Origin of the sequence: Bacillus bruguierae, assembly GCF_037104725.1 — a bacterium.
GTDB classification, from domain to species: domain Bacteria; phylum Bacillota; class Bacilli; order Bacillales; family Bacillaceae_G; genus Bacillus_A; species Bacillus_A bruguierae.
On record NZ_JBAWSX010000008.1, the window covers coordinates 173015 to 220688 of the forward strand.

Below are 47674 nucleotides of genomic sequence, written 5' to 3' on the forward strand. Positions count from 1 at the left end.
ACAAATATTTGAAGAACTCGGTGACCATTTAAAATTAGAGCTATTACAAGATGTCCCTGCTGATCAAAACATAACTCTTTACAAACAAGGTGAATTTTTAGACTTATGCCGCGGACCACATTTACCATCTACTGGTTTTATGAAAGCTTTTAAATTAACAAATGTTTCAGGAGCATATTGGCGCGGTGACAGTAATAACCAAGTCCTTCAAAGAATATATGGGGTTGCCTTCCCTTCTAAAAAGGAACTAGATGAGTATGTAATCTTTTTAGAAGAAGCCGCAAAACGCAATCATCGTAAATTAGGCAATGAATTAGAATTATTTATGTTCTCTGAAGAAGCGCCAGGAATGCCATTTTATTTACCAAAAGGACAAATTATCCGAAACGAAATGGAAGCTTTTTTACGAGGGATTCAGCAAAAGCGTAATTATCAAGAAGTTCGTACTCCTTTAATGATGAATCAAAAACTATGGGAAAACTCCGGTCATTGGAACCATTATAAAGAGAATATGTATTTCACAGAAGTTGATCATGGAAAATTTGCTTTAAAACCAATGAACTGCCCTGGTCACATGTTAATGTTTAGAAATAAGCTGCACTCTTATCGTGATTTACCAGTTCGAATGGCTGAATTTGGGCAAGTCCATCGTCATGAATTTAGCGGCGCTCTTAATGGACTTCTTAGAGTTCGTACATTCTGTCAAGATGATGCCCATATTTTTGTAACACCTGAACAAATTGAAGATGAAATAAAAGGAGTAATTGATTTAATCGATTATGTATATCGTACATTTGGTTTTGAATATGAAGTTGAGCTCTCTACAAGACCAGAAAATTCAATGGGAGATGACGAGTTATGGAACAAGGCGGAAGGTGCCCTGCAAAATGTACTAGAAGAGCTCAATTTCCGCTATAAAATCAATGAAGGTGACGGAGCGTTTTACGGTCCGAAAATTGACTTCCATATTAAAGACGCTTTAAATAGAAGTCATCAATGCGCAACTGTACAGCTCGATTTCCAAATGCCGGAGAAATTTAACTTAAGCTATATTAATGAAAAAAATGAAAAACAACGTCCTGTTGTTATTCACCGTGCTGTATTCGGTTCACTTGACCGTTTCTTCGGAATCTTAATCGAACATTTTGCCGGAGCATTCCCAACATGGTTAGCTCCCGTTCAAGCGAAAATCATTCCTGTATCTGCCGAAGTACATGAACAATACGCAAAAGAAATAGAAGCAAAGTTAAAAGATGCTGGTGTACGAGTAGAACTTGATCTTCGCAATGAAAAACTTGGTTATAAAATGCGAGAAGCGCAAGTTCAAAAAATCCCATATGTCCTTGTCGTTGGCGATCAAGAAGCCGAGCGTAACGAAGTAAACATTCGAAAATACGGAGAACAACAATCTAAAGCTGTACGATTTGACGAATTCTTTGCAAATATTCAGCAGGAAATTCAAAATAGAAGTTTATAATACAAAAAGAAACCGCAAGAAGGCCAAGAGATATAATTTGAACCTTTTTGCGGTTTCTTCTATTCCTTCTTTCGGCTTAATCGGATTGGATGCTTCTCCTTTTGCTAAGATTGTTTCATATTTTTGATGCTCCTTATTCCACTAAAGCACCTGTTAGTTCAAGAAGATTAATTGTTATTTTTATAGTAGAAGATGGTAGCAGCTAATTCACCATTCTCAGATTTCGCATAGTTAGGAATCCGCCCAGCTTGAATATAACCTAATGAAGTATATAATTTATTGGAAGGGTCTCCTTCTCTTGTATCAAGAACTAATAATGACCTATCCTTCTGTTTTGCTATTTCTTCAGCCCTTTGCATAAGTAAACGACCAATACCATTACGTCGATAATTAGGGTGTGTCATTAATTTTGCGATTTCAGCTCTATGGCTTCCATTCTGCTTCGTCGATAATTGTAACTGTACACTTCCAACAATTTGATTGTTTAATTTAGCAACAAATAAAATCACTTCGGGGCTAAGAACGGTTTCCCAGTACTTCTCTGCATCTACTTTTCCTATTGGTGGTAAAAATCCAATCGAAGCCCCCTCTTCTACGACCTTTATTAAAAGTTCCGAAAGCTCATTAAGATGTTCTTCAATTAAAAATAATTGTTCAATTTTCACATCAATATCCAAGACAATCACCTCTATGTTAAATTAGCAGTTAAATAAAGTGAAACTTCCATCAGTGGGGGTTTTTTCATCCCCCACTGATTATCAGCCCTCACCAATCGGGCTTTTACGGGCAGTTATCCCCCACCTATCTTCTTCGCTTCTCTCTCAATCTTGAGGTGGGGGGTCTTACTGCCCACGAATAGCGGGATAAAAATTAGGCGTATCTGTGTTGCCTATCTAATTTCATAAAATAACCATTCGGATATGTGACCATTCTCCATTTAAACTAGAAACATTTCACACAACTATCCTGCACCTTTAGTGAAATAACAGAGTGTAGTTAATTTTAGTACATCTTTTTTATAAACGGTTAAACTTTTTTTCAAAACAGTACAACTTTGTTTTAATTCAATAAAAACATAATTTGAGCTTCCTTGCGCTTTCTTTTATTTGCACCATTTATTTTAACTATTAATATATGTAACCACTTCATTTATATAACAATCTAAAGGTTGTCCAGAATCAACAACCAAATAATGAGAATCAGATGGTTTTTTGCTATTTTCAATCCATTCCTTAAATAATTCTTCCGATTCTACATGCTGTATTTGACTAATCATTCGCTTCCGATTTTGTAATCGATTATCAATTTCCTGCATATCATTCAAATAACATTCCACATATTTGTATTTTGCATCATGTTTCTTAGCCACAGCTGTCCCCTTTTCCACCATTTCTACATACAAACAAGGACTATCAAGTATCACATCATGCCCTTGTGACAGATGAAAATCTATTAGCGCCCACTCAATATCATACGAAATTTTACCAGCAAGCCTTGTATCAATATCATCTACCCCAAAAGATTCTAGCAGTGCCGTTTTCACAATATCATGATCTATTATAATAGCACCTGTCATTTTTGCTATTTCCCTAGACAAAGTTGACTTACCCGAACCCGGAAAACCTGACATTTGAAGAAAAAACATAAACATTCACCTTCCATATACTTTATCGTTCAATACTAATATCTTGGCGTTAATATTAATTGGATTTCTTTTGATTATCTCTATAAAAGTGAATAAGAACATTTCCTATACTACAGATTCCAATTGCAAAAACCATATAAGTTGAAATGACATCCCCATCTAGATTTAATTCATCTATAATATAGCCCATTTTATTAAGCATAGAATAAATATTAATAATTATGAGTTAGCAATCAAAACATATTTTCTAATCATCATGAATAGCAACTTCTAAAAATAATCTTTCATCAATTCCTTCATCCATATTGGAGAACGAGTATCTTCTCTTGAATCAAATTCTGATATATACGGCTTAATATCCAGAACTGGCGTCTTATTATTCGCATCTAATCCTTTTACAATCATTACATTATCTTCAATTGATACAATCTCAACAGTAGAAATCCCAATAGGATTCGGACGATACTTTGTTCTTTGTGCAAAACAACCCTTTGCATCTAAAGATTCTATCCCTCTCGGTTTTCTAATCCAGGACTGCGTTTTTTCCTTAAATTGATCCATATAAAAAATAACGATCGCATGTGAATATTCTTCTAATCCAACTAGTCCATCTTTATATTCTGGATGAATTATGATTGTTGAAACAACCTCTCCCCACCGTTCATATACCTTTTCATCAATAATTGATGCTACTTCACCTATAGGAGACATATTTATTAAATTCAATTTTTGTTCCTTCTTTCTTTACATGGTGTACACTTATCGGCAGTAAATAAAATATCTTCCTCATTTGTTTACAACCCCAAAAGTAACTTTCATACTTGGAGCATAGTTTAAAGAGGAATTTATGTTGAATACCTCAGAAAATCGTAGTTCTGCTTTATACTGTTCATATGCTTCATTACATGTAGCCCCTCGATTTATTAAGCGTTCAATAAATTCTTCTCTTTCAGCGGGAGCTATACCTAGTCCTTCTTCTTTGAGAGAATCATATAATCTCTGCTTATCTGTTTGGTTTGCGTTTGAGTCAAGAAAATTAACTTTATCGCTAACTCGACAATCAATATTTTTTACACCTAATTTACTTAAGTATGTCGGTAATTTAATCCCGATGTTTCCATCTTTTCCATTTCGTTTTACATCTTCTTCAAACAGTTTCTGAAGAAAACCAAGCTGCATAATTTCTGATTGATCGTATTCACTAAGATGATACGAAGACATATTGGAGATCCAGTGTGGTTCAAAACATATGATATTCCCTTCATTAATGACCGAATGAATCATTTTCTGCAACATTTTTATTGGATCAGTCATATGCAGTAAAAAAGCATGGCAAACTGCTATATCATATTTACTCTCTAATTCAATTTCAGTAACATCAGCCACTATGAATTCAGCTTCATAGGGAAGTGTTTCAAACAATTTTTTGGCATCATTAATCAATTTCTGTCCTTTATCAATACCTGTATATCTTGAACCTTTTGGTAACAGTGGTAATAATTTAAGTCCTAAATAACCATACCCACAACCATAGTCAACGATATGTACAGGCTTAGAAATCTTCCAAACTGAATTCACTAAAAATCCTAAATAGTCATCGTTATAATATAAATCTCTTGTATTTTTTAAATAATCTAACTTATCATCCCAATAATAATCTTCCAATATAAGGAGCTCCTTTCTCTACATTTAGTTAGTATTTTCAGTTTGCACAAATTTCGTTAACAAAAATGAAATTAAATATCTTTATCTTCTTTTTCAAATAAACGTTTCATATCGTTTCTAAAAAATTTCAGTTCATTTTTCGTTTTAATTAGTTCATATAAGATAAAACATAATGCTAACAATATTAAGATTTCACTCATATTAGTCACATCTCTTTCATATTGTGGCTTTATATTTTAAAAAAGAGGGCTGTACTAATTGTAAATACAAGAGTAAATATTCACATAATTTTCTCCAATTGTAACTTAGTACAAGCTGTTGTTTTATCCCGTTATTTGTAGGCAGCAGTAAGACCCTCATCTCAAAATTCAAAGGGAAACGAGGAAGATAGTTGGGGGATGACTGCCTACCATAAGATTAATCTTCTTTACGTTAGAATGTGATTAAATTAGTAATTTAGTTATTGCCTAACAATATATCCTGTATTTCTATAACATCTGATACGATTGCACTCGGAATATGTGCGGTAGCTTTGGAGAGGCCCTTTGTATTAACCCAAATGGCGTCCATCCCAACTTCTATTGGTCCAACTACGTCATGAGTCCAAGAATCACCAATAAAAAGAGTCTCCCCTGGCTTTTTACCAAATCGTTCTAATGCCATTAAATAGATTTCTGGATCTGGCTTTCTGTAACCTAATTGTTCCGCATGAAGTATTGTGTCGTTGCCGAATACTTCAGACAGTCCCATTTGGAAAATTTTTAATCGCGGATCATATAATCCATTGCTGACTATTCCAAGGTTATAATGTTTTTTCAACTCATTTAATAAACTTGTAATTGAATTATTTATACCAATGCAAGACATACTAGTTTTAAGAAACAGTTCATCAATCTCATCAATAACTTCTACATCAGGTAACACATGAAAATGAGCAAAAGCATGCTGCCACCTAGCTCTTCTAAATTCAACTGGGGTTAGTTCCCGGTTCTTAAAACGCTCCAATAAAGACGTAGGAATATGCAACTTTTTTTCAAGGAATATAGATGCATCAAGGTTTTTTGTTATAGGATGCATTTCAAGAGTCTTAATTAGCCCGGCATGAAACCAAGTGGAATCAAGAAGTGTATCGTCCAAATCGAATAAGAGTAAACTATACTTATTCAATCTTCTCCCCCCTTATATCAGGTTATTCCCTACAGTGATAATATTCCAATTCAGGAAAAATCTCTTATAACCCCCTTCTATTATACTACACATACTAATCTCAAAAGCATAAAAAAGCACCTCCAAATAAAGGAGGTTTCGACAGTTTCAAAAAAATTTATAAAAATTTATAAAAGGCGATGAAAACTATCACATACATCCCTTTTTTTGTTATATTTTATAATAAAAAGGGAGTTGTTTTTATGGGAAACGCGGAGGAAAAAAAGTAAGTAAAGAGATTGAAAATGTATGAACGAAAGGCGGATAATAGATGAAAACAACACGTTCTTGTAAAATCAAAACCATTACAATAGAACAAAGGGAACAACTTCTAGATTTGATTCGTACATTTGAAAGTGCCAAACGTTATAGTTTTAATCGTTTAACAGAAGGACATCACGATAAAGAATTGATCAAGAAATTACAACACGTGTACTCCTTAAATAAACGGTATTGTGAAGATGCAGTTTTTTACAAGCACAAACCATTATTTCCTCTCAAAAAGAGCTCCTTCCTGTTTATGTAGAAAACACTCAAAAAAAGTTAGAACAAACCATACAAAAAATAGAAGAATATGAAAGTGGTAGAAAAAGGCCCAAAAAGGTACCATTAGACGCTTGTTTAAACGGTTTACGAAAGCGAAAACAAAAATTAGAACAAAAAATTACGATGTATGAAACGCATATTGCAAACGGTACATTACCGCCTGTTATTTTTGGTGGTCGAAAAGCCTTTTATGAACGCATGAAACAAAACATTTCCAATCAAGAATGGAAAGATTTACGGACACGGCAATTGTATTCAAGAGGTGATAAAAGTAAAAAAGGAAATTTAAATATGCGGATCACAATTGATGATAACGGCCAAGGTTGGTTAGAAATTGCCAATCCGTTAGGTTTGACTTCAGGAAAAAGAACAAGTCCTCGTATTGTAGTACCGATTACAATTCCATATCGTTATTACAAGGAAATCACAGATGTTGCCATGGGTACACAAACAGGTGTGAATCCAAAAGGAAAACCAATGATTGACCATCAAACATATAGTGTAGAATTACTTCGTAAAAAAGATGAATTCTATGTAAACATTACATTTGAGGAAACGGAAACAGGTCGTATGTTAGACTTCAAAGAAGTCCCAATATCTGATGTGATTGCAGGGATCGATGTCAATCCTGATCGTATAGCCGTCAGTTTATGCACGAAGCAAGGAAATTTCAAAGGATCAAAAATCTTTTATTTACACAATCTAGATACGTTTTCTACGGATAAACGAGCTACTGTAATCGGGCAAATGACACAACAAATCAAAGATTGGTTGTTTTCTCAACATGTTGGCGGCATTGTCCTAGAAGATTTACATTTTCAACAATCTCATGATACAGACAAATACAGTAATCGCAAATTTCATCAGTTTACTTACAAGAAGATGTTAAGTAGTTTAATCAGAATGGGGCTTCGCAATGGATTTTCCGTCAAAACGGTGAACCCTGCTTATACAAGCGTGATTGGAAAACTAAAATATAGTAAAAAGTATGGGATTAGCGTTCATGAAGCGGCTGCGTTTACGATTGCACGTCGTGGACTCAGACTACAAGAAAAACTACCAAAAGAAATGATTTCTTTGTTACAAAACCAGATCTCAATGAAACTTCGTATTCTTATTGCTTCATTGGAAGAAAGCAATAAGAATACAAAAAAGGTATATAAGAAATGGTTACAAACCATCGCAACATGGAAAGACCATCACAACTGGAAATTATGGAGTATCCTCCATAAAACAGTGTATATGAGTAATCAACAAATTTTATTTCAAATCAAGAAGGGAGGGAACCTGGTTTAAAACTTATATCCCTTTGCGTATAGTTGACTCGGATGAATGATTATGCGCAAAACAAGACCGTTCCTAACAGGAACCTGCCATTATTCTTTCACAGTAGGTGAATGAGAAGGTGATAGCCTTGCGGACAGGAAAAAGGTGAGATCCCTTTTCGGTAGTTGGTTTTTGTCTTGGTTCTCCAACGTTTTGATAGATTTTTATAAGTTTTTTAAACCAGGTGTTTACTTAACAAATACGCGGGAACATGGTGCCCGATAATCGAGTCAGCATTCGTTTAGAGCCAATGGGCGTTTCCAAAAGTAACTGTCCTTTTCCTTTGCTGGTAATGCTGCCGATGATGGTAGCATCTTTTCCTTCGGGGCAGGATTTTAAAATATCGATTACTTTTTCTTTCTGACTGTCCGCAACGATAAAAATGGCTTTCCCTTCATTTGCAAGATAAAGAGGATCGAATCCTAGAATGTCACAGGCACCATGTACCTCTTGTTTAATCGGCAGCGACCGTTCATTAATTGTCATCGTAATTTGAAAATCTTCGGCAATTTCTACAAGTGTTGTAGCAAGACCACCTCTCGTTGGATCCCGCATAATGCGAACAGTCCCGCATTGCTGAAGTACGCTGTCAATCATGCCGTTTAGTGAAGCACAATCACTTAAGGTAGGAGCTGTTATCCCTAAATCTCCTCTTGCTGTTAGGACTGCAATGCCGTGATCACCAATCGTTCCTGAGATAATAATAGCATCGCCTTCTTCAAAGGCAAGGCTGCAACCTTTATTGTGTTCATACACGCCAATCCCAGTGGTGTTAATATACACCCCGTCAGCACTTCCCTTTTCAACTACCTTCGTGTCACCAGCAACAATCGTAACACCCGTTTTTTTCGCTTCATTCGCCATATCGATTACGATTTTCTTTAAATCAGCAATCGGAAAACCTTCTTCAATGACAAAACCGCACGTAAGATAAAGCGGCTTTGCACCACTCACAGCTAAATCATTGATCGTACCAGCAACGGCTAATTTTCCGATTGAACCACCTGGAAAGAAAATCGGCTTAATGACGAAGGAATCGGTTGTGACAGCAACGTTTCCTGTTGGAATATGCAAGGATGCCGCATCAAATAATGCTGCATCCTTCTTACCAAATGCAGCTACAAATACATCACGAATGAGACGATGCGTTAATTCTCCTCCATCTCCGTGCGCCAAGTTGATGAACGTTTCCATTACAAACTCTCCCTCATATATTGATAATAGGCCCCGCAGCTACCTTCTGCCGATACCATGCATGGACCGATTGGGTTTAACGGCTGACATGCTTTTCCAAACAAATGGCATTCACTCGGTGAAATCAAACCTCTTATGACTTCCCCGCAACGGCATTTTGTTTTCCGTGGTTCTCCTACTTCCACCTTAAACCGCTTTTTTGCATTATACAAATCATATTCTTTCTTTAAATCTAATCCGCTATTTGAAATAACGCCGATGCCACGCCATGCTTCATCACAAATTGTTAAATAGGTTTCCATCCATTGCTTAGCAACTTTATTTCCGCTTTCGCTTACAACCGATGAATAATTATTTTCAATAGCAGTCTTTTCTTGCAATACTAAATCAATGAGCTTATAAATGGTAGAAAGCAATTCAGCTGTTTCAAATCCTGTGATAACACCGGACATATTATACTCTTCAACTAAATAGTTATACGATGATTCCCCTAACACAATAGACACATGTCCTGGAAGGATAAAACCATCGAGTTTTACATCCCCTGCTTCTAGTAAATAGCGAAGGACGGGCTCTACCAATTTCGTTGTCATCCAAATAGAAAAATTTGTAATCCCTCTCTTCTTTGCTTCTCCAACCATTAGTGTAAGAATCGGAATGGTTGTTTCAAACCCAACACCTAAAAAGATGACTTCTTTATCTGGATTTTCTTCAGCGATTGTAACCGTATCGATCGGAGAATAGACAACCCGAATATCACTGCCAGCAATTTTTTTATCTAGCAGAGTTTTGTTCGACCCAGGTACGCGCATCATATCACCAAACGTGCAAATAATGCGGTTATCTTCATCGCTAAGCGCAATCATTGCATCAATAGACTTTTGATCCGTTACGCAGACCGGACATCCTGGACCAGATATTAAATTTACATCAGCCTTTAGGCATTGCTTTACTCCCGTTTTAGCAAGCGCCATCGTATGAGAACCGCATACTTCCATGAAAGCCGGCTTCCGTCCAAACTTCTTTTGAAATTCCTTCGCTTTTTCAAGAACTGCTTCCACAAGCGGCATACATATACCTGGATCATTCGACTGTTTCAGAATTTCGAGCATCGACCAACTTCCTCCATTCCAACACGCTATCTTTTGCATATTGTTCATCGACAATACTCATCGCTTGACCTGCATGAACAATTACAAATTCCCCTTCTTCTACTTCTGGAACAAAAATAATTCCAACGGTCGTTTGTGATCCCATCACATCAACTACCGCCGTATATTCCATTTTTTTCACAACCTTCGCCGGTACTCCTACACACATGACTAGGCCCTCCTTTTCGCCGCTGCAACGGCCAATTGACCATATGATAAGCCACCATCATTGCAAGGCATTAGTTCTGGTACATATACAGTAAACTTTCGTTTCACTAATTCTTCTCGTAATCGTTTGCGCAAATAACGATTGTGTAAGCTACCACCGCCTAATATGACGGCTTTGCTTCGCTCAGGTTGTGCACTAGCTATCTTTTCTATGGCGGTAAGAATAGACTGGACAACCGTTTCATGAAAGCGACCGCTAATATTTGCTGCCTCTTCACCTGCTAAAACGTCACACACAATTTCTTTAATCATTGCTTTCATTTGAATTGTAACAAGCTCGTCTTCTATGTATTCATACGAATATGGCTCGTACACGCATGTTTCATCCACTAATTCCGAGAGCAATATTGCTGCCTCTCCGTCATAGCTCACAATTTCTGTAATCCCGCATAGCGCGCTAACTGCATCAAACAAGCGACCGCATGTACCAGCTTGAATAATATTTATATGGTTTTCTATCATTTTCTTTAAAATATGAATTTCTTTCTCTTTATCTGGAAATAGAAGGATTGCTAAACTTTCTCCTTCTTCCCCAAACAAAAATAGCAGCATAGCGACCGCATTTCGCCACGGTTCACGAATACACACTTCTCCGCCAGGAAGAGGTGTATATTGCAAATGAGCAAGTCTTTCCGCACTGCTGGCATCTCCATAAAAAATTTCAAATCCCCAAATGTTTCCGTCAAATCCGTATCCGGTTCCATCAAGGATAACTCCATAAGCTTTTCCTGTAAGATGGTGTTCCTCCATACATGCGGCCATATGGGCATGATGATGCTGCACTTCTAGTACTCTATGAAATCCTTCAATAAGCTGTCTCGTAACATAGCCTGGATGTGTATCGATAACTGCGATGTCCTGCTTTGTATCCATCCATTTCATTAAATGGTTATACTCCTGCCGGTAATGACTCATTGTTTCCACATTTTCCAAATCACCAATGTGCGGTCCAAGAAAAATTTGCTCATTTCTTCCAATTGTAAAAGTTGTTTTCTGTTGTCCGCCAAAGGCAACCATTCCAGATACATCATAACTTGCTGCAAAAGGATCAGGAACATAGCCCCTAGCTCTTCGGAAAAAATCTAAGCGACCGTCGTTTACTTGCACAACCGAATCATCAACAGGGTGAAGGATGTCTCGATTATGAACAAGAAAATAATCAGCGATTCCGTCTAAGTAAGTCAGCGCTTCATTATCTTTATAGAGAATCGGCATCCCAGAAGGATTAGCACTCGTCATGACAAAGCAACCATTCTCATTATACTTAAACAGTAAGTGATGAAGCGGTGTATAGGGAAGCATCACGCCAACTGTCTTCATGTTCGGTGCTATATTTCCTGCCAGTTTACCTTCTTTTTTCTTTACAATTACAATAGGCGCTTCTGGACTTTTCAACAAATTCCTTTCTGCCTCATTCACATAAGCAAAAGTATCAATTGCAAGAACGGAAGCAGCCATAACCGCAAGTGGCCGTGCCGGACGTTTTTTTCGTTTCCGTAGTAGCCCCACAGCCTGTTCATTTGTTGCATCGCAGCAAAGATGATAGCCGCCGAGTCCCTTTATCGCCAGTATATGTCCCGCTTGTATTAACCGCACGGCTTGTTGAATCGGCTGATTCGTTTCAAGCCTATGTCCATGCTGATCCAAAAGTGTAACTTTCGGACCACATGCAGGACAAGCGATAGGCTGAGCATGGTGGCGCCGATTCGTGGGATCTTCATATTCTCTTTGGCAATCGGAGCACATCGCAAAGTTCTTCATCACCGTGTACGGCCGGTCATAGGGCAGTTCTTCAATAATGGTATATCGCGGTCCACACTGCGTACAATTGATAAACGGATATTCATAACGGAAATTGGCCTTATCATTCATCTCTTGTAAACAATCATCGCATACTGCAGAATCGATTGGAATGACAAGGGATGACGTTCCCATACGCTCGCTATCAATAATGATAAACTCGGTTGCATCGGTTGGTTCTGTATTTACTACCGTTATGTTATGAATACGTGAGAGACGGGGCGCTTTACTTTGCAGCTCTAACAAAAACTGCTGCACATTCGCCTTCACTCCTTGCGCTGTAATTCTTACGCCGTCCATATTGTTTTGCACCATTCCCGCTAGATGATATTCATGGGCAAGCTGATATACAAATGGACGAAATCCAACCCCTTGTACCCTCCCGCGGATACTAATATTTACCGCGTACATTTTTTATACGCCTCTTGAATCCATTCATACCATTCTTCCAGTCCAATTTCTGATCTTGCTGAAAGAGGAATAAGCGTTGAATTTGGGTTAATCTCCATTAAATCCTTCTTCGCTTCCTCCACATTAAAATCAAGATAAGGAAGTAAATCAATTTTGTTAAGAAGAACTAGCTCCGTACGTATAAACATTTGCGGATATTTCGGAATCTTATCATTTCCTTCAGGAACGCTAAGAACCGCAACTTTATGGTTCTGTCCCAAATCATATCCAGATGGACAAACAAGGTTACCTACATTCTCAATAAATAATACATCAATCTCATCTAAATCCAGTTCGCCAAGGCTTGCTGCAACCATTCGGGCATCCAAATGGCAGCCGCCATAAGTGTTAATTTGGACCGCCTTCGCTCCCATTGCGCGGATACGATTAGCATCTCGTTCTGTTGCCAAATCTCCTTCAATAACGGCAATACGATAGGATCCAGATAATGCCTTTACCGTTTCCTCTAACAACGTCGTTTTACCAGCTCCAGGAGAGCTCATTAAATTAATCACAAGTGTATTTGTTTTTTCAAAAAGATCGCGGTTAAATTCAGCCGCCTTATTATTGTTCGTTAATACATCTGTTCGTAACGTTATATTCATCAATCATCGTTCCCCTCATAAGATAAAATTTGAAATGTTTCCCCCGCTAACACCTTGCCAGATGGAATGTTACAGTTTGGGCACAATGCGATTTTCTGGGTAGGATGATATGTCAAGCCGCATATAACACATTCCGCCTTCGCTTCCTCTGTATGAATAATTAATTGTGCAGCGTGGCTAAATAGATGTAGGTTTTGGTCACGAAAAATTTCGAAGGCCATCTGCAATGCCTCTGGCATCGCATTGCTAATTTCTCCTACAACTAATTCAATTTTCTTTATTTGTACGATATTTCTTTTTGCTGCATCCTCTTGAACAAGCTGCAAAATATCTCCCATCAATGACATTTCATGCATCGCGATCACCTTTTACTATTGTCTGTAAAACCAACAACATACATTTGATCCTTCCTTTTTATCTGTAACTTTTGGACAGGTAAATTTCCGCCCATCGCGTTAAAATCGTAGTCTTTATCACAATCCATACATGTTGCCATATGATCATACATTCGGACTTGAATAAGATTGGAACAAACCGGACAAATACCGTTAATAGCATGAAGCTTTTCTTCATGTAAAAACACGATAATCGGTTTGCCAGAGACAAAGCGAAATTCTGGCCTAATAAGCGTTTCATCACTTTTCATCACAGGTATCCATGTAATTCCAAGAACTCGACCTGCCGCTTCTTCCACTTTTTTTAAATCATCCTTTAAAAAAGGCTCATACACATATTTCATGGTTTGAAATATGCTTCCTGTCACCTCTTTTAAGAAATCGAGACGATTCATGATACATATCTCCAACGATTTACTTGATTCATAACTGCTTCCGCTAGGTCCCCTAGTTTTGCCTGGTTCGTTCCCGTTAGTTCTACACCAAGCTCTAATGAAGTGGGCTGCATTCCAAACATAATAATCTTTTTCGGATAGCGTTCTCTGAATTTCGCTGCAAATAACACTTCCTGAAAGCCCATTTGATGAACGGACATCTTTATACCAAAATAAGCAGGAATTTCATCCCCTTCTAATGAAAGAATAGTTCCGCCTTCTACACCTGCATTAATCGCATCAATAATAATAAGATTTTCCGCTTCCTCAACCGGACCTAGAAGCTTCATTCCATCCGTTAATCCTTCTATAATCTCAATTTGCTTATCGTCCTTATACACTTCTTCAAGCAGCGGCAACAAATGAATGCCAACACCCTCATCTGTGAAGAGGGTGTTGCCAATTCCAAGTATCGTGATTTTCGCTTCCTTATTTTGATTCATCATTCTTATCACCAACTAATTTTTTTGGTTCAGTCTTGTAGCCTGTAAACATTGACGAAATGGTGCCATTTCGTTCCATATAATCATCACGGACTGCCATATAGATATGAATAACTGTAAATAACATAAACGCCCATGCCACTAAATGGTGCCAGGAACGAATCGTATAGCTATCTCCGCCAAACAAAGTCGGAACCCAAACAAATAGCTTAGCCCAAAATGATTCTGGCTGCGGCTCAAAATACATATAATAGCCTGTTAGCATCATTACCCAAGAACCAAGACCGATAAAGATCCAGTAGCTAAGCTGTGCCAGTGGATTGTGGCCAATGTAATGCGGCTTTTTATTTTTTAAGAATAAGTAAAATTTAATCGTTTCTAATACTTCTTTCCAAAACACCAAGCGAAATGGGTTCGATGTGGCAAATTTATTTCCTATAAACGCCCAGAACAATCGATAAAGAAGATTGATTGTGAAAAGAAATGCTGCAAAAAAGTGTATATATCTCGCCCATCCCATGAGATAAGAGTAATATGCTTCCTCTTGTACACTTGAACTAACGAATGGTTTTCCAATATAAATTCCCGTTATCATGAGCAAGATAATTGCCACTACGTTAATCCAATGAAACACTCGAACCGGTAATTGCCATACATAAATTTTGACAACATTTTTTGTTTTCTTATATTGAATTGGACGTTCTGGATGAAGCGTCACTTCGCTGTTTTTTTCTGAAACAAGCGTATTGGTGTTATGTGTTGTTGGCATGAGGTCTGACATAATGTGTCTCCTCCTAACCTAATCGGATTTCAGTTGTTTTATTAGACTCTAAATCTGTTAAATGCACTGCACAAGCAAGGCAAGGATCAAAGGAATGAATAATCCGTAAAATTTCTAATGGCTGTTCCTTATTCAGCAGCGGTGTTCCCTTCAATGCCGCTTCATAAGCTCCAAGATTATTGTTGTGATCACGCGGCGATGCATTCCAAGTAGATGGAACGACAGCTTGATAGTTTTTTGTTTTTCCATTTTCAATATCAATCCAGTGCCCTAGTGCTCCGCGCGGTGCCTCAACCCAACCAACTCCTTTTGTTTTCTTCGGCCAGGTGCTTGGCTCCCATTTTGTACGGTCAAATGTGACCTGGTTTCCATTCTTCACATTATGAAGTAATTCATCCATATCATGTCGAATCCAATTCGATAGAAGAGTCGTTTCGAGCGCACGTGCCACTGTACGACCAAGCGCTGATTTCATTGCAGTAATTGGAAGATCTAGCTTTTTCAGCGTGTCGTCCATCAAGCTTATAATCTCTTTATCTCCTGCTGCATAACCAACCATCATCCGAGCGAGCGGACCTGTTTCCATCGGCTGATTCTTCCAGCGCGGTGTTTTCAGCCAACTATATTGCTTATTCGTATCCAGATTCTTATACGGTGCTTTCGGTCCTGTATAATGAAGGGACGTTTCTCCTTCAAACGGATGCTTTCCAATCCCACCGCCTTCCTTGCCATCATATGTATACCAAGAATGATCAATAAACTCTTTCACCTGTTCAGGATCTTTGAGATCTACATCATGTACTTCATTCATGTTTCCATTTAAAATAATTCCTCTTGGGAATCGGTATGATTTCGTATCATATATGCTGCGCGTAGAGAAATCACCATAGCATAAATAATTATCTAATCCGCCGCCATATGTCCAATCTTTATAGTAAGAACCGATGGCAATTACGTCAGGCACATACACTTGACTTACGAATTCACGAGCTTGGTCAATGATTTGAGATACATGCATTAATCGTTCTGCATGAATACCATTGTCACTATTAATATCAAGTGGAGTTGCCATACCTCCTACTACATAGTGAGGATGCGGATTTTTACCTCCAAAAATCGTTTGTACTTTTACAACTTCTTTTTGCCAGTCAAGTGCTTCTAAATAGTGAGCAACTGCTAATAAGTTCACTTCTGGCGGAAGTTTATATGCATTATGTCCCCAATATCCATTCGCAAAGATGCCAAGTTGTCCGCTATCTACAAGTTTCTTTATTTTGTTTTGCACATCTGCAAAATATCCTGGAGAAGATTTTGGCCAACTTGAAATCGATTGTGCAATTCGTGATGTTTCAGAAGGATTTGCCTTTAACGCACTTACTACATCGACCCAGTCTAACGCATGTAAATGATAGAAGTGAACGACATGGTCATGAAAGAAGATAACCATATTCATAATGTCCCGTATCAAATGAGCATTTCTCGGAATTTTAATTTCTAGTGCATCTTCAACGGCCCGAAGTGACGCAAGAGCATGAGTCGATGTACAAACACCGCAAATACGTTGAATGTACGCCCATACGTCACGAGGGTCACGGTCTCGAACGATTAACTCCAGTCCCCGAACCGCTGTCCCAGAACTAAATGCATCCTTAATCATACCCCTATCATCGATATCTACCTCAACGCGAAGATGGCCTTCAATTCTCGTAACTGGATCTACTACTATACGCTCGCTCATTCGTCTTCCCCTCGTTTGTCATCGATTTTTTTCTTAATTACAGTTCCTGCTGCATGAACAGCAATACCTGCTGTCGTAACACCAACTGCTGCTAATCCAATCGTATCCGGATTAATCGTTGTTTGTGAGCCAGGAATTTTCGCTCTTCTTGTGTAGAAAGGACCATTATCCCAGAATCCCTTTTCCGAGCAGCCAATACAAGGATTTCCCGATTGAATCGGATAGCTAACCCCGCCGTTCCAGCGCATTTCAGCACAGGAATTATAAGTTGTTGGCCCTTTACAGCCAACCTTATATAAGCAATACCCTTGCTTTGCTCCTTCATCATCGAAGGACTCTACAAACAGACCTGCATCAAAATAGGCGCGGCGGTTACATTTATCATGGATACGATGGCGATAAAATGCCTTCGGACGTCCGAGATAATCTAATTCTGGTAATTTTCCGAATGTTATAATGTGAGCAATCACACCAGTCATTACCTCTGCAATCGGCGGGCAACCTGGAACGAGAATAGTAGGTGTGCTCGTTTGAAAGCTTGTAATTGGTTTTGCCCCCGTTGGATTTGGATAAGCAGCAGGAATGCCACCCCATGCAGAACAAGATCCATAGGCAATGACAGCTTGCGCGTTCGAAGCCATTTCAATAAAAGTATCTTTTCCTGATTTTCCTCCAATGTTTAAGAAGCCCTCTTGAGGAATACTTCCCTCAACAGCAAGAACATACTTTCCTTTATATTTTTTCAACACCTGTTCCATCGCTGCTTCAATTTGAAATCCAGATGCAGCCGAAAGAACTTCTGTGTATTCGAGTGAAATCATATCAAATAAAACGCTTTCAATTTTAGGTTGAGAAGAACGAATAAACGACTCTGAACAGCCTGTACAATCTTGGAATTGCAGCCATACTACAGGAACTCTTGTACTCGTCTCCATCGCCTTTACAACTTTATCTGTTTTTGAAAAATCGAGACCAATCGCCGCAGCCAATACAGTGCACATTTTCAAAAAATCTCTTCGGGTAACCCCATTATCCATCGCAGTTTCATAGATTGTTTTCTGCTTTTTCATTTGCTAGCCCCCTCCATTTTCCATGGAACAAGTAAGTAATACTCAGAAATTCAGGGTAAATGTAACATACTAACCCTATTTTCGTCTTGATACGGAAGAATTGTTCACAAAAACTCTTTCATCACTTTTCATAACTATTTGATAGTGTCCCCTTGCTCGTAAACAGTCCATTCTTTCTCTTCTTCCTGCCTGCGCTTCAATTGCTTTCGAAAAACAAACTTAGAAAGAGAAATGCTGATTTCATACAGCACGAATAACGGGATTGTTACGATAAAATCGGACACGAAATCTGGCGGCGTAATGACAACAGCAATTACAGCCAGAATAAAATAGGCATACTTACGAATGGTTGATAATACATAAGGGTTTAAAATACCGAGCGAAGTTAAAAACATAACTACGACTGGAAGCTCGAATAAAACCCCAAACGGCAATGTCACATTCATCATAAATTGAAAATATTTCTCCGCTGTAAATTGAGTCACAAACATATCCTGACCCAAATGAAGCAAAAATGAAAGAATCATAGGAAAAATAACAAAATAGCCAAACGCAAGCCCGATGATAAATAAGAAAAAGAGTGCTGGTACATATGTAAGCGCAATCTTTCTCTCCTTCGGACGCAGCGCAGGACGTACAAACAACCAAATTTGTATCGCAATGACAGGGATTGTGCCTGCAATTGCAACCACCGTCGCAAGCATAAAATATACCCATAATATATCACTTGGTCCGAGTACCGATAGTTTCATATCTATTCCCTTTGCAAACCATTTATAAATATCAGTGGCAAACATAAATCCAACGATAAAAAAAACGACAAATGCAACAGCTGAAATGATAATCCGTTTGCGCAATTCCTCTAAATGGTCCACAATCTGTAATTCTTTATCTATCATCCTCTTCTCCTACCCATTCACAATGGTTACGGCTACCGCTTTACAAAAAAACGACTCGCATAAAAACACGAAATCGTTTTCATAAAAAAGTAAAACCGCAGACATTTCAAATTCTTGCTACTACACTTTACTTTGCTTCAACTTTTTGCTCTTCCTTCTTCTCAATCTTTACTTCACTTATCACATCATCCCTTAATTCAGCTGTAGATTTCTTAAATTCCTTCAACGTTTGACCAAACGCACGACCAATTTCCGGGAGCTTCTTAGGGCCAAATATAATAAGTGCAAGAGTTAGAATTAAAATTAAACCAGGAACACCAATATTAGAAAACATGCGAATTCACCCCTTCACTTCTGATGTGTATTTCTGAAATAATTATAGTATTATTTTGGTAAACAATGTCCTAAATAGTGGAAAGTTCACAAGAAGTTCGAATATGAACGAAATGTGTCAGTTTTGTTGTTCGTGTAATAAGGTACTTTTCATATTGATTTGCACATCATTAAACTATATATATCCAGTTTCATTTTCCGACATATAGGTCGCTGCTATACAGAATATAACATGACCGCTACTTGCCTTCTCCTGTTGTTTGAAACCTTGCCTGTAGCAGAAAAAAGGCCCTGACCGCTTCTATGCATAGCCAGATGCTCTCGCCCTCCTAAAAAGAAAGAGGGTTTATATTGATTTTTCAACTTATACTTATATGGTTTAAGGAGAATTTATGAATTTATTTACTTTTATAATAGTAATTTATTTTTATCTGTTATAATTTACCTTTGAAATGACATTCCTGCATTGTATTTGGTCGAATGTTGCTTCTTACTTACTAACATTTATAACGTATTTTTAAACTTTTTATCTCGTAGGTTATATTATTAAAGGAGGTATATGAATGGAGATGAGTTTTCTATCCATTCTGGCTTTAGGATTTGTACTTGGAATCAAGCATGCAATTGAGCCGGATCATATAATCGCTGTTTCTACTATCGCTAGTCAAAGCAAAAAATTATTTCGCTCCACTTTAGCAGGAGTATTCTGGGGAATAGGTCATACTGCTACATTATTTATCATTGGAATTATTCTTATTTTTATGAAAGGTGAAATACCAGAAAAATGGGCGATGTCATTAGAATTTTTAGTAGGTATTATGCTCGTTTATCTTGGTGTGACCACCGTCTTCTCTTTAAAAAATATTCATGTACATCAGCACGAACATGATGGAGAAGAACATAAGCATATCCACTCTCATATACATAGCGGTAAACATGAGCATAAACGCCAACATAAAAATGTTTCATATTTAAAATCCATGTTGATCGGCTTAGTGCACGGACTTGCTGGAAGTGGAGCAATGGTTCTATTAACTATGAGTACGGTGAAGAGTGTTTGGGAAGCGGCTATTTATATTCTTATATTTGGTGTAGGGACTGTTATTGGGATGCTTTTCTTTACTACAATTATTGGACTTCCATTTGTTTTTAGCGCAAAAAAAATAAGGCTGAATAAAACACTCACCAAAATAACTGGGAGCATCAGTATAGTGTTTGGGATATATTACATGTACAACATAGGGATAACAGAAGGGCTGTTTCAACTTTGGATCCAATAGCAATTATTTAAAAGAAGAAAAGAGATGGGTTTTCCATCTCTTTTTATACTTTTAATTCGCTGTTTTTCTAACCCGATCCGCTATAACTGACAACAAAAACTTCGGCAATACAAGCTGCCGTTTTATTCTCTTCGGCTGTGTTACCAACCTATATAACCATTCTGTTCCTGTATCTCTCATAACCTTTGGGGCTCTTTTTACATTACCTGATATAATGTCGATCATCCCGCCAATACCAATGGACAACGGGACATTTAGTTCTTGAAGATTGTCATAGATAAACATCTCTTGCTTAGGAGAACCAAGGCCTACAAGCAGCAAATGCGGTTGAAACTGTTTGATTTGATCTTTTACTTCTTCGATTTGTTCCTTACCTATAAAACCGTGTTGCCCTTGAAAAATGGCATGTGGATAGTTTATTTTTAAATTTTTAATTGCTTTTTCATTATTTTCTGGAGCAGCTCCAAAAAGAAACACGCGATAGCTGTTTTGATTACAATATTCTATTAAGTCATACGTTAAATCTGCACCTGTCACCCGCTCTTTCAACTGTCCATTTAAAATTTTCGAACCGAGTATAATGCCGATTCCGTCAGCTGTGATTATGTCTGCAGATAACAAAATATTTTTGAAGTGTACAGATTCAGACGCTGTCTCTTTCGCAGACATCACAATTTCAGGATTGGCAGTAACAATGAATCTTGGTTTCTCGTTCTTTTCTGATAACCAATCTTTTAGTATATGTACTACCTGTTTATACTCCAAACTACAAAATGGTATTCCTTTTATATATTGTTGTTTCATTTCTTAAATCTAATTCCCTTCATATGTTTCTATCATTATGTAAATTTTCACTTCAAACTACCATCACAGTACTTATGATAACTAATATGTATCATATTTTAAAACACCTATCCATACATTCATCAGTCGCTTACATCCTTTTTAAAAGTAAAAGTTAAAAATTAAAATTACGAATAAGGAATTGAAGCTCTTGTTTTAATTCCTTTTTTTCACATTTCTCTTTAGTCTGTAAGGAGATTTTGTCTGCTTCCATTAAGAAATATTTCAATTGCAAGTAACTGCTTAATGGAAATTCGTGTTCGGCCCATAAATTTTGATAACCCACAATTCCATATCTAAGTAATATTTGATCCGCTTCTTTTATAACCATTTTAACAAAGTCAAGAAAATTACAAGTGGCGTCTACAATGGTTACGCCTTCCTTCCCCTTAATATAGTCTAGTGTGTCATTATATTCTGTTATAGTTAAGAATAGTTCCTTGCTGTCTTGAAGCTCGAGTCTCCAACCTAATCCATGGGGCTCTTCCTCCCATAAAAAAGTTACAACTCGTTCTTCACCATTTGATAAGTCGGTTAAACCACCTAATAAACCTCCAAATGCATCAGTTATGTAACTGGGACTAAATACAATTTTTTGGGAGTTTAGTTCAATAAATCCGTTTGCCCAACCAGTACCAATTAACTCATATTTAAATTGCATATATACCTCCGACATTATTAATCTTAAAATATGGCTCTCGTTCTTCACATAAGTATGATTATTAATCATTAATATTTCTTAATTTATATAAAAACATATATCTCTTGAAAATTAGAAGCAAGGCCCCTGCTTGAACATCTGTAATATTATCAAAACTAGTAGATACATTTACAACAATTTCTGAAGGAGTGTCCATTACATAGCCTTGCTCAAAGGTGAAGGTACTATATTTTTCAAATTTTTTATTATGTTTTATTAAATAACATGCTAGTGCCGCATTTGATGTACCAGTAGCGCTTTCTTCCGGAATACCAAACAAAGGTGCAAAGTTTCTACAATGCGCTGTGGAATTATGCAATGTTTCTAATGTAAATACATCATAACCTGTTACATTATATGTTTTACTTATTTCAGCAACCCTTTTCATATTAGGAGAAATCTTTAACAGGTCTGTAAGCCCTCTTACAGGTATAATGATGTCACGTAAACCTGTAGACACAATTTGAATGGGCATATCAGATATTAATTTTTCCTTATCTAAATTTAAAGATTTCATAATTTCTTCACAGGGAAGTGTTTGAAGAAATTCCGGAAGATTTTGCTGTAAAGAGATCATTTTATTGTTATGTACCTCTACACTTAGTACCCCTGCTTTCGTTTTTATCGAGTATATCTTTGAGCTCATTCCTCTAATCTGAACCAATAAAGAGAAAGTAGCAATTGTAGCATGTCCGCATATAGCAACTTCTTCATTTGGTGTAAAATATTTAATTTCATAGTCTGCATCTACAGAAGGAAGTACAAAGACAGTTTCGGAAAAATTTAATTTATTTGCAATAGCTTGCATAGTTTTTGTTGTAAGACCCTTTGTATCTAAAACAACCCCAGCAGGATTTCCACCTTTTTCATCTTTCGTGAAGGCATTTAACATATATGCTTTAATCTTCAATCCTGTTATCTCCTTTTCCGACTGACATATATATTCCGTACAGAGTTAACGTAAAAAAGCTTGTACTTCCTTCATTTTGATTTATATTTTCTTCTTTATTAGATTTTGTTAAGGAATAATTTGTCTCTAGAATCTCCCTCTATTCCATGTGCTCCTCATACAATTGAACAACCTCAAGCGAGTTATCCAACTCCTGCAGCCTTTTCACTAAACTTTCCACACCAAATATTTCTGTAAATGTATGACTGCCTACAATAAGATTAATCTTTTTAAACTGTGCATACTGAACTGTATATAACGTCTTTTCTCCCGTAATGTATGTATCGCAGCCGCTGTCCAATGCTGCTTGAATATGATCAGTTGAATGGCCTGCTCCTGTTATAATACCAATTCGTTTTACTTCTTTATCATTATTTTTCCACGCCTTCACCTTTTCACCTAGTTTATTCTCTACTCTTTCTACAAGCTCTGCAAACGGAATTGGATTTGTATATTCACCGACGCCAGGTAATTCTTCATCGTCACAAGAAGAATACGTTATCATTTCATCAATTTCGATTGTATGAAATAACGAAGTACACGTTCCGAATTCAACAAAATCTAACGGTGAATGCACCCAAAAGTGATTGATGTTATATTCTTTCAGTTTTGTTGCACAAGCTTCTTCCATTCCGTATAGAAACTCCCATGCATCATGATGCGTTATCATCATATCTACATTCTCTTTCTTTGCTTCTTCAATCGTTTCAAGTGTTAAATTAGTAGTATAACCAATCTTATGAAAATGTTCATTGCTTACGTTTGTTATCCCAAACTGATCACCGTACTTACGTAAATGTTCTCCAAATAGTTCCTCAATGTATTGGTTGAATTGTTTTATATGCATATTTTTCTCTCCCCTTAATATTCTCATTTCCGCAAAAATTATAATTCAATGACTCTATCGCATACTTGTGCTACATATGGATCATGTGTGACAATAACAATTGTTTTTCCCTCTTTATTTAGATTTTTTAAAATTTGTATAATTTCATTTCTATTAGAATCGTCTAAAGATCCTGTTGGTTCATCGGCCAATATTAATTCGCAAGGCTTTAGAAGTATCCTTGCTATGGCGACTCTTTGTTGCTCACCACCTGAAAGCTCGTGTATTTTTTGCTGTAATGATACGCTCAGCCCAACTTTTTCTAACGCGACTGTTTTCAGTTCTTTCTTTTCCTTCTTTGTTTTTTTCACATAAATCAAGGGAATTTCTAAATTTTTATTTACAGTATCATTGTCGATGAGTGCGTAATTTTGAAAGAGATACGACATTTTCGTTCTCAGAAGCTTATTTGCTTTACTAGAACTCATACTAGGACTCTCTTCACCAAACAATTTAACGACTCCGCTATCTGGATTTTCAAGCATTCCCATAATATTAAGAATCGTTGTTTTACCGGATCCGCTTTTTCCAGTAATCGCAACCATTTCCCCTTCACAAATTTTTAAATTGAACTCATCTAGAATCGTATGATTTCCATAACTTTTACTAACATCTATCAGTTCGCATATATATTGCATTCGTTTCTATTAACCTCCTTTTATTACCGTTGTTTTTTTTCTTCGCTCTATAGTGATTAATGCGATAATAGACGCGGTAAATTCAATTAAAATAAGCATCGCCGCTACCGTAAGCAATTTCATATCAAACTCTTTTTTTACGATGAAACAAATCGATAGTTGTACGACCCACGTCAATACAAATAACAACATGTATCCCTTATATGTTCTAAAAAAACCTACGCCAAATAAGCGATGCACCACTATTTTCTGCTGATTTTTATTGAAATACACAATAATATTTTGTATAACCAAAAATAATATGCCGACAATTAATACACTAGTAACCGTCAATAGTATTTTCATTGTTTTTTGCAGATTGTATATATCTTTTAAAATATGTTGATCAACTGTTACAAGATATTTTAAATTATCATCTAGTCCTAACCTTTTAAGTTCTGGCTCCAAAGCCTTATAAGTTAATCCTGCATCTCTGTCAATTAACTTGATTTTTAAGGGATCGTTCGCCCCTCCGCCTAATATAAGATCTCTTTCTCCAACAAAACTATTCTTCTCTGTCATTACCTCTATAATTTCATCTCTAATTTTATTATTTTCAGATTTATATACATCTGGATTGAAACTAAAGATCTCCTGATTATTTTTTATCCAAATAATGTCTATTTTTCGATTACGTAAATGATTCGGGACCTCTCTATGCATTCTTTTTTCTTCATATTCTATTGCTGGCTTTCTCCATTCTCCAAAATAATGAAGAATTTCTTTTTCCCTGTTCTGGTATTTTTCAGGTACTAATAGAATCCAGTTTTCCATATCTTCTGTAACTTTCACGCGCTTATTTTGAATGTCATATAGCGGAAATTCGCGAAGGTAATTATTATTTACTGTAACTGACCGAATTCCTTTATAATCCTTGCTTAAAATAAGCTGTAATTCTTCATAATCCTTAGAATCAATTAATACCGCTCCCATTTTATTTAAAATAGAATAAAGCTCTCCATTTATTATTGACACCGTTTTATCCATCTCTTGTTGACCTTCTTCATTCCCACCAGAAAGTGGATAAAAGACACCATAATCTTTGTTTTTCTCCCAGTTTTTTAAATTCTCTTGTTTGTCTTTCACCGTGATATATTGTTCTAAAACAGACGTCCCTAATAAAACAAATATAATAGAACAAGTAACTTTCAATAGCGAATTTAATACAAATATACCTTTTGTATCTTTTCTATTTTTAATCATTTGATTGACTTTAATTTTAGAAATATAAAAATATGAAACGAGAGATAATATTGTAATGATAAGATATGTTTTACATTGATCGAACACAACGGTGTAGATAAACCCCGAAGTTACACTTTTTACGAAAGCAGCTGCAAGTACGGAAATGAATAACGATATAATAAACATACTAATAATGGTTCTGCCTATAACAATAAACCATAAACGTATATTCGATACACCGTGCATTTTTATAACACCAATTCTTTTCGCTTCGTTAAATACATAATAAATGAGAAAACATAGGAACACGATAAACACTATATACTGAATATAGGATAAAGAATTAATTGGTGAACCAAAAGCTTCTTCGTTATTACTAAGATTCCGTTTAAAATCGTCAGCAACAATATACTGTTTCGGCTTAAAATGTTGATTTAGCTTTTTAGAGAAAAGTTTTAAAAATGCATCGTATGATTTATCGTCTACTACTTCTACGACATATCGTCCTGCCATAGGTAAGTGTCCATATGACGTTTGAAGCAGTTTAATTGTAATCTTATGATTATCCCCAAAGTCCTTTATAACCCCTTTTTGGTTTGTATCCTTCGTATGTACTGTCGATAAAAAAGCATCACCTTGCAATGTGTCTTTCGGCTTTAATATATTCCCGCTACTTACCTGAAACTGTTTGAAATATGCCGTTTCAGTTGTTAGTAACACATACTTCAAAATTTCTGCCTGTTCATCTTTGTGATACGTAACATTTGTACGAAAAATATTTGTATGTGACTCCTTTGCTGCATCAAGCAATATAGGATAAATTTCACTAGGATTACTAAAAAGCATCACATCTGGGATAACGAACTCTTTACCTATCCGCTGTTCTACCTTTTCCATTTTTTCAAATTCTTTATGATCGGTTTGTTGAAATGCAATAAACCCTGACAATATAGAAGCTACAATAAGAAAAAACACAACAACTTTTTTCATGACATCCTCCTCTGTCATATTTTAGTATATTTTTAGAAAAATGGAAACATTAGGATGGATATTGTCTATATATATAAATTCATTTTAATTTTTCGACATATAGGTCACTGCTATGCAGAATACAACATAACCGCTTCTATGCACGGCCAGATGCTCTCGCTCGCCTAAAAAGAAAGCGGGTTTTTATGTCGATTTTTTAATTTATATTTATATAGCTTCATTTTTCACTTCAAAATGAAATCTATTAGTAGCTAGCAGATATAAAGATATTTACTAAACTTGTACATAACAATTCGAAAATTATTGAAAATAAAATTCGAAAAATATAGAATAAAATAAAGTGAAACTTTAATCAGTGGGGGTATTACTGCCCAAAAATAGCGGGATAAAAAAGGAGGCTGAACAATGAAAGTAATGAACCTTAATGCAACAAGAGAAACGTATTCTGTTCAAATTAAACATTCGATTTTTTTCGAAATGGGATTAGGTATTGCGGCTTTTACGTATTACGATTTTCACCATACTTTTGAAAAGCCGATAGAGTATTGGAAGGAGATTGAGAAAAAATTACCTGCGGCCGTTCGCGAAGCACTACAGTATACACACAAGCACAACACATGGTTCGCTTTGCTGCAATTACTTCACTCTCGTACTTTTGATTCTCTTGAAAGTTTCTTTCATTTTCTTGATGAACTAACTGAAGAGGAATTACGTTGGCACTCTCTTCCTTATATCGGATTACAGCATGAAGGTAATCGGCAAAAAGCATCCCAGCAAGACAGTGCAGCTATTACTTCCCTTATAAAAGCTTGCCAACATCATAAGTTCTTTCCAGCATACATAAAACATATTTCATCTATCGATACTTCCTTTCTTAAAGAACATTTAAAAATCATCTCTGAAGGTTGGTATGAAACTGTGATACAACCTAATTACATCGAGTTTACCAGTATGCTTGAACGTGATGCCCAGCAAAAACGTGCACTTCAATCAACGCATCATCCAGAAGAGCTTGTCAAATATATAACCGGTAGTCCGTATCAACCTGAGCCTTCTATTCATCAAGTTATACTTATCCCGCAATATGTGTATCGGCCTTGGAATGTAGAAACAACTTTACCAGGGATGAAAGTATTTTATTATCCAATCTCAGACAATAATGTGAGTTTAATCGAAGATCCCTATTCTCCGCCTTCTACATTAGTTCATAGTTTTAAGGCACTTGGAGATGAAACGCGATTAAAAATTATAAAGTTGCTAACAGAAAGAGATCATTCACTTCAAGAGCTAACCGAGCAGCTTAAAATTCCAAAAACGACTCTTCATCATCATTTGTCTTTACTTCGGGCAGCTCGCATCATTAATGGCAAAGGTTCTCGGTATTATATACAGCTTGATCATTTAACTTCTCTCCAAGGAAAATTACAGCGTTTTCTAGAAAAGAGGTGAAAAAATGAAGGAAAATCAACATGTATTTAGCAACCGTTCTTTTTTATGTTTATGGCTCGGGGAAACCATTTCTGAACTAGGAGGAGCGATAGGCGCTCTATGTAATTCGTTATTATTGTATGAATTGACCGGGTCAAAGTCCGCTATGGGAACGCTATGGCTAACGTATTTTATCCCGTCTTTAATTCTTCAGCTGTTTATCGGCCCGTTCATTGACAGGATAAGTCGTAAATATATTATGCTGTGGTCTCAAATTTTAAGAGGAATGGTGTTTTTTATACCCGTTCTTCTTATGTTTTCAGGTCAGATTGAGATATGGTGTTTGTTCATTATTCAAATCGTACTTGGAATTTTGCAACCTCTATATGTTCCTGCTGCGTCAGCCCTGCTTCCTACAATTGTCGAACATAATAAACTGACACAAGCAAATGCCTGGCTTGACGGTACAGTCCGAACAATGAGCTTCTTAGCTCCTACACTAGGAGGACTCATCATTGCTTACATAGGAGCTTCATCTACTTATATAATGGTAGGAGTTTTATTTCTTATAAGTGCGAGTAGCCTTGCTTATCTTCATGAGCCTTCCGTTACACACGATAGTAAAAAGGTGACTTGGTTAAAACAAATCATTTCTGGATATCAATATTTTTTCAAGCAACGTACGCTTATATGGCTTGGCTTCTTTACTTCTTTAGTTCAATTTAGCGTTGGGGTAACAATGGTAATCAACGTTCCATATATAATAGAAGAATTAAGCGGAACATCTTTTTCATATGGTATTTTTATGGGGAGTTTTCCTTTCGGTTATGTAATTGGTTCTTTCCTAGTCGGAAAATGGGGAAATACATGGCCGCAAAGATACGTTATGCTTTCTGGTCTACTTATGGGCGGGTTATCATTTTTCTTACTTGGTTTTGTAACCTCCTTTCCTCTTGCTGTTTTATGCGAAATTCTTGGAGGTATTTGTTTCCCATTTTTCAATATTCATCAAACGAGTCTTCTTCAAAAAATCGTTCCTTCTCATCTTATGGGACAAATATTTTCTGTTCGACTCTTCTTGATCCGAGCAACTATGCCTTTAGGTATTTTATTTGCAGGGCAAATTGTCGAAATATCAGGTATCCGTTTTTTGTATATCATGATTGGTAGTATTATTCTTATTCCTGCTTTATTTGGGATGTTACTTCCCTTCTTTTCCTTTTTAGATGAGGAGAATAATAGCGTTACTAACACGTAGTTTTCTTTATGTTATCCAAAAGATAGTATAATTTTATTAGGAAATATATTTACACTAAGGGAGATTTTTACCAATGAATAATTTAAAAATGACTTTGCTAGAACATGAAGTTCCATTTGATATTATTCATCACGAAAAACAAATACGTACCGCCCAAGAAGGTGCAGATTATTTCGGAATTGAGATTGGTCAAACGGCTGCAACATTAGTGATCAAGTCAGAAAAAGATTATTTTGCGGTTATTGTTTCTGGAGCTCGCGGACGTGTAAATTTACAAGAAGTATCGGGGATTTTAAGATGCAATCAATTGAAAATGGCGACTCCGCAAGAAATTAAGCAAATAACTGGATACAATGTTGGCAGCGTATCTTTAGTTCTTCCATTACCTTGTATCTTAGATAGAGGCCTTATGTGCTATCCATTTATTTACGGAGGTACAGGCGAACCAACATCAACGTTGAAGATTGACCCAAATGCGTTAGAAAACATAAATCAAGTTACTGCTTTTCTCGATTAAGGTAGTGACTCAAGAAGTTCACCTTTTTTCAGTACTGTTCCCATGCCATCTAATAAAGTAACAAGTGGATTTATCAGAATTATAGAAACGAAAAGAAGATGAACATCTATTTACAATAGGTAGTTATCTTCTTTTTCTCTTTAAAAAGATTTTTTAGTACTCATTTTCTATTATTTAGATTGGTTTGGTAAATTTTTTTATATGAATCACTTTTTTAATAGAAAATACACATAGTAAAAACGAATCTAACTTATTTCGTTTTTATTACATCGAAAACTATTGGAGATTTCTTCCATACCCTGAAAACAGCTAAGTATTATTTACACTTAAGAACAACACATTATCGCCTTATTAAAGGCATCTTCAGGGATATACACTTTATTTTCTTTAATTTTATATGGAATATGATTTTTTTCAAGAATACCTGTATTAACAGAATCTACAGTGTCACCCCATCGTACATATTTACCACTGTAGCCTTTTGGGTAAAAAAACACTACTAAAAGAACAGAAAAACATAAAAATAAAAATGCGATTCGTTTCTTTCCCAAAATTTTCACCTCTCCATTCATAATATAGCTATATAGAATTCATAAGTATGTTAAATATAAGTAGTCTGTACACCCATGCCCATCAACTTAAGCATCCTCTCTACTTCGTCATAAAGTTTTAATGTTTAAAAATAAAATAAAAAAGCCTTGCCACTCAAATTTTTTAAAGTTAATGATATAGGCCTAATCTATAAAGTATAAACTACTATTTATGAACCGTCACAATTACTCCGTCCATATTGTTCCCTGAAATTTCATAATGCTGATTTACCGGGACATTAATGGTCGTATTTTTTGAAACTTTATAATAAGAAACCTTATACTTTTCCCCCCCAACATTAGTTGAAATCTCCTTTTTTTCCTTCAAGAAATCTAAGTATTCTTCTAAAGTAAATTTCTTTTTTTGCATGATTGCACTATGAGGCCAACCGACGTAACGTATATGCCATGGCTCATATTGAATTCCTGTAATATTACTTTTATTTTTCGGATAGCGTAAAACAAAACCGTATTTCCATACATTGTCTTCAATCCATTTTCCTTCAGGGGCTTTCTCCATTTTCATTTGAGTAGACCCTACATCAAGTGATAGCCCTAAATTATGTTCACTATATCCTGCTGGTAATGCATAATCAGAACCCATTTTTTCATATAGATTCCTTTGTTCTTTAAAATCTCGATAACCGCTACTGATCAAAAAATAATGAACCCCTTCTTTTTCTGCAGCATCTACAATCTTCAAAAAATTTCTCAAAATATCCTTTGATAAACGAAGATTTCTATCATGCACTACATATCCTCTTACTAATTCCGTATTTTGAAATACATTTATAATATCAGACCTTATGCTATCTTTCTGAACAGGATAATCTTTATTGACTAATAATAAATCACCCTTATAAATTTGTTCTTTTGTAATCTCTTTCTTTTCAGTATTTGTAGAGTTTACCTCATCACCTTTTTCTGCGATTTTAACATCTACTCCATTTTGAAATAATGGTGCAATATAAATACCGACACATACTGTGCACAATATAAAAAGAGAAATAAATACCCACTTTTTCATTCCTAGTTCCTCCTTGACCTAACTTACGTATAGGATAGAAAAAACTATTTAAATAAATAGTGGGGTAAACTTTAAATTTTTATTAAATTATTAAATGAGATTCCACGTCATCGTCTTTCGGTAACCTCACTTCAAATATTGTTCTTATTACATTACTTTCTGCAGAAATCGTCCCATTATGCTGTTCCACAATGTTTTTCGCAATAAATAACCCAAGGCCCGTACTATCCTGCTGTTGAGTTCTTGCTTTGTCTCCTGTATAAAACATATCAAAAAGATACGGTAAATCTTCCTTTGGAATGCTATCTCCATAATTAATAATTTGTACAACAACTTTTCCATTATCAATATACCCGTTGATATCAACAAATTGTCCATCATATCCGTAGCGAATTGCATTCGTTAAAAGATTTTCAAATACTCTTGCTAATAATTTTCCATCTCCATTAATAGTTAAGTGAGGATTCACATTCATTCTGGCTACTAAGTCTTGTTTCTCTAATAACGGATATAATTCTTCATCTAACTGTATAAGTAATTCACTTATATCAATTGGTCTCTTTTCCAGCTTCAGCATGCCATAGTTCATTCTTGTTATTTCAAATAATTCATCTATCAAGTTCTCAAGTCGTTGAGATTTCGTAAAAGCAATAGTAGAAAAATGTTTAATTTGTTCCCTCGTCAAATTCTCATCTTTAAGAATTAAATCTAAATAACCCAAAACAGATGTTAATGGTGTTCTTAAATCGTGAGCCAGATTGACAACTAACTGATCTTTACTACTTTCTGCAAAATCTCCTCTTGCTACCGCTTCTTTTAACTTTTCACTTGCTAGGTTAATTTCGTGTGCGATACCCCCAAACTCGTCATTCGATGAAATAAGAACTCGGTTTGTAAAATCACCGTTAGCAAGATGATGAATCCCATTAGAGATTTCATGAAAATACTTCAAATATGGTCTGGTAAGAAAGAAGAAAAACAAAATAGATAAAGGAATAAATATAATTAAAAAGAAATTAATGTCTCCAATTTCTCTTATCGTTGAACGGAATTGAGCTAAAGAATCCTCATAACGAACCACTTTTTTATAGTAGAGTTGTAGCCCTTTGTAGATCATATACGTTATGCTACCAGCTAGTATCATACTTAACGCAAATAGTGCGATCATTTTTGAACGAAAGCTTCTTATCATTTTAGTCATTGAAAGTATAACCTACCCCCCAAACCGTTTTTATCAATTTATTCTTTCTTTTATCTTCTCCAAGTTTTTTCCTTAAGGTACGTATATGTACCATTACTGTGTTTCTACCTTCGTAATAATCTTCTGCCCATACTTGTTGAAAGATATTTTCCACACTATATACTTTCTTCGGATGACTTGCTAATAAATATAAAATATCAAATTCCTTTGGAGTTAATTCAATTGGTTCTTCATATACACTAACTGTCCGTTGTTCAGGATAAATGACTACTCCACCAATTTCTAAAACTGATTTATTGTCCTCTGCTTTCGGTTGATTTAACATTAAAAATCGGCGTAATTGCGCATTTACACGGGCAACTAATTCAATCGGAGTGAAAGGTTTCGTCATATAATCATCTGCACCTATTACAAGTCCTGTCACCTTATCAAAATCAGATGTTTTTGCACTTAAAAAAATGATGGGCATATGATATTGTGCACGAATTTGACGCGTTACTTCATAACCGTCCATTTTAGGCATCATAATATCTAAAATCACCAAATCAATTGGTTGAGAGTGAATAACACGAATAGCTTCTTTTCCATCAGCTACTTTAATAACATGGTAGCCTTCTTTTTCTAAATGTATCGCAATTAAATTAGCAACTTCTATCTCATCGTCAGCTATTAAAATTGAAATTCGATTCATTCTACTCCACCCCTATATCATTTCGTTTCTATTCTATTGGCGCTCTAAAAAATTTGCTCATTATATATTTTCATACACCCGATTTTATACTAGTCCACTCTGTTTTTACAATAGGGAGATACAGTCGAGATACGTGTAAAACTAGATCATAGTACTAGGGAATCTGACTTCCAGTTTAGTGATCTCATCATAAATGCCCTTCAGCTTAAGATATTTTAATACCCAAAAGTACTTAAAAACCTTTATTTTTTCTAAACAAGCTAGATTAGAAAGGATGGCGCTTTTTGTCTGTCTGTTTCTATATCTGACGAGATTTTGCTAGAAATATTAGTTTTGTGCAACGAACCAATAAGTATCAAGCAAAAGATTTAGTCGCTTTATGTGTATGAATGAACCAATTTGTTTTGAATATAGACGGGAAATGGCTGTCGGCAAGCATTTGATAGTTAAGTAAGCAACATGCACGATTCTGGAACAACACATTTAAGGGATTAAAAACAACTTACAGATTCTTATTCTACAGAAAATAAAAATAAATCCATAAAAAAAGTCTAATCAAAACACATTTAGAATTCTTTATCTGATGAAAATGTAATTCAATATATTATTGATGATAGTGAGATTAAGAATGAAGACATTAATTTTGAAGATAGAAAGATTGATGAAGAAAGACCAACAAATGAATTAGTATTAACTTTAAAAGCGATCCCTAAGATTGATTATAGTCAATTTAAAACTAAAGAACTCGAACGATTATTTGCTCTCTTACAACTTGTTCAAGGCAATAACAAACAAATAACAAAAATTGAAATACTTGATAGCAAAGATAAGTCGCATGGATTGCATTTAGAAAATATACAGCAAATCACATCGAAAGACCAATCGTTATCTGTAATGAAAAATGTCTCAGAAGAGTACTGGGCATATTTAATTCGTACACAAATCCATGACAAAAATACAGTCAGTTAAAATCGCGCAGAATAAATTCTTCCAATTTTTTGCTCTTAAATAATACATCATGTACTCCCATAACTTTTCCTCCTATAGAAGGTATATATTTTATTTCCCTTATTATAATATAGTGAAATAAAAGGTACATTCCGCTTAATCGTTTTTTTATATTTATGAACAAAAAAGATAGACGAAGTAGAAGATTCTACTACTCTATCTTTTTTTGTATTATGAATTATTTAGCCTTAAATTCAATGACTTGAGTTTCATTTATTTTTCTATCATTCCATTTCTAAATCCACAATTAAATATGCAAAAATTACAACAAAATAAATACTTACTCCAGGAGCTGTTAATACATGACCTGCTATAAACGCAATACCTAAACTTAATGCTAGCGAGGTTGCTAATAATCCGTATTTTACTGTAAATACCTCTCTAAACCTAGTTATTAGCACGAAAAGAATTTTTATACCAAAGTATAAAAATAGAATTAAAAGTAGAGCAAAACCGATAATTCCAAATGCATAGAACCAATCATGGAAATCTCTTTCAATTAGCTTCGGACCCGGATTCTCTTTGAAATTTCCAGCGTATCCCATACCTAATAACTTTTGAGACGTCGGTGCTTCTGTATAATAGTCTTTATATATTTTCTCAAACACCTCACGTCCACTGAAAATAAGCGATTGTGTTTCCTCTTTCTTCTTTACTTCCTTTTCCTCTTGTGTAGCAGGAGGTTTCTGATGTTGTTTACCTTCTTTCTTTTCCTCTGCCTCTTTCATCTCTTGTTTATTCTCAAGAAATTGGAAATGAAACCCTATATTTTTGAGGAATGGAGAAAACGGTGTATACGCTAATATTCCAGCAAAAACAACAGTTGCAATGATACCGTTCAGTAAATATGGTTTCTTTTTTCTATCTTTACGCTGTAAAAATGCTTGAACATAACACATAAACACAGCAACAATCATTGTACCAACAATGGCCCCAAATCCCACCTTTGTACCAATAGCAAATAATGAGAAAATCATTAACAGAGAAGGAATCCAAAAATAACTCTTTGCTATACTTGTTGTTTTTTCAATTGAGTATAGAACAACAATTGGGCATACCACTGCTAAAATGGAACCTAATTCATTCCCTGCATAGAACCAACCGCGTGAACCGATTTTTATAGACGTGTAACTATTATAATCTGTTCCTGTTGCAATCGAAATAACCATGATTGCATTTATAATTAATGTTGAATATACGATATAAATACACATTTTCGAATACGTATTTACTTTATTTTTTAATGATTTAAACACAAAGATGTAACAAGTAAGCATAATGAGTGGGTATAAAGATTTTGCTATAAATTTAATTTCTTCCCCCAATATGATAGGGCTTTTGACAAATTTATTATTTACAAAACCTGCCGCACAAACAATCCCAACTACTATTAAGTAGATGATATATTTACGATTCTCTTTTTCTCTTGCTTGAAGCAAAATATAGATTCCACCAAGAGCCATTACAAATAAACGCGTAATAACTCCAATTGTTGTATCAATTTTTAAAACCATAATACAGAATGATGTGAGTAAATCTAAAATAGGTTGTAACATAATGAAAATCAATAAAAAATTTTCAAATTTATTACTTAAACTATTATTCTCTAACATCCCAACCCCCCATAATTATCATATCTCACTTTATACAACTTACAATAAACCTTTCACTCGTCTCAAATACTCATTATAAGTAAACATTAAGTAACTCCAAAATATACAATAACAGTTGATTTTGGAGTTATTTTTTGTTTGCTTCACTTTTTTTCGGTACTCTGCAACTAGATGGTAAATTCATTGACTCGGGCGCAACAACCATATACTACCATTATTTATACTATTTTTCCAATTTCATTTGTATTTAACATAAGTACCAGAAAAAAGAGCCTAATCAAAGGCTCTTATATATATATTTCATTCAAATACCATAACCCAATATCTTTCTCCCGTTTCTCCTTCTTCAACAACTTTCTTCCAACCTTTATTTTCATAGAATTTCATTGCTTTTTCATTTTTAGATACGCACTTCAATCTTAACGGTTTATTCATTTTTTCTATGGAGGCATGAATCAACGCTCCACCAACACCCTTACCGAAAAAATTAGGATGAACAAATAAATTATGTATAAAGTTTTCTGGCAAATATAAAGAAGCAAATCCAAGAATACGATTATTCTCTTCTGCTAAAATAATAAATTCTCCTACAGTATCCTTATCAAAATCTTCTAGAGTCATTTCCTCTATATCCGCCCAATGGAAACTTTTACGACGTGATTCTAAATATATCAGCCTTAAAGCAGGGTAATCTAAATTATTTGCTACTCTAATATTCAAATTTCCACTCTCACTTTCTTTTACATAATGAATTCAATTTTTAATTTTATTCAGTTCTTTTAAAACAAAATTTTCTCGATGTATCCACCAATTACGTTCACATTGATTAATGATTTTTTCATTTTGATTAATCGCATCATTAAGCCTCACCCATTGTGGTGTAAATTCTTGTTCAAGCTCATAGCCTTCTAATTTTTGAGTGGTTTTCTCACCATCCACTTCACAAAAATAATAATGTGATGTCATTTGAAATATAGCATTTTCATCATATTCATCTATATATCTTTCAACGACCACACCCATTTTATTTCTAATTGCACAGTTAAGATAGCCTGTCTCTTCAGCTACCTCTCTCATTAATCCTTCTGCATGTCTTTCATTCTTTTCAATTCCACCTCCAGGAAATATATAATCCCCCAAGTTAGAATGAACGAGAAGAATCTTATTGTCTTGAATAATAATAGCTCTAACAGCTTCTCTGTAGTTGATCTTAACTTTGTTTTCATCAATAATTTCTGAAATTCCTAATAATGCATTCAAAATCTAAATACCTCCATCCGTTAACAATTGCCAAACATTTTTATAAAGTAACTTCAAACCCGTCCACATACACCGCACTTCCCGAAATCTCAACTTCTAAAATACCATTCCATTCTTTTCTCACCATTACTCTCACTCGTCCATCTTTCCCCATTTCGTGCCCTTGCTCTATTAAGAACTCTTTTTCCTCTTTACATTCCTTATCGATAAACGTAACGTAATATGCCCCCATAACTCCAGACGCTGTTCCAGTCACTGGGTCTTCTATTGTACCAGCATATGCTGATGAAAAATGACGTGCATGCATGTGAGCATTTGAGTCGTATGTTTCGAAACAGAAAGGGTGAATGGAAGCCCGGGGCATTTCTTTTAAGATAGATGGGAATAACTTGTTGTTAGGTTTCATCTCTTTAAACGACGCAAGCTTTTTCACTGGAACTAATAGAGTCCAATTCCCTGTACTTCCATATACAATTGGTAGGTTTTCTTCTAAATCATTCTCATGTAGACCTATGGAAGCAGCTAGTTCTTCTCTTGAACTATGAAATTTTTGAAACTGTGGATTTGCTTGTTTCATCGTTATGTATGGTCTACTGCTAGAATCTAACTCCACTTGTATTGGTAAAACTCCTGCTTTCGTTTCAATTGTAAAGTTTCCTGCCTCTTTTATGAAGCCTCTAGTTTGCAATGCGTAAATAGCAGCTACAGTTCCGTGACCGCAAAGATCCATTTCATACCCTGGCGTAAAATAACGAATTCTCCAATCCGCTACGCTTGCTTGCATTAAAAAGGCAGTCTCGTTAAATCCTACTTTATAAGCTATATTTTGCATCTCATCATCTGTTAATTTGTCAGCATGTAAAACAACTCCTGCTGGATTTCCCTTATTTGGTTTATTGCTAAATGCATCATAATGATAAACTTTTACTGTATGCAATGGATTCATCCCTTCGTCACATAAGATTCAAGAAATTTATTACTTCAAACTTCCCATATATACTAATCCATTAGAGCGGTTGCCATTCATCGTCACATATTCTACTTTTTCATATTCTAACTGCTGAAATTTGCTTGTCTATTCTTTTACTCGTTCCTCATGATGATGACGTAAAACTGCACCATCAGCTAACTCAAATACACCGTACAAATTCATGAATTGATTTTGTTTCAGCTCAAGTAACGTTCTTCCATATCCACATCCATAATCTAATATAGCAGCTTCTTTGTTCACATATTTTGAAAACCAATCAAATTGAAAAGGTGTAGTAAATTGTTTTTCATTCGCTACTTCATTCCAGTATTCTTTTTGGTGATTCATCTCTTGCATCCCCTTCATTATTATGTAATATAGACGCTTCTATTTTTTCCATCTTATTCAGAATGTTTAATCCTATCATAATTATCATTAAATATTTTATCTAATAATTTCAATATGAATGATTTTCGTAATATTGACAGTATCAATCATTTGTAATTCCCATATAAATAATTGAAATATACTACGCATAGGGGTGAGATTATGAATGCTTCTTCATTTTACTCTATTGTAATCATAATTGCTGCGTTGGTCTTATGGCGGAGAACTAGGGCAATGTATCGTCCGATTAAAGGAAACGGAACCCGTCTTCTTTTACCCATATTATTTCTACTATTACCTAGTCTTTTCACAATCCTGAATCCAAATGCACATGCCGCTGCCTGGGAATGGATTTGTGCAGCTATCTTTGGGTTCCTTTTGTCCATTCCACTTATTTGGACCACTAACTATGAACTCCGATCAGATCAGCATATTTATGCTGTAAGAAACAAGAGCTTTATCATTACCTTTCTTATCGTATTTATTGTCCGATTTTTACTTCGTGATTATTTAACATGGCTAGGTCCAGAAACAGAGGTAGCACTATTTATGACTGTAGCGCTGGGATATATCTTACCTTGGAGGATTATCTCTTTCATCAAATTTCGTCAACTATACAAAAATCGAATCCGAACTAACGACAACATTGACTTCCGATAACACTGATTCTGGGAATGAAAAGTCCCAGAATCAGTGTTATCGCTTGGCTTGTTAGGAAGAAATGTCACTTATAAAAAATTATTTACACTTTCTATGTTAATTGAATGTTGTATTTATCTAATAAATCTTTGAAAGCAGGTCTTTCATTTCTATTTCGTCCAATAACATGTGTGGCAGTCACTAATGAGTTCAAAACTGCCTCTTCAGTAGCCTCACCAATAGCTCGAAATGCTAAATCTATATCTTCTTCATGAATCATTGGAACCGAAATGCAATGTGCAGTTTTTTCATGGGATATTTTTGTAGCTGTTGAAAAACCAATTACCACCTCACCACTTCCAGTTGTAATGATAGAACCAGTACGTGATAAGCCTGTTATAGTTCTTTTTATAATCCGGTTTAGCTGTCTTTCTGATACGGGAAGATCTGTTCCAACAATTATAATAATTGACCCCTTATCTTGTTCCTCACGCGACTGAAGGATAGCATCTCTCAATTCTTCTCCAACAGCTTTTCCATTCACTTTTAAATCACTCAAGATTCCAAAGTTAGACAACACTAAAACACCCATCGTATAAGTTCCATGTTCCATTCTCATTCGTCTGGAGGCAGTACCAATACCACCTTTTAATGAATAACACAGCATTCCAGTACCTGCTCCAACAGTGCCTTCTTGAACTTCGGATGAGGCATTGTTTAATGCTTGAATAACATGTTCTTTAGTTATAAATCTAGCTCGAACATCGTTTAATAGCATGTCGTTGCATTCACATACGATTGGATTAACAGTTCCAGTCGTTCGTCCTATTTCTGGATTATGTTCTAGCATATATTCAATTAATGCATCTGCAGCTGTTCCGATACTTAATGTATTCGTTAAAATTATGGGAGATTCTAATGTACCTAGCTCATTGATTTGTATGGTCCCCATAGTCTTGCCAAACCCATTAATTACATGGCTTGAAGCAATTAGTTTTTCCTTAAATATATTGCCTTGATGAGGAAGAATAGCTGTGACACCCGTTTGTATATCCTTATCACTAAGAGTTACATGCCCAACAGTAACTCCTTCAACATCTGTAATAGAGTTATAGTAGCCTGTTTCTAAGCGTCCTATTTTCACACCATAATCTCTTATTCTTTTTTGACTAAACATAAATAAGCCTCCATTTTTCCAAACAAATGTGTTCAAATCAGATTATAGTTGGTTCTATTTTTATGAAAAATATTCTTTAGGACAGACTCTAAAGAAACTTGTTGCTAATTCTTTCAATAAAGAAGGTATGTCCAAACCACAAAAAAAAAATAACGAAGCAACTCTTTTTATACGTTCCACACCGCTGATCCACTATATAGAAACAACGATTGAACATTTCCTTTTATTGTTATTCATCTTATAATATATAAAAATCCTCTCATTCCAGGAATGATATAAACTACAAGTGAATAGCTACACTGTATTCATAAAAAGAACATATTTGCAACACGTGACACTATTTTAATGTATAAGTAAAAAATATAATTCATTCATCTATTCATTTTTGAAAAAATACTTTGAGGAGAAAATTTCGTATGACATTTAAACGCAATCGATTACTGTACGCAATGATGACCATCATTGTAATTGTATTAGGACTATGCTCAAGAAAAATTGCTCATGTGTTACCACATATTTTGAATACATACTTAGGAGATGCACTGTGGGCATTAATGATTTTTATTGGTTTTGGATTTATTTTCAAAAGCGTTCAAACAAAAGTTATTGCGTTACTTGCCATATCGTTTTGTTATATCATTGAGTTCAGCCAATTGTATCATGCTAGTTGGATTGATCATATTCGCGAAACAACTTTAGGTGGATTAATATTAGGTTATGGCTTTTTATGGAGTGACTTATTGGCTTATGCGATAGGCATTGTAATAGGTGTGATAAGCGAAATGTTATTTGTATGGATTCGAAAACCTAGCAATCTCAATTAAACTAGCTTCTAGAATCGAATTCTTACACATAGCCAATACATAAGAACTTAGAGTTTCTATGTATTGGCCCATATTTCTTGAAAACCTCCATTACTTGTCTATCGCTCATTAATCTCGTTTTTTGTTCTGTTTTTGTACCAAAACTCCTTTTTCGATAGATAAAAAGTCAAATTCGGCTACAAAACCTTTTCCTTGTGGACTACAAGCATATACTCCGCATTGAAATACTTGTCCCTCAGTATCCTCCATTAATCTCGCAATACGTAGTTGAGTCCACTCTCGTTCCATCAGTTCACTTATTGAAAATGTTTTATCTTCTTCAACTTCCAAAAATTCGACGATATAATCTCCAGATTCCCTACGAATACGAAAATATAAATCTAATGACCCCTGAGTATAATTTTGAGTAGACCAATCTGAGTATCCGTTATTTGTAACAACTGCTCCAAGTTTACATGAACCATTTGGTTCGTATTCAATAGATGTTTTGATCCAACAATCCTTAGAAAAGCGAACCATTAGTCCCGCTTGATCATATTGATGTACAGGATATGATCGTACTCTAGTCGTAATAATGACATCCTCATTCATCTCTGTATAAAGAAAATGTCCATTGTCAACAGCAAAACCATAGTGAGTTTTTTGCCAATAATCAGTCATCTCATTAGGTTCAATGATAAGTCCAGTATTTTCCTTTTTTATGTTCCAATTCTCTGGTTGACAATACCACTTTAAATCCGAATGAATTGTATCACTTCGAAACGATTCATATAATGCTAATGAACTCATTTAATATATCCCCCTAAACTCTTCTCAATTATTACCATAATAATTTTATCAAATATTCCAATAAACATAAAATGTCTCATAATTTCTATCTTGTTCTTCTACTCATGCCCATCAACTTAAGGATGGAAATAAACTGAACTTTCGTGTAGCTGAGTTCAAACGTTCTTAAAAATGAAATGAACTACGCTTCTTCTTCACGATATTTCTTCCTTTTTTCTCTCCAAGTGATATATACAATACATGAAACGGCTACAATGATTGGAATCGCGATAAAAGAACCGATGAAAGGATAAGCCGCAAGACAAAGTATACAAGCTATCGCAGCTAACACCTTACCCAAGACATTTGTAATCAGCTTAACTCCAGCTGCTGTGCCAACAACATAAGTGGCGATTGCTAATGAGTTAGGAATAAATACTAATTGTTCTAATCCAATGTCAAAAATAAAACTTAACAATAAACCCATTGCTGCAATCGATCCTACTAATAAAACCGCACGACTAGGGGTTGAATATTTTTTATTAATGTGATCCAACCATGAGGGGGCTAGATGTTCATGAGATAAGGAATAACCTAACCGACTCATACTCGCAACAAATGCGTTGTTTGTTCCTAAACATATAATAAAAGCGAGAATTGCCGTTACCCAGGCACCATTTACCCCTGCAACTTTTTCCACAACTTGGGCTAGTGCTGCATTATTCATAGCCTGATTAACAGTTTGTTCTCCTGTTGAATAGGATTCCGTACCAATCACAGCCAAAATAATACCAAAGTACAAAACACCGATTATAACAATAGCTCCCCATGTAGATCGCATGATGTTTTGTTTTCTTGGGTTTTTAAATTCTGGTGCTAAACTGGAGATAGCTTCCCATCCAAAAAATGACCAAAAAATAAGCATTACAGATTGACCGATTGGAATGAGGCTGTTCTTTGTAATATGGAGTGTTATACTCTCAAGGTTAATAACTGGAAAAGCTAACACTGATGTACTCAATAAAATTAAAAATGTAAGCCCGGCCAAACCTAATTGAACTTTCCCACTTGTTTTTAATCCCACATAGTTTCCGATAACCGCAATGATGAGCAATACACTTGCAATGACATAGGCAGCAAAATGTGGAAAATTAAATGCAAAAGCTATGTAAGTCCCACCCGTCAATGAGACAATAATTTGACCTACACTTCCTGCAATGAAAAAAAACCAGCCAGTGAGGGCACCTGCATAATGCCCAAAAGCTTTATTTGCAAAAGTCAATATTCCTCCTGAACTAGGGAAATCGATTGAAAGAAAGGCAAATGTACAGGCTAATGGAATGCTAAGAAGTATCATTATTATCCATGAAACTAATGCATTTGAACCCGCAATACCCGCTGTCATACCGGGCAATATCAAAATTCCTGATCCTAAAACAGCTCCGACATATAAGGCGATGCCTTGTGGAACTGAAATGGTTCGCTTCAATAATTGTGACAAAATCATCCTCTCCTTACTATTTATGTATAATTTAATTATAGAAGGTTATTTACTTATTTTATATAAACTATTGAATATTTCAGACTGTTGAAACTTTATGTTTTGAATAAATAACAATATAATTATTTACAATTAGGAAAAGGAGAGGATAACTTTGGACAACATTGACCGAAAAATATTAGAACTCCTTCAGGAGGATGGCCGAATAACAATTATTCAGTTATCGAAAAAATTGAATCTTAGTCGCCCTAGTGTAAATGAGCGATTACGACGATTGCAAGAAAATGGGGTCATTCAAGGTTTTACAGCACGTATTTCTCATGAGGAAATTGGAAAAAGTACACTTGTAATCATTCAAATAGGCAACTTAAAAATAGAGTGTCACCGATTTGAGGAGATAATTAAAAAGGAAATGGATATTCTAGAGTGTCATAGGGTGACAGGAACAAATAGTTATTTTATGAAGGTAGCAGTCGCTTCAATGAAAGATGTAACAGCCCTCGTAGATCGACTTATTCCTTTCGGACAATTAAACACATCTGTAGTACTTTCATCACCTATTATGTATCGCCCTTTGCTCCCTGTTAATGATTACTAAGTTTCACTTAAATTGAAAGTCACCACTCTATAGATTCAGTTTTTTATTATTGAACGAACGATTAACAAGTTAAGAAATGTATTTCTCCTCAAAACGAAAAAACTGTTAATACTTTTTAACCGATATTCTACAACTATCCTGCTCCATTAGTTCAATAAAAAGGATGAAATGAAATCCCTTCGCCACTTAAATAAGTTATTTCAGTTCATCTTTTTTATAAACAGTACGACTTTCTTACAAACCGTTCATCTTTGTTTCAAACCGACAATGTAAGCATTTAAGTATTCAAAATGATCCCCATAATGAATAAACCATGCCACCAACAAAAAATGCTAAACCTAAAGCAAAAACAATCAAAGCGAGTATTCCATTTTTATTATTTTCCATAAAATTGTCTCCTTGTAATTTTATATTTGTTTCATTTTTTATACTAAAAAAACCTTTAGTCGTAATTATGGCTAAAGGTTATTATCATCATACTTCTCAGTTTATAAAAGTTTATATTCTCCATTTTAAAATTTAGAAGCATATAGTCCTAACGAATGTTTCTAATTCTAATTAAGATTGATAAATTGCTTAGTGTATATTTTCGTTAAAATGTAGGTGGGACCACATCCAATATTTACTGTTGTGTAGCAACATTTGAGCTCATCCATACACATAAAGCGACTAAATCTTTTGCTTGGTACTTACTAGTTCGCTGCACAAAACCAACATCTCTAGCAAGATCTCGTAAGATATTTTGGGATAAGAAGCTTTGAATTTCTTGAGCAAATAGTTGTAATTCATCAGATACAGAAATAGACATACAAAAACGCCATCCTTCCCTATGATTCTACAGAAAGAATAGCGTATTTTTTCATTTTGAGAGCTTTATAAAATTCTTAAGTTGATGGATGTGTGTCCCCCCTTCCAAGGTATCATTTTCCTCATAAAAGTGTATATTTGCAACCTATTAACATTTGAGAATCGAGTGTAACTAATCGCTTATCAACAACCTTTTCAGAGAAAGTAAAATGCCCCTTTTCTATCAGTTAAAAAATATTCATTTGTAATCAGCCCTTTAAAAATGATAGCAGTGCTTCATTAAATTCTTTGGCATGTGTTGCATTGAACCCATGTGGACCACCCTTTATTAAAGCTACCTTAGAATTAGGAATTGCTTCATGCGTTAGCTTTCCACTATATTCAAATGGAACAGTTGCATCTGAATCACCATGAATAACAAGGGTAGGTATATTAAACTTGGCTAAATCTTCTCTGAAGTCCGTTTTGCTGAAAGCAGCGATACAATCTAGTGTTCCTTTAGGCGATGCACCCGCTGCAATATCCCTATTGTAAAGTCGAAATGGTTCACTGACTAAGTCAGTTCGATCTCCAGCAGTAAAAAATCCTTTCGTAAACTCATCAAGAAATGCTAGGCGATCATTTTTTACTCCATTTTCAAACTCTTGAATTGCTGCATCATCTAATACTCCCTCAGGATGATCTGCTGACTTGTAAAGAAATGGTGGTACAGCTCCTGCAAATACAGCCTTCTCTACTCTATTTGTTCCATAGTTTCCGATATAGCGAGCTACTTCTCCACCACCCATTGAAAATCCGACCAGTGTGACATCTTGGAGATCCATATGCTCTAGTAACAGATGTAAATCAGTAGCAAACGTATCATAGTCATAACCGTTCCATGGCTGAGAAGATTTCCCGAACCCTCGACGGTCATAAGTTATGACTCTGTATCCAGCCTCAACGAGAGCAAGAACTTGGTATTCCCAAGATCGACCACTTAATGGCCAACCGTGAATGAATACTACTGGCTTCCCTGTGCCATGATCCTCATAATATAGCTCAATGGGTGCTTGATTTTCGGTTCCTACAGTAATTTTTGCCATTCTTCTACCTCCAAAAAATATTCTAATATATATCCTTTTCTTCAATAATCCGGATGAATCTCGTAACCTATTTATGCACGTCTATGTTGTGGACTCTAAGCATGAAACTCTATTGTTCCGCTGAATTCATTTTCTGTTTTTGTAACAATTCCCCATCTAATACCTTTTTCATCATGAAATAATTGCTGAACATTCCTCATATTCAATTCTAATAACAAAAATAGGTGACTATCAATATTGTTCTATCTATAGAATGTATAGGTAAAACCAATCAATTTTATGGTAAAAATAACTATAGTTACCATCTATGAAAATTATAGATAATTTAGAATTGATTAATGAATTGGTTTTCAAATACTATAAATTTGTATAGCGCTTCATGTTCTGTGAATGCTGCTATAACTAATATAACGAAACTAGGAATTTATGATAATGTTCCACTGTTTAAACTTTCTTCGATTACTTAATTTTTAGGAGGAATACATAATGTCTGATCTCTATTCTCGTATTAACAAAGATGATGCTGTCGTTCTTTTAGTGGACCATCAAACTGGCCTTATGTCCGGACTAGTACGTGACTATGGTGTTGATGAATTCAAGAACAATGTTTTAGCTCTTGCTCACACTACTAAGTTTTTTGATTTACCAGTTATTTTAACAACAAGCTTTGAACACGGACCTAACGGACCTTTAATGCAAGAATTGGTTGATCTATTTCCTCACGCACCAAAAATAGCTCGACCTGGACAAATTAACGCATGGGATAATGATGATTTTGTAAAAGCAATCGAAGAAACTGGAAAAAAACAACTTATCATCGCGGGCGTAGTTACGGATGTTTGCGTTGCTTTCCCGGCACTTTCCGCTATAAAAGCTGGGTATGAAGTATTTGCTGTTACTGATGCTTCAGGAACTTTCAGTAAACAAGTTGCAGATGCTGCCAATACGCGTATGGCACATAGTGGCGTGCAACTTATGAACTGGTTTAGCGTAGCGTGCGAATTACAGCGCGATTGGCGCAACGATGTCGAAGGTTTTGGCAATTTGCTTGCTAGTAATCTTCCAGGTTATCAAAATATAATTGGAAGCTATATGGGAGCTCAGCGAGATCTTAGTAAACAAAATGCATAAATTTAGCGCTGGCTAAATCAGCGCTCCTTTTTAAATTAAGAAGTATAGCAAAGCTTTTATTTTTACGATTACAGCTAAAACTAATAGAAAATATAATTGTTTCAAAAAACTTTATTTGAAACAATTTTAAAAAAGGAGAGTTTTATTATGAGTAATTTAGAATTGTTAACTCCGGAGAACAGTGCATTAATTTTGATCGATTTTCAGCCTCAAATGACTTTTGGAGTTGCAAGCATTGACAGACAAACATTGATTAATAACGTTATGCTGCTTGCTAAATCAGCAAAAGTTTTTAACG

General features: G+C 35.3%; 47 protein-coding genes and 3 pseudogenes (1 of these 50 only partly in view). 11 read left to right on the forward strand and 39 right to left on the reverse strand.

Features of this window, described 5'->3' with window-relative positions; all coding sequences use genetic code 11:
* A protein-coding gene (gene thrS / locus WAZ07_RS15075; protein ID WP_336473176.1) for a threonine--tRNA ligase crosses the window boundary here: on the forward strand, positions 1 to 1477 show its 3' portion. Its footprint begins 446 nt before the window's first position; only the last 1477 of its 1923 coding nucleotides appear in the window; its start codon lies beyond the left edge, outside the window; its stop codon occupies positions 1475 to 1477.
* A gap of 167 nt (positions 1478 to 1644) precedes the next feature.
* On the opposite strand, the gene WAZ07_RS15080 is transcribed toward thrS, so the two are convergent.
* The 6 genes from WAZ07_RS15080 to WAZ07_RS15105 form a co-directional block, all read right to left on the reverse strand.
* The gene (locus tag WAZ07_RS15080) at positions 1645 to 2154 is read right to left on the reverse strand and encodes a GNAT family N-acetyltransferase (protein WP_336473126.1); all 510 of its coding nucleotides are present in this window, start codon (positions 2152 to 2154) and stop codon (positions 1645 to 1647) included.
* Positions 2155 to 2597: 443 nt separating this feature from the next.
* A complete protein-coding gene (locus tag WAZ07_RS15085) occupies positions 2598 to 3122 on the reverse strand; it encodes a P-loop nucleotide/nucleoside kinase family protein (protein WP_336473127.1) in 525 nt (174 codons plus the stop codon).
* 270 nt (positions 3123 to 3392) lie between these two features.
* A complete protein-coding gene (gene tsaA, locus WAZ07_RS15090; RefSeq protein WP_336473128.1) occupies positions 3393 to 3848 on the reverse strand; it encodes a tRNA (N6-threonylcarbamoyladenosine(37)-N6)-methyltransferase TrmO in 456 nt (151 codons plus the stop codon).
* A gap of 60 nt (positions 3849 to 3908) precedes the next feature.
* Positions 3909 to 4787, reverse strand: a complete 879-nt coding sequence (locus WAZ07_RS15095) for a class I SAM-dependent methyltransferase (RefSeq protein ID WP_336473129.1) — start codon at positions 4785 to 4787, stop codon at positions 3909 to 3911.
* A 71-nt stretch (positions 4788 to 4858) separates the two neighbouring features.
* Positions 4859 to 4987: a hypothetical protein gene (locus WAZ07_RS15100; RefSeq protein ID WP_336473130.1), complete on the reverse strand. Its 129-nt coding sequence runs from the start codon at positions 4985 to 4987 to the stop codon at positions 4859 to 4861.
* 256 nt (positions 4988 to 5243) lie between these two features.
* A complete protein-coding gene (locus WAZ07_RS15105; RefSeq protein WP_336473131.1) occupies positions 5244 to 5954 on the reverse strand; it encodes an HAD family hydrolase in 711 nt (236 codons plus the stop codon).
* A 310-nt stretch (positions 5955 to 6264) separates the two neighbouring features.
* On the opposite strand from WAZ07_RS15105, the pseudogene WAZ07_RS15110 reads away from it, so the two are divergent.
* Positions 6265 to 7835, forward strand: a pseudogene (locus tag WAZ07_RS15110) (IS200/IS605 family accessory protein TnpB-related protein).
* 222 nt (positions 7836 to 8057) lie between these two features.
* On the opposite strand, the gene hypE reads toward WAZ07_RS15110, so the two are convergent.
* The 13 genes from hypE to tatA form a co-directional block, all read right to left on the reverse strand.
* Entirely contained in the window at positions 8058 to 9059 is a 1002-nt protein-coding gene (gene hypE / locus WAZ07_RS15115; RefSeq protein ID WP_336473132.1) for a hydrogenase expression/formation protein HypE, read from the reverse strand.
* The gene (gene hypD / locus WAZ07_RS15120) at positions 9059 to 10171 is read right to left on the reverse strand and encodes a hydrogenase formation protein HypD (protein WP_336473133.1); all 1113 of its coding nucleotides are present in this window, start codon (positions 10169 to 10171) and stop codon (positions 9059 to 9061) included. Before hypD ends, hypE begins: the two co-directional genes overlap by 1 nt.
* Positions 10143 to 10379: a HypC/HybG/HupF family hydrogenase formation chaperone gene (locus WAZ07_RS15125; protein ID WP_035436559.1), complete on the reverse strand. Its 237-nt coding sequence runs from the start codon at positions 10377 to 10379 to the stop codon at positions 10143 to 10145. Before WAZ07_RS15125 ends, hypD begins: the two co-directional genes overlap by 29 nt.
* Before the next feature lie 2 nt (positions 10380 to 10381).
* Positions 10382 to 12649, reverse strand: coding sequence for a carbamoyltransferase HypF (gene hypF, locus WAZ07_RS15130; RefSeq protein WP_336473134.1), 2268 nt, complete (start codon positions 12647 to 12649; stop codon positions 10382 to 10384).
* Entirely contained in the window at positions 12637 to 13293 is a 657-nt protein-coding gene (hypB, locus tag WAZ07_RS15135) for a hydrogenase nickel incorporation protein HypB (protein WP_336473177.1), read from the reverse strand. Before hypB ends, hypF begins: the two co-directional genes overlap by 13 nt.
* Positions 13293 to 13649, reverse strand: coding sequence for a hydrogenase maturation nickel metallochaperone HypA/HybF (locus tag WAZ07_RS15140; RefSeq protein ID WP_336473135.1), 357 nt, complete (start codon positions 13647 to 13649; stop codon positions 13293 to 13295). The genes hypB and WAZ07_RS15140 overlap by 1 nt, the downstream gene beginning before the upstream one ends.
* A 5-nt stretch (positions 13650 to 13654) precedes the next feature.
* A complete protein-coding gene (locus WAZ07_RS15145) occupies positions 13655 to 14083 on the reverse strand; it encodes a Rieske (2Fe-2S) protein (protein ID WP_336473136.1) in 429 nt (142 codons plus the stop codon).
* Positions 14080 to 14565 (reverse strand): HyaD/HybD family hydrogenase maturation endopeptidase, encoded by a 486-nt coding sequence (locus WAZ07_RS15150; RefSeq protein WP_336473178.1) that lies wholly within the window; start codon positions 14563 to 14565, stop codon positions 14080 to 14082. The genes WAZ07_RS15145 and WAZ07_RS15150 overlap by 4 nt, the downstream gene beginning before the upstream one ends.
* On the reverse strand, positions 14552 to 15346 hold the full coding sequence (gene cybH / locus WAZ07_RS15155; RefSeq protein WP_336473137.1) for a Ni/Fe-hydrogenase, b-type cytochrome subunit: 795 nt from the start codon (positions 15344 to 15346) through the stop codon (positions 14552 to 14554). The genes WAZ07_RS15150 and cybH overlap by 14 nt, the downstream gene beginning before the upstream one ends.
* Before the next feature lie 13 nt (positions 15347 to 15359).
* Entirely contained in the window at positions 15360 to 17084 is a 1725-nt protein-coding gene (locus tag WAZ07_RS15160) for a nickel-dependent hydrogenase large subunit (protein ID WP_336473138.1), read from the reverse strand.
* The gene (locus tag WAZ07_RS15165) at positions 17081 to 18154 is read right to left on the reverse strand and encodes a hydrogenase small subunit (RefSeq protein ID WP_336473139.1); all 1074 of its coding nucleotides are present in this window, start codon (positions 18152 to 18154) and stop codon (positions 17081 to 17083) included. The genes WAZ07_RS15160 and WAZ07_RS15165 overlap by 4 nt, the downstream gene beginning before the upstream one ends.
* Before the next feature lie 134 nt (positions 18155 to 18288).
* Positions 18289 to 19053 carry a twin-arginine translocase subunit TatC gene (gene tatC, locus WAZ07_RS15170; RefSeq protein ID WP_336473140.1) on the reverse strand — a complete coding sequence of 255 codons (765 nt, stop codon included), beginning with the start codon at positions 19051 to 19053 and terminating at the stop codon, positions 18289 to 18291.
* A 127-nt stretch (positions 19054 to 19180) separates the two neighbouring features.
* Complete coding sequence (tatA, locus tag WAZ07_RS15175) at positions 19181 to 19387, reverse strand: twin-arginine translocase TatA/TatE family subunit (protein WP_336473141.1); 207 nt, start codon at positions 19385 to 19387, stop codon at positions 19181 to 19183.
* A 562-nt stretch (positions 19388 to 19949) separates the two neighbouring features.
* On the opposite strand from tatA, the gene WAZ07_RS15180 reads away from it, so the two are divergent.
* On the forward strand, positions 19950 to 20666 hold the full coding sequence (locus WAZ07_RS15180; RefSeq protein ID WP_336473142.1) for a HoxN/HupN/NixA family nickel/cobalt transporter: 717 nt from the start codon (positions 19950 to 19952) through the stop codon (positions 20664 to 20666).
* A gap of 51 nt (positions 20667 to 20717) precedes the next feature.
* Here the strand turns inward: WAZ07_RS15180 and WAZ07_RS15185 are convergent, their stop codons facing one another.
* From WAZ07_RS15185 to WAZ07_RS15210, 6 genes are all read right to left on the reverse strand, one after another.
* Positions 20718 to 21470, reverse strand: coding sequence for a WecB/TagA/CpsF family glycosyltransferase (locus WAZ07_RS15185; RefSeq protein WP_336473143.1), 753 nt, complete (start codon positions 21468 to 21470; stop codon positions 20718 to 20720).
* A 154-nt stretch (positions 21471 to 21624) separates the two neighbouring features.
* On the reverse strand, positions 21625 to 22170 hold the full coding sequence (locus tag WAZ07_RS15190; protein WP_336473144.1) for a hypothetical protein: 546 nt from the start codon (positions 22168 to 22170) through the stop codon (positions 21625 to 21627).
* A 61-nt stretch (positions 22171 to 22231) separates the two neighbouring features.
* A complete protein-coding gene (locus WAZ07_RS15195) occupies positions 22232 to 23119 on the reverse strand; it encodes a PhzF family phenazine biosynthesis protein (protein WP_336473145.1) in 888 nt (295 codons plus the stop codon).
* A gap of 139 nt (positions 23120 to 23258) precedes the next feature.
* Entirely contained in the window at positions 23259 to 24005 is a 747-nt protein-coding gene (locus tag WAZ07_RS15200) for a Nif3-like dinuclear metal center hexameric protein (protein WP_336473146.1), read from the reverse strand.
* 38 nt (positions 24006 to 24043) lie between these two features.
* On the reverse strand, positions 24044 to 24682 hold the full coding sequence (locus tag WAZ07_RS15205; RefSeq protein ID WP_336473147.1) for an ABC transporter ATP-binding protein: 639 nt from the start codon (positions 24680 to 24682) through the stop codon (positions 24044 to 24046).
* A gap of 9 nt (positions 24683 to 24691) precedes the next feature.
* Complete coding sequence (locus WAZ07_RS15210) at positions 24692 to 26896, reverse strand: bacteriocin-associated integral membrane family protein (protein WP_336473148.1); 2205 nt, start codon at positions 26894 to 26896, stop codon at positions 24692 to 24694.
* 405 nt (positions 26897 to 27301) lie between these two features.
* On the opposite strand from WAZ07_RS15210, the gene WAZ07_RS15215 reads away from it, so the two are divergent.
* The 3 genes from WAZ07_RS15215 (at position 27302) to WAZ07_RS15225 (ending at position 30099) form a co-directional block, all read left to right on the forward strand.
* On the forward strand, positions 27302 to 28345 hold the full coding sequence (locus WAZ07_RS15215) for an ArsR/SmtB family transcription factor (RefSeq protein WP_336473149.1): 1044 nt from the start codon (positions 27302 to 27304) through the stop codon (positions 28343 to 28345).
* Positions 28346 to 28349: 4 nt separating this feature from the next.
* Positions 28350 to 29582, forward strand: a complete 1233-nt coding sequence (locus tag WAZ07_RS15220) for an MFS transporter (protein ID WP_336473150.1) — start codon at positions 28350 to 28352, stop codon at positions 29580 to 29582.
* 73 nt (positions 29583 to 29655) lie between these two features.
* Positions 29656 to 30099 (forward strand): aminoacyl-tRNA deacylase, encoded by a 444-nt coding sequence (locus WAZ07_RS15225; RefSeq protein WP_336473151.1) that lies wholly within the window; start codon positions 29656 to 29658, stop codon positions 30097 to 30099.
* Between the two features lie 326 nt (positions 30100 to 30425).
* Here the strand turns inward: WAZ07_RS15225 and WAZ07_RS15230 are convergent, their stop codons facing one another.
* The 9 genes from WAZ07_RS15230 to WAZ07_RS15270 all read right to left on the reverse strand — a co-directional run bounded on the left by WAZ07_RS15230 (position 30426) and on the right by WAZ07_RS15270 (position 38807).
* The gene (locus WAZ07_RS15230; RefSeq protein ID WP_413788894.1) at positions 30426 to 30671 is read right to left on the reverse strand and encodes a hypothetical protein; all 246 of its coding nucleotides are present in this window, start codon (positions 30669 to 30671) and stop codon (positions 30426 to 30428) included.
* A 184-nt stretch (positions 30672 to 30855) separates the two neighbouring features.
* Entirely contained in the window at positions 30856 to 31716 is an 861-nt protein-coding gene (locus tag WAZ07_RS15235) for a M15 family metallopeptidase (RefSeq protein WP_336473153.1), read from the reverse strand.
* 82 nt (positions 31717 to 31798) lie between these two features.
* Positions 31799 to 32917, reverse strand: coding sequence for a HAMP domain-containing sensor histidine kinase (locus WAZ07_RS15240; protein ID WP_336473154.1), 1119 nt, complete (start codon positions 32915 to 32917; stop codon positions 31799 to 31801).
* Positions 32910 to 33608, reverse strand: coding sequence for a response regulator transcription factor (locus tag WAZ07_RS15245; protein WP_336473155.1), 699 nt, complete (start codon positions 33606 to 33608; stop codon positions 32910 to 32912). The genes WAZ07_RS15240 and WAZ07_RS15245 overlap by 8 nt, the downstream gene beginning before the upstream one ends.
* Positions 33609 to 34840: 1232 nt before the next feature.
* The gene (locus tag WAZ07_RS15250; RefSeq protein ID WP_336473156.1) at positions 34841 to 36229 is read right to left on the reverse strand and encodes an O-antigen ligase family protein; all 1389 of its coding nucleotides are present in this window, start codon (positions 36227 to 36229) and stop codon (positions 34841 to 34843) included.
* A gap of 300 nt (positions 36230 to 36529) precedes the next feature.
* Positions 36530 to 36949 (reverse strand): GNAT family N-acetyltransferase, encoded by a 420-nt coding sequence (locus tag WAZ07_RS15255; protein ID WP_090917369.1) that lies wholly within the window; start codon positions 36947 to 36949, stop codon positions 36530 to 36532.
* Positions 36950 to 36982: 33 nt separating this feature from the next.
* Positions 36983 to 37489 carry an NUDIX hydrolase gene (locus WAZ07_RS15260; RefSeq protein ID WP_336473157.1) on the reverse strand — a complete coding sequence of 169 codons (507 nt, stop codon included), beginning with the start codon at positions 37487 to 37489 and terminating at the stop codon, positions 36983 to 36985.
* A 40-nt stretch (positions 37490 to 37529) separates the two neighbouring features.
* Positions 37530 to 38426, reverse strand: coding sequence for a PhzF family phenazine biosynthesis protein (locus WAZ07_RS15265; protein ID WP_336473158.1), 897 nt, complete (start codon positions 38424 to 38426; stop codon positions 37530 to 37532).
* Positions 38427 to 38564: 138 nt separating this feature from the next.
* On the reverse strand, positions 38565 to 38807 hold the full coding sequence (locus tag WAZ07_RS15270; RefSeq protein WP_336473159.1) for a methyltransferase domain-containing protein: 243 nt from the start codon (positions 38805 to 38807) through the stop codon (positions 38565 to 38567).
* 201 nt (positions 38808 to 39008) lie between these two features.
* Between WAZ07_RS15270 and WAZ07_RS15275 the strand changes: the two genes are divergently transcribed.
* Positions 39009 to 39506, forward strand: coding sequence for a CcdC protein domain-containing protein (locus WAZ07_RS15275; RefSeq protein WP_336473160.1), 498 nt, complete (start codon positions 39009 to 39011; stop codon positions 39504 to 39506).
* 91 nt (positions 39507 to 39597) lie between these two features.
* On the opposite strand, the gene WAZ07_RS15280 is transcribed toward WAZ07_RS15275, so the two are convergent.
* Complete coding sequence (locus WAZ07_RS15280) at positions 39598 to 40662, reverse strand: DmpA family aminopeptidase (protein ID WP_336473161.1); 1065 nt, start codon at positions 40660 to 40662, stop codon at positions 39598 to 39600.
* 416 nt (positions 40663 to 41078) lie between these two features.
* On the opposite strand from WAZ07_RS15280, the gene WAZ07_RS15285 reads away from it, so the two are divergent.
* Positions 41079 to 41486: a ribosomal maturation YjgA family protein gene (locus WAZ07_RS15285; protein WP_336473162.1), complete on the forward strand. Its 408-nt coding sequence runs from the start codon at positions 41079 to 41081 to the stop codon at positions 41484 to 41486.
* A 108-nt stretch (positions 41487 to 41594) separates the two neighbouring features.
* On the opposite strand, the gene WAZ07_RS15290 is transcribed toward WAZ07_RS15285, so the two are convergent.
* Entirely contained in the window at positions 41595 to 42275 is a 681-nt protein-coding gene (locus WAZ07_RS15290) for a DUF1349 domain-containing protein (protein WP_336473163.1), read from the reverse strand.
* Positions 42276 to 42456: 181 nt separating this feature from the next.
* Complete coding sequence (locus tag WAZ07_RS15295) at positions 42457 to 43755, reverse strand: APC family permease (protein WP_336473164.1); 1299 nt, start codon at positions 43753 to 43755, stop codon at positions 42457 to 42459.
* A gap of 154 nt (positions 43756 to 43909) precedes the next feature.
* Between WAZ07_RS15295 and WAZ07_RS15300 the strand changes: the two genes are divergently transcribed.
* Positions 43910 to 44353 (forward strand): Lrp/AsnC family transcriptional regulator, encoded by a 444-nt coding sequence (locus WAZ07_RS15300; RefSeq protein WP_336473165.1) that lies wholly within the window; start codon positions 43910 to 43912, stop codon positions 44351 to 44353.
* A gap of 631 nt (positions 44354 to 44984) precedes the next feature.
* Here the strand turns inward: WAZ07_RS15300 and WAZ07_RS15305 are convergent.
* Positions 44985 to 45161 (reverse strand): annotated as a pseudogene (locus tag WAZ07_RS15305) (IS4 family transposase); the annotation flags it as partial.
* Positions 45162 to 45408: 247 nt separating this feature from the next.
* Positions 45409 to 46245, reverse strand: coding sequence for an alpha/beta fold hydrolase (locus WAZ07_RS15310; protein WP_090917390.1), 837 nt, complete (start codon positions 46243 to 46245; stop codon positions 45409 to 45411).
* Between the two features lie 486 nt (positions 46246 to 46731).
* Here WAZ07_RS15310 and ycaC point away from each other — a divergent pair, with 486 nt between their 5' ends.
* Entirely contained in the window at positions 46732 to 47376 is a 645-nt protein-coding gene (gene ycaC, locus WAZ07_RS15315) for an isochorismate family cysteine hydrolase YcaC (protein ID WP_336473166.1), read from the forward strand.
* Positions 47377 to 47523: 147 nt separating this feature from the next.
* Positions 47524 to 47674, forward strand: a pseudogene (locus tag WAZ07_RS15320) (hydrolase); the annotation flags it as partial.

Bases quoted from the DNA above. Each gene is read 5' to 3' on its own strand.
- WAZ07_RS15085 (WP_336473127.1), bottom strand. From the start codon at position 3,122: ATGTTTTTTCTTCAAATGTCAGGTTTTCCGGGTTCGGGTAAGTCAACT.
- WAZ07_RS15100 (WP_336473130.1), bottom strand. From the start codon at position 4,987: ATGAGTGAAATCTTAATATTGTTAGCATTATGTTTTATCTTATATGAA.
- hypE (WP_336473132.1), bottom strand. From the start codon at position 9,059: ATGGAAACGTTCATCAACTTGGCGCACGGAGATGGAGGAGAATTAACG.
- hypD (WP_336473133.1), bottom strand. From the start codon at position 10,171: ATGCTCGAAATTCTGAAACAGTCGAATGATCCAGGTATATGTATGCCG.
- WAZ07_RS15125 (WP_035436559.1), bottom strand. From the start codon at position 10,379: ATGTGTGTAGGAGTACCGGCGAAGGTTGTGAAAAAAATGGAATATACG.
- hypF (WP_336473134.1), bottom strand. From the start codon at position 12,649: ATGTACGCGGTAAATATTAGTATCCGCGGGAGGGTACAAGGGGTTGGA.
- hypB (WP_336473177.1), bottom strand. From the start codon at position 13,293: ATGAATATAACGTTACGAACAGATGTATTAACGAACAATAATAAGGCG.
- WAZ07_RS15140 (WP_336473135.1), bottom strand. From the start codon at position 13,649: ATGCATGAAATGTCATTGATGGGAGATATTTTGCAGCTTGTTCAAGAG.
- WAZ07_RS15145 (WP_336473136.1), bottom strand. From the start codon at position 14,083: ATGAATCGTCTCGATTTCTTAAAAGAGGTGACAGGAAGCATATTTCAA.
- WAZ07_RS15150 (WP_336473178.1), bottom strand. From the start codon at position 14,565: ATGAATCAAAATAAGGAAGCGAAAATCACGATACTTGGAATTGGCAAC.
- cybH (WP_336473137.1), bottom strand. From the start codon at position 15,346: ATGTCAGACCTCATGCCAACAACACATAACACCAATACGCTTGTTTCA.
- WAZ07_RS15160 (WP_336473138.1), bottom strand. From the start codon at position 17,084: ATGAGCGAGCGTATAGTAGTAGATCCAGTTACGAGAATTGAAGGCCAT.
- WAZ07_RS15165 (WP_336473139.1), bottom strand. From the start codon at position 18,154: ATGAAAAAGCAGAAAACAATCTATGAAACTGCGATGGATAATGGGGTT.
- tatC (WP_336473140.1), bottom strand. From the start codon at position 19,053: ATGATAGATAAAGAATTACAGATTGTGGACCATTTAGAGGAATTGCGC.
- tatA (WP_336473141.1), bottom strand. From the start codon at position 19,387: ATGTTTTCTAATATTGGTGTTCCTGGTTTAATTTTAATTCTAACTCTT.
- WAZ07_RS15180 (WP_336473142.1), top strand. From the start codon at position 19,950: ATGGAGATGAGTTTTCTATCCATTCTGGCTTTAGGATTTGTACTTGGA.
- WAZ07_RS15185 (WP_336473143.1), bottom strand. From the start codon at position 21,470: ATGAAACAACAATATATAAAAGGAATACCATTTTGTAGTTTGGAGTAT.
- WAZ07_RS15190 (WP_336473144.1), bottom strand. From the start codon at position 22,170: ATGCAATTTAAATATGAGTTAATTGGTACTGGTTGGGCAAACGGATTT.
- WAZ07_RS15200 (WP_336473146.1), bottom strand. From the start codon at position 24,005: ATGCATATAAAACAATTCAACCAATACATTGAGGAACTATTTGGAGAA.
- WAZ07_RS15205 (WP_336473147.1), bottom strand. From the start codon at position 24,682: ATGCAATATATATGCGAACTGATAGATGTTAGTAAAAGTTATGGAAAT.
- WAZ07_RS15210 (WP_336473148.1), bottom strand. From the start codon at position 26,896: ATGAAAAAAGTTGTTGTGTTTTTTCTTATTGTAGCTTCTATATTGTCA.
- WAZ07_RS15215 (WP_336473149.1), top strand. From the start codon at position 27,302: ATGAAAGTAATGAACCTTAATGCAACAAGAGAAACGTATTCTGTTCAA.
- WAZ07_RS15220 (WP_336473150.1), top strand. From the start codon at position 28,350: ATGAAGGAAAATCAACATGTATTTAGCAACCGTTCTTTTTTATGTTTA.
- WAZ07_RS15225 (WP_336473151.1), top strand. From the start codon at position 29,656: ATGAATAATTTAAAAATGACTTTGCTAGAACATGAAGTTCCATTTGAT.
- WAZ07_RS15230 (WP_413788894.1), bottom strand. From the start codon at position 30,671: ATGAATGGAGAGGTGAAAATTTTGGGAAAGAAACGAATCGCATTTTTA.
- WAZ07_RS15235 (WP_336473153.1), bottom strand. From the start codon at position 31,716: ATGAAAAAGTGGGTATTTATTTCTCTTTTTATATTGTGCACAGTATGT.
- WAZ07_RS15240 (WP_336473154.1), bottom strand. From the start codon at position 32,917: ATGACTAAAATGATAAGAAGCTTTCGTTCAAAAATGATCGCACTATTT.
- WAZ07_RS15245 (WP_336473155.1), bottom strand. From the start codon at position 33,608: ATGAATCGAATTTCAATTTTAATAGCTGACGATGAGATAGAAGTTGCT.
- WAZ07_RS15250 (WP_336473156.1), bottom strand. From the start codon at position 36,229: ATGTTAGAGAATAATAGTTTAAGTAATAAATTTGAAAATTTTTTATTG.
- WAZ07_RS15270 (WP_336473159.1), bottom strand. From the start codon at position 38,807: ATGAATCACCAAAAAGAATACTGGAATGAAGTAGCGAATGAAAAACAA.
- WAZ07_RS15275 (WP_336473160.1), top strand. From the start codon at position 39,009: ATGAATGCTTCTTCATTTTACTCTATTGTAATCATAATTGCTGCGTTG.
- WAZ07_RS15280 (WP_336473161.1), bottom strand. From the start codon at position 40,662: ATGTTTAGTCAAAAAAGAATAAGAGATTATGGTGTGAAAATAGGACGC.
- WAZ07_RS15285 (WP_336473162.1), top strand. From the start codon at position 41,079: ATGACATTTAAACGCAATCGATTACTGTACGCAATGATGACCATCATT.
- WAZ07_RS15290 (WP_336473163.1), bottom strand. From the start codon at position 42,275: ATGAGTTCATTAGCATTATATGAATCGTTTCGAAGTGATACAATTCAT.
- WAZ07_RS15310 (WP_090917390.1), bottom strand. From the start codon at position 46,245: ATGGCAAAAATTACTGTAGGAACCGAAAATCAAGCACCCATTGAGCTA.
- ycaC (WP_336473166.1), top strand. From the start codon at position 46,732: ATGTCTGATCTCTATTCTCGTATTAACAAAGATGATGCTGTCGTTCTT.